Origin of the sequence: Sphingobium sp. DN12, from assembly GCF_051058005.1 — a bacterium.
Lineage (GTDB): Bacteria > Pseudomonadota > Alphaproteobacteria > Sphingomonadales > Sphingomonadaceae > Sphingobium > Sphingobium yanoikuyae.
Genome location: NZ_CP173717.1, coordinates 1967916 through 2025586, shown reverse-complemented (window position 1 = coordinate 2025586; position 57671 = coordinate 1967916). Strand labels below are relative to the sequence as shown.

Below are 57671 nucleotides of genomic sequence, written 5' to 3'. Positions count from 1 at the left end.
GCTGATGCATGGCGGCCCGGCATCGTCCAACATGGACCAGATCGGCCTGCGCTGGAATTATCACCTGCTTGCCAGCGCCGGCTATGTCGTGCTGATGACCGACTATACCGGCTCGACCGGCTATGGCGAGGCCTTCTCGCAGGCGATCAAGCTCGATCCGCTGCGTGGCCCGGCGAACGAGATCAACCAGGCGGTGGATGAGGCCGGCAAGCGCTATGGCTTCATCGACACGGCCAATGCCTGCATCGGCGGCGCCAGCTATGGCGGCCATCTCGCCAACTGGATGGAGGCGACCACCACCCGCTACAAGTGCATCGTCAGCCATGCCGGTGAAGTCGACCTGCTGACCCAGTGGGGCACCAGCGATTTCAACTATGGCCGCGAAGTGGCGAGCGGCGGTCCGCCCTGGGGCGACAGCCCGGTGTGGCGCGACCAGAGCCCGATCACCTATGGCAAGGACTGGAAGACGCCGATGCTGCTGACCGCGGGCGAGCGCGATTTCCGCGTGCCGCTGGCGAACACGCTGGAAACCTGGTCGACCTTGCAGCGGATGCAGGTGCCCAGCCGCCTGCTGATCTTCCCCGATGCCTGGCACTGGATCACCAAGCCGGAGGATAGCCGCCAATTCTACCGCGAGGTGCAGGGCTGGCTGGCCCATTATCTGAAGGGGGCGCCGGAAGTGAAGGGCGGCCCGATCGCGGCGCCCGAAGCGGCCAAGGCGCAGTAAGCCCAAAGAAAAGGGCCCGGTCGATGGACGACCGGGCCTTTTTCTATCAGTCCTTTTCGACCTGGCTGACGTCGCGCACCGCGCCGCGCGCGGCGTTGGTGGTCAGCGCCGCATAGGCGCGCAGCGCCGGCGAGACGTTGCGCTTGCGGCCGAACGGCTTCCACGCCTTCTTGCCGCGCGCGACCATCTCCTCATGGCGCTTGGCCAGTTCGGCATCGTCGACCAGCAACTGGATGCCGCGATTGGGGATGTCGATCAGGATCGGGTCGCCGGTCGCGACCAGCGCGATCAGGCCGCCTTCGGCCGCCTCGGGCGAGACATGGCCGATCGACAGGCCCGACGTGCCGCCGGAGAAGCGCCCGTCGGTGATGAGCGCGCAGGCCTTGCCCAGCCCCTTCGACTTCAGATAGCTGGTCGGATAGAGCATTTCCTGCATGCCGGGGCCGCCCTTGGGCCCTTCATAGCGGATGACGACGACGTCGTTCGCCTTCACCTCATTGCCCAGGATGCCGGCGACCGCCGCGTCCTGGCTTTCATAGACGCGGGCCGTGCCGTGGAAGGTCAGGATGCTGTCGTCGACGCCGGCGGTCTTCACGATGCAGCCTTCGGGCGCCAGATTGCCGAACAGCACGGCGAGGCCGCCATCCTTGGAGAAGGGATGCTCGGCACTGCGGATCACGCCGGTCTGGCGATCCATGTCCAGTTCCTTCCAGCGATTATTCTGGCTGAAGGCCTGGGTGGTGCGCACGCCGCCGGGCGCGGCCTTGAAGAATTCCTGCACCGCCTCGCTGTTGGTGCGGCTGATGTCCCAGCGGTTGATCGCCTCGCCCATGGTGGTGGCGTGGACGGTCGGCAGGCTGGTGTCGAGCAGGCCGGCGCGTTCGAGCTGGCCCAGGATCGCCATGATGCCGCCGGCGCGATGGACATCCTCCATATGCACGTCCTGCTTGGCCGGCGCGACCTTGCACAGGCACGGCACGCGGCGCGACAGCCGGTCGATATCGGCCATCGAGAAATCGACGCCGCCCTCATGCGCGGCGGCGAGCAGGTGCAGCACCGTGTTGGTCGAACCGCCCATGGCGATGTCCAGGCTCATCGCATTCTCGAAGGCTGCATGGCAGGCGATGTTGCGGGGCAGGGCGGATGCGTCATCCTGCTCATACCAGCGGCGCGCGAGGTCGACGATGGTATGGCCGGCCTCGCGGAACAGCTTCTCGCGATCGGCATGGGTGGCGAGGATCGAGCCATTGCCCGGCAGCGACAGGCCCAGCGCTTCGGTCAGGCAGTTCATCGAGTTGGCGGTGAACATGCCCGAGCAGCTGCCACAGGTGGGGCAGGCCGCCTTTTCGATCGCGGCGACTTCCTCGTCGGTATAATTCTCGTCGGCGGCGACGACCATCGCGTCGACCAGGTCAAGCGCCACGGTCTTGCCGCGAATGTCGGCCTTGCCGGCCTCCATCGGCCCGCCCGACACGAAGATGACGGGGATGTTGAGGCGCATCGCGGCCATCAGCATGCCCGGCGTGATCTTGTCGCAGTTGGAAATGCACAGCAGCGCGTCGGCGCAATGGGCATTGACCATATATTCGACGCTGTCGGCGATCAGATCGCGGCTGGGCAGCGAATAGAGCATGCCGTCATGGCCCATGGCGATGCCGTCATCGACCGCGATGGTGTTGAATTCCTTGGCGACGCCGCCTGCCGCCTCGATCTCGCGCGCGACCAGTTGGCCCAGATCCTTCAAATGGACATGGCCGGGAACGAACTGGGTGAATGAATTGGCAATGGCGATGATCGGCTTGCCGAAATCCTCGTCCTTCATGCCGGTGGCGCGCCAGAGGCCGCGCGCGCCCGCCATGTTACGGCCGTGGGTGCTGGTGCGTGAACGATAATGAGGCATTTTGCGCCGTTCCTGTAATCTTGTTTCCCTGCAATGGCTGCCCCCTACGCCTTTGCGCAAAGGTTGTGAAATATATTATTGAAGCGGTATAAGGTCGCAAGGAGACTTTATTGCCATGGACCTTCGCCCGCTGCGCCATTTCCTGGCTGTTGCCGACACGCTGCATTTCGGCCGGGCGGCGCAGCGCCTGGGCATGACCCAGCCGCCGCTCAGCCAGTCGATCCTGGCACTGGAGCGGGAGCTGGGCGCGCCGCTCTTCACCCGGTCGAAGCGCAATGTCGCACTGACCGCCTTTGGCCGGCAATGGCTGGAGCATGTCCGTCCGGCGGTGGAGGCGGTGAGCGCGCTGCCGGACATCGCTCGCCGCCTGCGCGACGGCAGTGCGGGGCAGATCGGCCTCAGCTTCGTCAGCACCGCCGACTATAGCCTGTTGCCGGCGCTGGTGCGCGATTATGCCGCCCGTTTCCCGGAGGTGGAGATCGCACTGACCGAGGCGACCAGCGACGTGCAGATTGCCGACCTGATCGACGGGGCGAATGATGCCGGCATATTGATCGCGCCCGATGGCGCGCTCCCCGACGCGCTCGCCTATATGCCCTTGCTGCGTGAGCCGCTGGTGGTGGCGGTGCCGGAGGGCTGGGTGGCGGACGATCAGGCGCAGGGCGATCCCTGGCTGGATCGACCGCTGATCCTGTTCCCGCGCCGGGTGGCGCCGGCCTTCCATGATCTGGTGAGCGGCTATCTGGCCGGCCGGGGGCAGCCGTTGCTGATCCGGCAGGAGGCGATCCAGATGCAGACGATCATCAGCCTGGTGTCGGCAGGCATGGGCATCGCGCTGGTGCCGGCGTCACTGCGCAACCTGGCGCGGACCGGGGTGCGCTATCTCGACCTGCAGGATGCGCCGATCCTGGAGACCGGCCTTGCCTGGCGGCGGGACGATGACGGCGCGACGCTGGCGGGGCTGCTGGGCGTCGCCCGCGCCATGGCCTGAACAGAAAGAGACCCCGCCGCACAAGGGATGCGACGGGGCCGAGGTTCAGGGAGGTGTCACTCCAAGGGGGGAAAGAAGTGACAGCCACATCTATAGGTCCGGTCCATGAACCTTATGTGAAGCAAGCAGAATTTTTCTGCAGAGGCATTTTGCGCCGATAGCCGGCACGCCGGGCTACCAGCGTTCGCCCTGGGTCGAGGCGACGACGGGGCGTTGGTAGGAGGCGTCTTCCCTGCTCCAGTGGGGCTTCAGGAAACCTTTTACATTGGCGGAATAGACCCAGCTCGCATCGGTGTCGGCGGTCATCTCGATCGTGCAGCGACGGGTGAGCAGCCGCCATTCGCCGCCGCGCCGTTCCAACTGGTCGATGTAGCGGCCAAAGGCGATCGTCGTGGTCTTGCCATCCTGCCAGAACAGGCCGCCGACCGTGTAGCTTTCGCAATAGGCGGTGTCGCCGTCGATCTCGCACAGATGGTTAGTGATATTGTGGCTGGTCGACAGGAAGAATTTGCCATGGCCCATATTGGCCCGCGCTGCATAGTCGGGCGCGCGGGTGATGATCGGGCCATGCTCGTCCACGCCATCCTCCCACCAGCAGCTGTTGATGATGTCGACATCCTGCCGGTCGCGTCCGCGGCATTCGCGCAGGATGCAATCGCGGATCGCCTGCCGGTCCTGCAGGACGCGCACGGTGGCGCGCAACGCGGCGACTTCCTGTTCCAGGTCCATCTCCAGCTCTTCCCTTTCAGTCCTGCGGCACCAGTTGCACCTGCATCATCTCGCCATTCGGCCCCATCGGGCTGTCATGTTCCTCGACCAGGCAGACGGGGTTGCTGTTGCTGGCGAAGAGTTGCAGTTCGTCCGCCTTGCGGATGTCGAGCATCGCCGGGTCGGACAGGCCCTTCATCGCCGCCTGATAATCGGCCAGGCTGTTCCACCAGATTTCCATGATGCAGTCATAGCCGGGATGAATGATCTCACCGGTCAGCGGGTTGGGCTGGGGCGTGACATAGCGGCGGACATAGCGCTGGGCATTGGGCAGGGCGGGCTTGGCGCCCATCTTCTGCGACAGGCGCGAATGCTGGTTCTCATAATAGTCCATGAACTGGTCCATGGAGAGGTCGTCGCGCTTCCTGAGGAAGACGATCTGCTTGATCATGGCTCTCCTCCCGCGCTCAATATTGCCGTTCGCCGGTGGCGTCCGACGCCTTGAAGCCGTCGATCGGTTCGATCGCCTTCATCATCACCAGCGGGATCAGGCGGTCGGTCGACTGCTGATAGCCGGCATAGGCCGGGAAGACCTGGCACATGAAGGCCCAGACCCGGTCGCGTTCCTCGCCCTGCGGCTCGCGCCAAGTCGCGCGGAAGGCCTGGGTCGCGACCTGGAAATCGACCGTCTCGCTGTCGCGGATATTGAGATACCAGGCGGGATGATGGTCGGCGCCGCCCTTGGACGCGACGATCACCACTTCGCCGCCGATATCGCCATAGATGAGGGTGGTGATGAAGGTCTTGCCGCTCTTGCGGCCGGTATAGCGGATCATGCAATGGGTGGTGAAGCCATGGCCGCCGACGGCGGTGATGTCCATGATATGGCCCTGCGCCCCGCCCGATCGCAGATACATGTCGCGATGCTCGCTGATCCAGTCCTTGCGCGTATCGCGGATGGCGGCGGAACTGTCGTCGCTCATGACGGCCTCCTCTCTGTCAACTTCGGTGTAAACCAGCGCGGCGCCGGACGGACCTGAAAAGGGCGTCGCCATGGCGATGCTTGGCCGATCGGGTCAGCGGATGATCCGGTCATATTGCGGCAGCGGCGCGACGCCATAGCTTTGCCGGTAGGAGGGGGGCTGGCGATCGCCCGCGTCGCGCAGCCCATAATGTTCGGCCAGTTCTGCGCCGATCAGCGTCTGGCCGGCATGGTCCGCCAATGCCGGATCCTGCCACAGCGCCCAGATGACATGGCCGGTGAACTCGGGCGTTTCGACCATCTTTTCCAGATAGGCATATTTGGCCGGGTCCGACGCGATCAGTTGCAGCAGGCGTCCGGTGCGCAGCGCGCCCATCCAGATCGACAGGGCGGTGACGCCGGTGCCGCGCAGGTCAACGGCCATGTCGGCCGCCATCTTGTCCTGGCTGACCTTGTGCGCGCCATAGCCGGGGCCATAGACATAATGGGAGGCGCCCGACCCCGATGTGAAGACGATCAGCCCCTGGCCGCGATCGACCATCATCGGCGCGGCATGATAGCTGGCGACATAGGAACTGCGGATGCCGACGGTGATGATGTCGGCCAGCTTCAGCGGCTTTTCCCAGAAGCGGCCGGGCAAAGTGAGTTCGTCATGGATGGCGGCGACATTATTGACCAATATGTCGATATGCCCCTGTTCGGCGCGCACCCGGTCGAACAGCGCGCGCGTCTGCTCGTCATCGCCATGGTCGACGCGCACGGCAATGCCCTGTCCACCAGCGGCCGTCACGGCGGCGGCGGTTTCGTAGATGGTGCCGGGCAGGGGGGCGTCGCCGGCCTTTTCCGAGCGCCCGGTGACATAGACGATGCAGCCATGCTGGCCGAGTGCGGTGGCAATGCCCTGGCCCGCGCCGCGACTGGCGCCGGTGACGACCGCGACCTTGGGTGTCTGGCTCATCCATTCTCTCCTTGGGGTGCCGGGCTAACCCAAGCCGTCTGTGTCTGGCCATGCAGATGCTGGAGATATCGCTTCGGCGTTAGGCCGGGCTGGGCGGATTGCCGACCAGCTCCAGTTCATGGCCGTCGGGATCGTGGATCATCAATATGGAGGGGCCCTTGCCCGAGGCGCGGATCGCACCGACCGGATAGCCCGCTGCCTGCATGCGCGATGCAACGCCCGACAGATCTGGCACGCGCAGCACGATCTTGGCGATGCCGCTGTCGGCCGGCGGCGCCTTCTGCGCCTTGTCGTGCAGCAGGATCAGGGTCAGCCGGCCGCTCTTGCCGTCGGCGCAGAGCATGACTTCGGTCACCGGCCCATGTTGCAGCGTGGTGGCGGGGACGAGGCCGAGTGCGACCTGATAGAAACGCAGCGCCTTGTCGAGATCGGCCACGGGCAGGCCGGGCGCCATCAGGGTCGCGCCGACCGGTGGTGGCGTCTGGGCACGGAGCGGGGCCGCACCGATGGGCAGCAGGGCGAGGAGAAGGGCGATGTCGCGCATGGCTCAGGCACTTTCGCTGACGGTGGCAACCGGGGCGTCGTCCGTCTTCCGGCGCTGCTTGATCTTGTCGAAATCGGCCTCGAATTTCGGACGCATGGTGCCGCACAGCCGGTCCCAGATCGTCGTGTAGCCACCGAAATTGCCGGTGAAATAGCGATGATGCTGATCGTGGAAGGTGGCGGAGATGAACCATTTGGTCGCCCAGCTGCGGTTCCACCAGCGCGGCAGCATCTCATAGCCGGAATGGACATAGAGGCCCATGATGATGTTGGTCGGCACGATCAGCGCGACGGTCGCGTCATGGACGGTGAAGACGGTCAGGAACAGCGGCACGAAGCCGCCATTGATCAGCGATTCCAGCGGGCTGACCGACAGGGTGGTGAGCAGGTTGGGGGAGGTCGACTTATGGTGCAGCTTGTGGACCCAGCTATAGACCGGTTCCTTGTGCATCCAGCGGTGCAGCCAGTAGAAATAGGTGTCGAACAGGAAGAAATAGAGCGCATATTCGAGCGCGATCGTCCACCAGGCGGCGGGCGCCGGATTGAAGCTGATCGCGCCGATCTCCACCAGCTTGGTCTTGATCGTGCCGAGCAGCAGGCCGGTGATGGCGAGGTTGATGACGGCAAAGCCGGCCTCGTTCCGGAAAATCTTCCACTTGAACCCGCGCGGCTGGATCTTGCGCGCCTTGAAATAGCCGCTGACGATGCCTGCCCCGATCCCGGTCGCGACGAACAGGCCAAGCCATAGCGAGAGAAGATGCTCGCCCTTTCCCAGATATTCCAGCACGCCGGTCCTTCCCGTTGCAGACAGACGGGCCTGCTATCACGGGATGGGCCGGGGAATTTGTCGGCGCTGACACATAGGCTGGAAATGCGGGCGGACGCTCAGCCCCGATTGGCGTTGATCCCGTCCAGCACGAAATCGGCGATCGCTGCGTCGATGCTGGCATCGTCCGCCAGGCCCGCCGGGTAGAGCCAGTCGCGAAACAGCCGGTTGGCGAGTACCGCGGCGAAGGCGGCGCGGACCATAAGGCGCGGATCGACGCGCGGCGTACCCTCGATCCGGGCCGACTGGACGGTGGCGCCCTGCTCGAAATAGGCGGCCAGGCTCTCGATCGGATTGCCGCTGTCCCCCGCCGGGCCGCCAGCCAGCATCATCGCCCGCAGCAGTGCCTCATGCTCGGTGACGAAGCGTTGCAGTTCGGCGATGTAGAGGCGTGCGGTATCCGCGCGGCTGGCATCGTCCTGCGGCACCGGATGATCCGCATTGAAGCGTTCGAGATGCTGGCTGAGCGGGCGGAACACGGCTTCCTGGAACAGTGCGGCCTTGGACGCGAAGCTGCGAAACAGTTGCGCCTCGGTCGTGTCGGCGGCGCGGGCGATCGCGGCGGTCGTCGCGCCGGCATAGCCATGGCGGCGAAATTCCTCCTGCGCCGCCTGGATCAGTCGGCTGGCGACCTCCGCCGAGGATCGGCGCGGCCGCCGGGCCGGCTTGTTGGCGTCGCCGCCGTTCATGCGCGCAGGCGCGCTTCGGACAGGTCAAGCTCACGGGTGAGCTTGCGCCCGACCTCGCTGCCGATCTTGCGGCTGCGCAGCAGGGTGAGGAGGGCGGCACGTTCCGCCGCGACGCCGACCATGCGGAAATCGCGGAACAGGGCGCCCTGCGCACGCAGGCTGTCGGCTTCGGCTGCGCCCAGGGCCTCGATCCGCTCGCGATACAGGTCCATCACGCGCGCGCCAGCCTCGGCATAGCGTTCGGCATGGCCATGGGTTTCGGCCAGTTCATGCTGATGCCGCTCGATCGCCTGGATCGCTGCCTCGGCGGTGACGATGCGGGCGGCGTCCTCTTCCGCGGCCTTGCTGGCTTCGGCCGGCATGTCGAGATTTTTGAGCAGCAGCGGCAGTGCGACGCTGGCCAGGATCAGCGACAGGATGATGACCCCCGCGGCCAGGAAGATGGCAAGATCGCGCGCGGGGAAGGGCGTGCCGTCGTTGAGCGCGAGCGGCAGGGTGAGCACACCGGCAAGGGTGATGGCGCCGCGCACCCCGGCGAAGGAGGTCGCCGCCACCAGCCGCCAGTTGGGCCGGCGCGGACCATCGACGCCGCGATACTGGTTGCGCAGGATGGTGAAGCGCAGCGACAGCCACACCCACAGGAAACGCAGCGCAGCCAGGCCGACGACGATCGCGACCGTGTAGAGTGCCAGCCAGCCGGGTTCGCTATGGCCGGTCAGCGCGACCGTGCGCTTCGCTTCGGCAAGGATGCCGGGCAATTGTTCGCCCAGCAGCACGAAGATGATGCCGTTGAGCGTGAACTGGATCGTGTCCCACACCGAATTGCGGCGCATCCGGGTTTCTGCCATCGCCTCGCGCGAGATTTCGGCGAAGGTCATCGTGACGCCCGCGGCGACGGCGGCCAGGATGCCGGAGGCATGGACATGTTCGGCCAGGATATAGGAGCCGAAGGGGATCAGTAGGCTGACCAGGATCTGCGATCCGGTTTCCTCGCCCCAGCGGCGCGTGACCCAGGCCTTGGCGCGCGACACGACCAGCGTGACGCCTACGCCGATCGCGATGCCGGCAAAGGCGAGCCAGAGGAAGTTGAGCGCGGCATCGCCGGCGGAGAAGCTGCCGGTCAGCGCCGCGGCAATGGCGAAACGCAGGCAGACCAGGCCCGAGGCGTCGTTGAGCAGCGATTCCCCTTCGAGGATGTGCATCATGCGCTTGGGAATGGGCACGCGCGCGGCGATGGCGGACACGGCGATCGGATCGGTCGGCGAGACCACGGCGGCGAGCGCGAAAGCGACGGCGAGCGGCATCGCCGGGATCATCCAGTTGATGAAGAAGCCCATGCCGATGACGGTGGTCAGCACCAGCCCCAGCGCCAGTTCGACCACGGTCGAGGCGTCCTTGAGCAGTTCATCCTTGGGAATGCGCCAGCCGTCGAGGAACAGCAGAGGCGGCAGGAACAAGAGCAGGAATATTTCGGGATCGAGCGCGACCCTGTGCGATGTCGACAGGCCGATGATCGCGCCAAGGGCGATCTGGACCAGAGGTGTCGGGATGGAAATCGGCATCATGCGCGACAGGGCGCCACTGACGACGACAGCCAGCAACAGGAATAATACGACCGAAATGACGTCCAAATCTTCGCTCCAACTTATATGCCGGGCGACCCTAGGCGGACGGATTGCCGATGGGCAAGCGCCGGGCGCGAATTTTCCTTCGATTTCAGCACCGCAACGCGGCTGTCATGCAGCGGACCTAGAGGGTTAACATTATTTGCCGTTCGGGGACGATTCGATGAATGCAAGCGTGGCGATTGGCGGGGCACGCCGGCCCGAGATGGACAAGGGGCTGGGCATGGCTGGCTCGATCGGCTTTGGCGCTGCCATCATCGCCGCGCTGATCTATGTCGTCTACAGCGTCTATAGCGATGCGACGGCGGTGGGCGTGGCACCGACCGCCTATCTGCCCTTCCTGCTGCTGTTTCTGGCGCTGCTGATCGCGCTCGGCTTCGAATTCGTGAATGGCTTCCACGACACCGCCAATGCGGTCGCGACGGTGATCTACACCAATGCGATGCCGGCCAATATCGCGGTGGTCTGGTCGGGCTTCTTCAATTTCCTGGGCGTGCTGCTGTCGACCGGCGCAGTCGCGTTCGGCATCGTGTCGCTGCTGCCGGTCGAACTGATCCTGCAGGTCGGGTCCAGCGCGGGTTTCGCCATGGTGTTCGCGCTGCTGATCGCGGCGATCCTATGGAACCTCGCCACCTGGTGGCTGGGCATCCCGTCGTCCAGCTCGCACACGCTGATCGGATCGATCATCGGCGTCGGCGTCGCCAATGCGCTGTTGCACGGCAAGAGCGGCACGTCCGGCGTCGACTGGAGCAAGGCGACCGAGATCGGCCAGGCGCTGCTCTTTTCGCCGCTGATCGGCTTTGGTCTGGCGGCGCTGCTGTTCGTGGCGATGAAAGTCCTTGTCCGCAACAAGGCGCTCTATCGCGAGCCGCAAAATGGCATGCCGCCGCCATTGTGGATCCGTGCGCTGTTGATCTTCACCTGCACCGGCGTCAGCTTCGCCCATGGCTCCAATGACGGGCAGAAGGGCATGGGTCTCATCATGCTGATCCTGATCGGCACGGTGCCGACTGCCTATGCACTCAACCGCGCGGTGCCGGCGCGCTACACCACCGAATTCCACGCCAATTCGATTGCCGCCACGGCGGCGCTAGGCCAGCGCGCGCCCGCCATGATGCAGCCGGTCGAGGCGCGCGCGCAGGTCACGCGCTATATCGCCGACAAGCGCTTTGCCGACACGACCATGCCGGCGCTGTCGGTGCTGATCGCCGATGTCGATCGGCAGGTGATGAATTATGGATCGCTGGCGCAGGTGCCGGCCGCTGCTGTCTCCAACATCCGCAACGACATGTATCTGGCGTCCGAAGCGATCAAGCGGCTGGGCAAGGAAAAGGCGGCAGGTCTTTCCGAAGCGAAAATGAAGGCGCTGACGACCTACAAGGGCTCGCTTGATGCCGGCACCCGCTTCATTCCGACCTGGGTGAAGATTGCCGTCGCCTTTGCGCTGGGCCTGGGCACCATGGTCGGCTGGCGGCGGATCGTGGTCACGGTGGGCGAGAAGATCGGCAAGACGCACCTCACCTATGCGCAGGGCGCATCGGCCGAACTGGTGGCGATGGCGACGATCTTCGGCGCGGACCATATGGGCCTGCCGGTATCGACCACCCATGTCCTGTCGTCGGGCGTGGCCGGCACGATGGCGGCCAATGGATCGGGCCTGCAGATGGCGACGGTGCGCAACCTGCTGATGGCCTGGGTGCTGACATTGCCCTGTTCGATCCTGCTCGCAGGGCTGCTATATATGGTCTTCGCGCAGATCTTCTGATCGACAGGAGCGGCATATCGGCGACCGGAACGCCCCGCTGATCCCCATCATATTACCGGTTCCGGGCATGGGGCCGGGGCTGATCTGGGGGCTGGACTTCGCGCCTGATGCGATCAGGCCGGTGGATCATTGCGATGGCGGGACGACGGGCGGCTTTCGCTGGCTGCACCTGAACCTGGCCGATCATGGCACGCGGCAATGGATCGAGGGTGCGGCGATGCTGCCCGAGGCGGTGCGCGAACTGATCCTGTCGCCCGATACGCATCAGCGGGCGCTGGTCGATGGCGACACGGTCGGCTGCGTTCTGCATGATTTCGAGCGGGATTTCGATGTGGCCGATACCGCGCGGGTGGGCGCGCTGCGCATGGCGTTGACGCCGACATTGATGCTGACCACCCGGCTGCATCCGCTGCGCTGCGCCGACATCGCGCGTCATCGGCTGGAGCGGACGAAGGGAGTGATCGGCGGTGCGCAGGCGCTGGACCTGCTGGTCGGCGCCATTGCCGAGAATATCGCCGATATCAGCCGCACCCTGTCGGCGGACATCCAGCGCGCCGAGGATGCCTTTCTGGAGGGGCATCATCCGCCCCAGCCGCGCGACCTGGTCGGTATTCGCCGCCGGCTGGCGCAACTGCATCGCTTGCTGTCGGGCGCGCGGGGCGTGTTCCAGCGGCTGGAGCGGGACGAGGAACTGCCGGACGCGCTGCTGCCCACGGTCGAGAAACTGACCCAGCGGCTGCAGGCGCTGGACGCCGACATATTGGAGGGCCAAGCGCAATTACGGCTGTTGCGCGACGAACTGGACATACAGGCGGCGCAGCGGACCAACCAGAATCTCTACATCCTGTCGATCATCACCGCGCTGATGCTGCCGGCGACCCTGGTCACCGGACTGTTCGGCATGAACACTGGGGGCATGCCCTTTGCCGGTGCGTCGCATGGCACGCTGACCGCGACGCTGGTGGCGGCCGGGGCGGCGGGGGTGAGCTATTGCCTGCTGCGCTGGATGGGGTTCATGCGGCGCTGAACCGCGATCCATCGCGCCGGCGATCTCGGGCCGGGGCCTCTCCTAAAATCAAATGATAGTGAATACTATCTATATGCTGCCCGCCAGTGGCAGAGGAGAGGCATGCCATCATGATCATCGAACCCGACATCCTGGCCTATCTGACTGATCTGGAGAGTGCGGTCGCCAATCTTGGCGACACCTGGCGCCCCGACGATCCGGCCTATCGCGCCGACGTCTATCGCCAGACGATGACCAGCCTGTCCTATGCCTATTTCGCCTATTTCCATGCCACGCCGGAGCATCCCGATTGGGCCCCCTTGTGGAACCCGGTCTATACGCTCCAGCCCAATCCGGACGATATCTACCTCCAGTCGCCGATCCGCGGGGATCTGACCTACCGCATCGCCGGCAATCGGGGCAGTTGCAAGATATTGAGCTTCACCACCCAAAGGGCCTTGTCCGGGACGGTCGATGAAATGCCCCGACCCAATGGCCATCATGAGGTGGACGACAACGATCTGGGGCTGGAGCCGGGGGAGCATTTCGAACTGATCCTGAGCGCCCGGCGCCCGGCGGGCTATGTTGGCAAATGGGCGCCGATCGATCCTCAGGCGGGCGGGCTGATGGTGCGCTATCGCAGCTATGACTGGCTGAACGAGGTCGATCCGCAACTGACGATCGAATGTCTGGATCCGGTGCCGCCCAAGCCGCGCCTGTCGCCGGAGGAGATTGTCGCGCGCATCCGGGAAATGGCAAAATTCCCCGGCCGCAAGACGCGGCTTTATTATCCGATGCAGAATGGCGTGAAGGAGCGGGTCGGCTTCAACCGGTTCGAGCCGGTGCGGATGCCCGGCGCGCTTGCCAAGCAGGTCTACTGGCCGGCCTGCTTCCAGTTCGACGCCGATGAGGCGCTGATCATCGAGGCCGACATCCCGGCCCATGCGCCCTACTGGAATATCCAGCTCAACGACCCCTATTTCAACGCGCTGGAATATGTCTATCGCCTGTCCAGCAGCAACGGCCATTATGCGAAGCTGAGCCGTGACGGCAAATATCGGGCCGTCATCGCGCTGGAAGACCCCGGCGTGCCCAACTGGCTTGATCCCGCCGGCTATCGCGAAGGCGGCATCTATGGCCGCTGGTATGATTGCGACAGCGCGCCGGTGCCGAGCATCACGCGGGTGAAGCTGAACGCGTTGCGCACCCATTTGCCGGCCGACACGCCGATCGTCACGCCGCAGCAGCGCGCCGAGGAGTTGCGGCTGCGGGTGCGGGCCTGCCAGCGTCGGCGGCGCTGGTGAAAGGGAGGGGATTGCCAATGATGTCGAATGGACATGAACCGCCGCTACGCTTCGCCGCCGCGCTCGACCAGTTGCACGATCTGGTGACGGCGGAAACCGGCCATGATGATTTTGGCCCTGACGATTATCTGCCGGGGCTTCGCGTGCTGCTCCAGTCGATGGATTATGATCCGCGCTTTACCGTGGCGGGGCGGCGCACTGCCTGGGGGCATGTGCTCGGCGTTCTGCGCGGCCGGGCAAGTGCGATCGCGGCGATGAAGGCGCATCCGGGCTTCGATGCCCGGCCGATCCTGAGCCCTGTCGTCATCACCGGCGTGCCGCGCACCGGGACCACGGCGCTGCATCGGCTGATGGCGGTCGATCCACGCTTCCAGGGGCTGCAAAGCTGGCTGCTCGATACGCCGCGTCCGCGTCCACCGGTCGAAAGCTGGCAGGAGGATGCCGATTTCCGCCGTTCGGTCGCCTTGCTGGAGCGGCGCTATGTCGATGCACCAGCCAAGCGGGCCGCGCATCATGTCGCGGCCGAGGAAGTGCATGAATGCTGCATGCTGCTGCGCCAGTCCTTTGTCTCCAACCTGTGGAGTTGCGGCTGGTCGGCGGCGAGCTATGACGCTTGGTGGTGCGCGCAAAGCGAGGCGGCCGGCTACGACCATTATCGCCGCTGTGTGCAGTTGATCGGTGCCAACGACCCGGACAAGCGCTGGCTGCTCAAAAATCCCGGCCATATCGAAAATCTTGACCTGCTCTTTGCCGTCTTTCCTGATGCAAAGGTGATCCAGACCCATCGCGATCCGGCCAAGGCCTTGCCTTCGCTCGTATCGCTGCTGATGGCGGGGCATGGGGCGATGGAGGAAGGGCGGGCGGCCGAGCGCGGCGCGCTGATGCTGGCACGCGAAACGGCCAAATGGTCCCATGCCGTGCGCAAGGCGGAAAAGGTGGCGGAACGCCATCCGGGCCAATTGCTCGATATCGTCCATGGCGATTTCCATGCGCAGCCCATGGCCGTGCTGGAGCGAATCTATGCCTTTATCGGCATGGAGATGCCCGATCCGACGCGCATGGCCATGGCACAGCGGATCGCGGACAAGCCCGAGATGCAGCATGGCGTTCATCGCTATTCGATCGCTGACTATGGCATGAGTGCGCAAGAGGTGCGGTCGGCGTTCGGCGATTATGTGGCGCGCTTCGACCTGGCGGAGGCAGGGCGATGAAGGCGGCCATCTATCCGGGCGATGGCCAGCCGATCGTCATCGCCGACCTGCCCGATCCGCGACCGGCCATGGGGGAATTGCTGATCCGCGTCCACCGCTGCGGCATCTGTGGCACCGACCTTTCGATGACGAGGGGCGGCATGTGGGATTATGGCCGCGGCGTGCAGATCGGCCATGAATATGCCGGCGAAGTGGTGGACGTTGGCGCGGGTGTCGATCGCTTTCGTGCTGGCGACCGGGTCGCGGTCATGCCCTCGATTGGCTGCGGCCAGTGCACTCCCTGCCAGGAACATGGCAATCCGGTATTGTGCGGCGCAAAGCCGGGCGGCGCGATGCGGGGCTTTGCCGAATTTGCGGTGGTGCCGGCCGGTGCGGCGGTACGCCTGCCCGAAACCCTGTCCCTGGCCGATGGCGCGCTGATCGAACCGCTGGCCGTCAGCCTGTATGGCGCGCGCTTTGCCGATATCCGCCCCGGCGACCCGGTGCTGGTGCTCGGCGGCGGCACGGTTGCGCTCTATGCCATCTACTGGGCGCGGCGATTGGGGGCGGGGCGGATCGTGGTCCTGTCGCGATCCGCCCGGCGGCGCGATCTGGCGATCGCCATGGGTGCCGATGCCTTCTTTTCTTTTGGCGACGAGGATAAGGGGCAGGTGATCGAAGCGCTGGGCGGCGCGCCCCGGATCGTGTTCGAGGCTGTCGGGGTGGACGGGATGCTGGGGCGGGCGGTGAACCATGTCGCGCCATTCGGGCGGATCGTGTCGCTGGGCTTCTGCACGGCGCCGGATGCGATCATTCCGGCGCTGGCATCCTATAAATGCGCCAGCCTGCAATTTGCCGTCGGCTACCGCATGGCGGAATTTCTCCACATCGCCGACCAGATGGACAAGGGGCATGTCGACCCGAAGGCGATCATCAGCAACGCGATCGCGCTGGATCAATTGCCGGCAATGATGGCGACGCTGCGCGGGACCAATGAAGAGACCAAGGTGCATGTCCGTTGCGGCTAAACCTGGACGGCCACCGCCTTTCGCCCGTCGCCGCCGAAGACGCGCAGATAGCGGTCGATCTCGGCCGGGTCGCCGGTCGCCTTGGCAGGATTGTCCGACAGCTTGACCGCCGGGCGGCCATTGGCGTCCACCACCTTGCACACCAGTGAGATCGGATCGAGCCCGTCGGTTTCGAACGGGGCGCAGCCGCGAAAATCATTGGTGAGATTGGTGCCCCAGCCAAAGCTCATCCGCACGCGGCCGTGGAAGTGGCGATAGGTCGCCTCGATACTGTCGACGTCCATGCCATCGGAAAAGATCAGCAGCTTGCTGCGCGGATCACGCCCCTTTTCCTGCCACCAGCGGATGATCTGCTCACCCGCCTCGATCGGCGGGGCGCTGTCGGGGCGGAAGCCGGTCCAGTCGGCCACCCAGTCCGGCGCGTCCTTCAGGAAGGCGGCGGTGCCGAACGCATCGGGCAGGGCGATACGCAGATTGCCGCCATAATGGGCCTGCCACTGTTCCAGCACGCTATAGGGTGCGCGGGCCAGTGCTGCATCGTCCGGCGCCAGTGCCGCCTGGACCATCGGCAATTCATGCGCATTGGTGCCGATCGCCTCCAGGTCGGCATCCATCGCCAGCAGCACGTTGGATGAGCCGATGAAGCGATCGCCGAGACCTTCCTTCAGCGCCTCGACGCACCAGCGCTGCCACAGGAAGCCATGGCGACGGCGCGTGCCGAAGTCGGAGATGACGAGATCGGGCAGGGCGCTCAGACGCTCGACCTTCTCCCACAATTTCGCCTTGGCACGGGCGTAAAGCACGTCGAGCGCGAAGCGGCCACGCCCCTTCATCGCCGCGCGCGATCGCAATTCGTTGATGATCGCGAGGGCCGGGATCTCCCACATCATCGTGTCGATCCAGAGTCCGTGGAAGCGCAGCTCATATTGGCCATCGACCTGGCGCAGCTCATATTCCGGCAGGCGAAAGTCGGCGAGCCAGGCAATGAAATCCGGGCTGAACATCTGGGTCCGGCCATAGAAGCTGTTGCCCGCCAGCCAGATCAATTCCTTCTTGCCGAACCGTAGGGAGCGGGCGTGGTCGAGCTGGGCGCGCAGTTCGCCTTCATCGATGATGTCGGCCAGGCGCACATGGTGGGTGCGGTTGATCAGCTTGAAGCTGGTCTGGACATCGGGATGCTGCTGCCGGATCATCTGCAGCATCAGCAGCTTGTAGAAGTCGGTGTCGAGCAGGCTGCGGACGATCGGGTCGAGCCGCCAATTATGGTTGTAGGTGCGGGTGGCGATATCGGTGAAGACCATGAAGAACCTGATGGACAGCAAAATTGACAGGGGCGTGCTGCACCGTTCCCCATGGAGATCATGATGGCAAGGCTGATGAAGGGATTATCGGCCGATGAAGTTCGGGATGCGCTTGTCTCGCGCTGCGGCCAGTCCCTCGCGATGATCGGCGGTGGTGGCCAGCAAGGGCTGGACCATGAACTCGCGGTCGAGGAACTGGTCGAAGGATAGCGTGGTCGCCTCGAACAACTGCTTGCTCATCGCCTGTGCGACTGGCGGCCCCTGCGCAATGCGGGTGGCCAGTTCGATCGCCGCGTCTCGGATTGGGCGGTCTGCTTCGATCGAGAGGATGAGGCCGAGCTGCAAGGCTTCGTCTGCGTCGAGCGTCCGGCCGCTATAGACGATTTCCTTCGCGCGCATCGGGCCGACCAGCCGGGTCAACTGCCAGATGGCGCCGGCGTCGGGCGCATAGCCGATCCGGCCGAAGAGTTGGGCAAAGCTGGCATTCGGGCTGGCGAGGATCAGATCGCAGGCGAGCGCCAGGCTCCAGCCGGCGCCGACGCAGACGCCGTCGACCGCTGCGATGACGGGCTTGGGCGTGGCGGCGATGGCGCGGATCATGCGGTGGAGCGCGCGCATCCGCTTGAGGAAAGCGGCACTGTCGGCGGCACCCATCTCGCCGGTATCGGCGCCTGAGCAGAAATGACCGCCTGCACCGGTCAGGACGACCGCGCGAACCCCGTCATCCTGGGCCAGATTGTCGAACAGCGTGGCGATCTCGCCGCGCATCGCCATGGTGAAGGCATTGCGCCGGTGGGGGCGATCGAGCGTCACGATCGCCACTGCGCCGTCATGCTCCAACCGCAGGGTCATGGCGTGGGCGTCCAGCCGAAGGTCTGACCACTTTCCCGCTGCCATTTGTCGAACCAGGGGGTGAGCTGGCGGGCGCGGAAGTCGGGGTTGGCGGCGATATGCTGGTCGATGACCAGCGGGTTGGTGCGACCGTCCTGGCTGGCGGGCCATGGCGGCAGGCCGGGGCCGTTGGGGTCGCCGCTGCGCACATAGTTCAGCATCCAGCCCGACATGGTTCTGGCGAGCGCCTGGCTTTCCGCATCGGCCGAGGGGGATTGGCCGAGCCAGAACAGGCGGTCGGCGCAATGGTCCGCGCCGGGTTTCGAACTGCGCTGGTCGGGCGGCACGAAATCGAACTGATAGGCGCGTGTCGGCAGGCCGGCGCGGGCCGCCAACTGGGTCATGCCGAGCGCCGCCGAGGTGAACAGGAAGTCGGTCTGCACCTGGCGCAGCAATTCCGCCTCGTCGGACAGGCCGTAGCTGGCGGACACGGCCGACAGGTCGATGCCGAAACGGCGCGCCATTTCCGCCCGACCAAAGCCCATCAGGCCAAAGACGCTGGCTTCGTTGCTGGTCGATCCGCTGATCAGCGGGACATGCGCGATCTGGCCCTTTGCGAACAGGGTGGAAAGCGGAGCGGGCAGCCAACTGCCATCGACGGTTGCGCCAAAGTCCGGCGCGCCGCTGTCACCGGCCAGCACCTGTGCGACGCTGAGCCTGCGCAGGGCAGCGAGCGATGGCGCGCCATCGCCGGTCACGCCCGTGCGCTGGGCAAAGGCCAGTCCCTGTTCCTGTGCCTGGGGCAGAGGGCGGTTGGCGTTGAACAGGCCGCCGGCCGAATGGGCGCTGGCCCGCGCGAACAGGCCCCTGGCCATCGGCGTCGCCATCAGCGCATTGATGCTGGAGCCGCCTGCCGAACAGCCGATGATGGTCACATTGTCGGGATCTCCGCCGAAGCGGGCGATATTCTGCCGGACCCAGTGCAGCGCCGCGACCTGGTCCATCAGCCAGAAATTGGCGGTTGCCTTGGGTGCTTCTTTTGTCAAGGCGGGATGGGCGAAGAAGCCGAGCCGCCCGATGCGGTAATTGGGGACGACAAGGACGACACCCTGCTTGACCAGCGGCGGCATACCGTTGCGGAACGGCTCCCGACCCGAGCCGACGAAATAGGCGCCGCCATGGACGACGAACAGCACCGGCAATTTGCGGGCGCCAAGGTCAGGCGAGGCGACGTTGAGTGTCAGGCAATTTTCATCCTGGGGGAAGGCGGCGTCCTCTTTGCGCTGTGGCTGGGGGCAATCGGCCGCAAAGCCGGTAGCGTCACGCTCGGTCTTCCAGGCGCGGACAGGTTGCGGTGCGCGCCAGCGATTGGCGCCGACCGGGGGCGCGGCATAGGGAATGCCGCCAAAGAAGCGGACATCGTCGCGCACCACGCCGCGGATCGGACCGGACGCGGTGGACAATCGGGGTGGTGCCAAAGAAGGGGCGGCATTTCCAAGGCTTGCCCATAAAGCGACGGCCGTAGCCGCGCAGGCGACAGGACGCTGCACCATCTCCATCATCCCCTCATCAATTTTGCTCTATGGTGCATAATAATGTTGGAGAGGATTATCGCTGTCAAGCGCGCAGGCGCGTTGACAGGGTCATGAATCTGCACCAAGGTGCAATATAAAGAGGCGCGAACAGGGGCGCACGGAGAAGGATGAGAACATGAAGGGAAGAGTGTCGACGGCCGTGGCGATCCTGCCCCTGGCAAGCGGGCTGGTCGCCTGCGGCGCGGACAGCGCAGCGCCGGGCGGTCCGACCGCCAACTGGTCCAGCTTTGGCGGCGACGACAAGGAGCAGCATTATAGCGCGCTCGACCAGATCAGCGCCGACAATGTCGGCAAGCTTGGCCTCGCCTGGTCCTATGATATTGACACCTATGACAGCTATACCCAGCCGTTGGCGATAGATGGCGTCCTCTATTTTGCGGTGGGCCTGTCGGTCGTCCATGCGCTCGACGCCAAGACCGGCAAGCTGCTTTGGCAATATGACCCCGATGTGGCGAGCCAGCCGGAAGCGAAATGGCGGATGCGCGCCGGCTGGGGCACGCGCGGCATCGCCTATAAGGACGGGCTGATCTATACCGCCACGCGCGAAGGCCGGCTGATCGCGGTCGATGCCAAGACCGGCAAGCCGCGCTGGTCGGTCCAGACGCTCGACGAGGCGGAAAACGGCTATATCACCGGCCCGCCATGGGTGGCCGGCGACAAGGTCGTGGTCGGCTTTGGCGGCGCGGATTACAGCCCGACCCGCGGCTATGTGACCGCTTATGATGCCAAGACCGGCAAGAAGGCGTGGCGCTGGTTCGTGGTGCCGGGCGATCCGGCCAAGGGCTTCGAGAACAAGGCGATGGAGGCGGCGGCCAAGACCTGGACCGGCGAATGGTGGAAGTTCGGCGGGGGCGGCACGGTGTGGCACGCCATGGCCTATGACGCCAAATATGACCGCATCTACCTTGGCACCGGCAATGGCTGGCCGTGGAACCAGAAGATCCGTTCGCCCGGTGGTGGCGACAATCTCTATCTCGCCTCGATCGTGGCGATCGACGTGAAGACCGGGGAATATGCCTGGCACTATCAGGTGAACCCGGAAAACAGCCACGATTTCAACGATGCGATGGATATCGAGCTGGCCGATATCGAGATTGGCGGCAAGATGCGGTCGGTGCTGATGCACGCGCCCAAGAATGGCTTCTTCTACGCGCTGGACCGCGAGACCGGGAAGTTCATTTCGGCCGGCGAGTTTGCCAAGCAGAATTGGGCCAAGCGGATCGACCCGGTCACCGGCCGGCCCGAGATCAATCCCGAGGCGCAATATCCGAACGGCAAGCCGTTCATGATGTACCCCTTCCCCAATGGCGCGCATGGCGTCCAGGCGATGGCGTTCAGTCCCAAGACGAACCTCAGCTACATTCCGGTGATGGAGGGCGGCCGCGTGTTCGTCGATCCGGACAATGTGAAGGACTGGACCTACAAGCCGGGGATGATGGTCAATACCGGTCTGGGCGCGCCGCCGGCCAATCTGGTGCCGCCCGCTGCGGTGAGCAAGCTGGTCGCCTTCGACGTCGCCAACAACAAGGTCGCCTGGTCGGTGCCGCAGCCCGGCGTGTTCAATGGCGGCATCATGGCCACGGGTGGCGGCCTGCTGTTCCAGGGGACCAATGACGGCAATTTCAACGCCTATTCGGCGACCGACGGTCGCAAGCTCTGGTCCTTCCCGGCGCAGAACGGGATATTGTCCGCGCCGATCAGCTATACGGTCGGCGGCAAGCAATATGTGTCGGTGATCACCGGTTTCCGCAGCAGCTTCCCCAACGTACCCAACTGGGATTATCGCCAGCAGCAGCGCCGGGTGCTGACCTTTGCGATCGGCGGCACCAAGGCGCTGCCCAAGTTCGAGCCGGTAGACGAGCCGATACAGGATGATCCGGCCTTCACCGTCGATGCCGCCAAGGCCAAGGTCGGCGCCGGCATCTACAATAGCAGCTGCGTCATCTGTCATGGCGCGGGCATGATGGCGGGCGGCGCCGCGCCCGACCTGCGCAAGTCGGCGGTGCCGCTGGACGCGGAGACGTTCAAGTCGGTGGTGCATGACGGGGCGCTGATGGCGCGCGGCATGGGCGCCTTCGAGCAATTGAGCGACGCCGATCTGGAAGGGCTGCGCCATTATATCCGCCAGCGCGCGCGGGAAACCGCGCCCAAGGCAAACTGACCTCCCATGGCATCCGTCCCCTTGTGGCGGATGCTGCTTCGCCCCGCTTCCTTTCATCGGGAGGCGGGGCTCCTTGTCTGCGCTGAGCGGGGGCTTGCACAAAGTCCAGCCGTGCGGCATCAAATTTGCACGTTCATGCAATTGCGTTATGATCGTCGGTTACGTGCCCCCGCCGGGCGCGCCTCGGGGAGGATGAGCGAATTTGACGACGGACAAGGACATGGCTGACCTCAAGGAAAATGGCGATCGGCCGCAGACCTATTCCAGTCCGGCGATCATCGAACGCCGTCGCCGGATATTGGAGGAAACGCGCAAGGTGATCGCCGAACAGGGGATCGCGGCGCTGAGCATGAACGAGATTGGCCAGCGCGCGGGCGTTGCCAAGCGGACGCTCTACAACGCTTTCCAGACCCGTGAGCGGATGATCGCCACTGCGATCCAGGAATATTTCGACGAATATGTCAGCCGCATCGTCTATTCGAGCCCGCCCGGCACGATGCAGCATAATCTGGAGCGGATGATCTCGGTCGTCCAGCGCAACCGGAAGATCCGTAATTATATCAAGGCGATCATGGCGCTCTATTTCAGTTCGGATGTCGACCGCGACATCTGGACCGCGATGCACTCGCCCGCCATCCATCATAACAAGCAGTGGATCGAGGCGCTCGACGCCACGAAGCAACTGCAGCCCTGGGTGCAGGTCGACAAGCTGGTCGACGATCTGGTGCGCTTCGAATATGCGACCATCAACGACTGGGCGCAGGGCCGCATACCCGATGACGAGGTGATCGTCCGTCTGGTCAGCAGCTATCTGTCCTGCCTGCTCGGTTCGCTGAAGGGCGCGGCGCGCAAGGAAGTCGAAGCGCTGATCAAGGATATTGCCGAGCGCGGCATGGACGCGCTGCCGATGTCGCCCAAGACCAAGACGAAAGCGACTTGAATCTGCACCATGATGCAAATTTTCTTGCATCATGGTGTGCGCCTCGTCTAGGCATGCCCCAAGCCCGACATGGGCATCAGCATGGGAGAGTGAGATGAGCGCGCCGAGCGAAGACCCCGAACTGTTGTTCGAGCTGCGCGCGGATGGCGTGGCCGTCATCACCCTCAACCGGCCGCGCGCGAAGAACACCGTCTCCTTCACCATGTGGGAGCAGTTTTCCGCTGCACTCGACCGGCTGGAAAATGCGACGCCAGCGCGGATGCTGCTGCTCTGCGGGGCGGAAGGCTATTTCAGCAATGGCGGCGACGTGAAGCTGCCGCCGGCGCGGGGCGAGGGGGCGTTGCGGCTCGCCGCTCGGCTGGAGATGGGGCAGCGGATCATCCGGCGGTTGCGCGCGCTGCCGATCCCGACCGTGGCGACGGTGGAGGGCGGCGCCTATGGCGTGTCCTGGAGCCTGGCGATGGCCTGCGACATGATCTTCGCTGCCGAGGATGCGCGGTTCGGTGCGCCATTCCTGGATTTCGGGCTGGTGCCGGATGGCGGCGGCGCATGGTTCCTGACCCGGCAACTGGGGCGGGCACGCGCGGCCGAGATCATCTTTTCGGGGCGGACATTGGAGGCGGCCGAGGCATTGAGCCTGGGGCTGGTCAGCCGGCTGGTGCCGCCGGGCGAGGCGGTCGCGCAGGCGCTGGCGCTGGGCGCGACGATCGGTGGTGGCAATGCCCATGCGGTCGAACTGACCAAGCGGCTGCTCGACCAGGCGGAAGGCGGCGACCTGTCGGCCAATCATGCGCTGGAACTGGTCTATTGCCATATTTGCCAGGCGGGGGAGGAGGTGCCCCGCGCTCGCGAGGCGTTCAAAGCACGCGCAGCGGCGAAGGCTGCCGCGAAGGCGGCAACTGGGGCGAAGGAATAAGTCATGCAGTTCGACATGCGCAGCCTGCCGATGGCGACACGCTACAAGATCGTCAATTCGACCATCACCCCGCGCCCGATCGCGTGGATCACCACCCGGTCCGAAGCGGGCGTGGTCAATGCAGCCCCCTACAGCTTCTTCAACTGCGTCGGCACGGAGCCGCCGTTGGTAGCGCTGGGCCTGCTGAAGGAGCCGGTATCGCGCGGCCTGAAGAACACGGCTGCCAACATCATCGCCACCGGCGAGTTCGTCGTGAACCTGGTGTGCGAGGATGATGCCGAGAAGATGAACCATTGCAGCGTCGATGCGCCGGCCGATGTCAGCGAGATCGACTATGCCGGGATCGAGACCGCGCCGTCGGTGGTGGTGGCACCGCCGCTGATCGCCAGCAGCCCGGTCAGCTTCGAATGCCGCAAGGTCGCGGCGATGGACATCGGCACGATGCAGACGGTGATCATTGGCGAGATCGTGATGGCGCATATCCGCGACGAGTTCATCACCGATCGTGAGCGGGTCTATTTCGACACGCCGGCGATGAAATTGATCGGCCGCACCCATGGCAGTGGCTGGTATGTGCGCAACGGCGACAGTTTCCAGATGGACCGGCCGCGTTATGATCCGGCACGGCTGATGGGCAAGGAGTGAATTTGAACCTATAGTGCAATATTACTTGCGCTCCCCGGAAAAAACGTGTCTGTTTCAAGGGAAAGGTCGGGGGCTCGATTCCGAGCGCCACCGGCCAGATCCGAACAAGAGGCGGCGCAGACCGCCAAACAGGAGTGCGTGATGCCCGGCCCTCTGGACCATCTTGTCGTTATCGAGCTGTCGACCGAAATGCCGGTCGCGATCGCGGGCATGTTGCTCGCCGACCATGGCGCCGACGTGCTGAAGGTCGAGCCGCGCGGCGGCGCCTATTTCGCCCATGAACTGACCCGCAAGAGCTGGGACCGGTCCAAGCGCAGCGTCGAATTGGACATCGCCGATGCGGACGACCGGGCGGCGCTGCGTGGACTGCTGAGCGGGGCGGACATCTTCATCCATGCGATGGAAGAAGGGGAAGCGAAGGCGCTTGGTCTGGACGGTGAGAGCCTGGCGCGCGACTATCCGGAGCTGATCGTGTCGGCGCTGACCGCCTATGGCGCGGACACGCCCTTTGCCGACCGGCCGCGCGGCGAGGGGCTGGCGGCGGCGCTGCTCGGCACGATGATCGACAAGTCCAGCCCGTTCCGCGAAGGGCCGGTCTATCTGGGGCATCCCGCGCTTCATTATGGTCAGGCGTTTCTGGGCGTGATCGGCGCGCTGACGGCGATCCGGGCGCGGCGGTCGAGCGGCAAGGGGCAGAAGGTGGAATCCTCGCTGCTCGACGCGATGCTGGCCCAGTCGCCGATGAACAACTGGTGGCAGGAAGAGGGTATTTCCTACATCAAGGCGGGGGATTCCGGCGCGGTCGACCGCTTCGGCCGGACCCGGCTGGTGACCGGGATGTTCGAATGCGGCGACGGCCTGTTCCTGCAGATCCATACCGGCGGCCAGGGCGGTTTCAAGGCGGCGATGGACCAGCTGGGCTTTGGCGACCGGGTCTCGGTGGTAAAAGGCGCGGCGGAAATGTCGGTGCCGCTGAGCGACGATGAATATCATATCGCCCGCGTCGAGATTTTCGATGCGTTCAAGGCACGCCCGCGCGCCGAATGGATCGCGCTGTTCCAGGCGGCCGATGTGGCGGCGCTGCCGGTGCTGGAACCGGCCGAAGTGCTGCTGGACGAGCAGGTGGAATTTGTCGGCCAGCGGATCGCGCTGCCGGACGCGGAGTTCGGCACTATCTATCAGGCGGCGCCGGCGGTGCGGCTGGATCGCAGCCCCTGTTCCGCGCCGCGCCCGGCGCCGGCGATCGGTGCCGACAATGGCGCGCTGGCTGATCTGATCGCGCGCAAGCGGGCCGAACTGGTGGCGGCGGGCAAGCCGCTCGACCGGCCGCTCGAAGGCATCAAGGTGGTGGACTTCTCCTCCTTCTTCGCGGTGGGCTTTGGCGGGCGGCTGCTGTCGGACCTCGGCGCCGACGTCATCAAGGTGGAGACGCCCGACGGCGACCAGATGCGGCCGCTGCCGGACTGTTTCGACGCGGCGCAGCGTGGCAAGCGCGACATCGTGCTGAACCTCAAGCAGCCCGAGGCGCTGGAGGCGGCGCTGAAGCTGGTGGGTGAGGCCGATGTCGTCACCCATAATCTGCGCCCCGGCAAGGCCGACAAGCTGGGCATCGGCTATGAGGCGCTGTCGAAGATCAATCCGCGCCTGCTCTATGTCTATCTGCCCGGCTATGGCTCCAAGGGCCCCAAGTCCCTGCTCAAGAGTTTTGCGCCTCTGGTGTCGGGCTGGACCGGCCTGCTCTACGAAGGCGGCGGCGCGGGCAATCCGCCGACCCGGTCGGTGTTCGGCAATGAGGATTATAATAACGGCTTCCTGGGCGCGGCGGGCATATTGATGGGGCTGGAGCGGCGCGCGATCAGCGGCGTCGGCGACTATATGGAGATACCCCAGCTCCATTCGAGCCTGTGGACCACGTCCGAGCATTTCCTGGATGCCGACAAGCAGGTCGTCTACGGCTTCCGCCTCGACAAGGATCAGGCGGGCTATAATGCGCTCGACCGGCTCTATCGCACCAGCGACGGCTGGATCTGCATTGCCTGTCGGCAGGACGGGCGCTTCGCGGCGCTGGCGCAGGCGGTCGGTCAGGCCGGGCTGATCGACGATCCGCGCTTTGCCTCGCCAAAGGAACGGTCGCTGCATGACGCGGCGCTGCTGGCGGCGCTAGAGCCCTGGTTTGCCGACAAGACGAGCGCGGAGGCCTTCGCCCTGCTCGATGCGGCGGGTGTACCGTGCGAGATACCAGCGGCGAAAAGCTGGGTGCGCGAGGCGCTGTGGCAGGACTGGGCGGTGACCAGCAACCGGGTGATCGAGAATTTCGATTCCATGTATGGCCATGTGCGCCAGTTCGGCAGCTTCATCCATCTGAGCGATACGCCGGGCCATGCGCGCAAGTCCGCGCCGCGCCTGGGCGAGCATACGCGGCAGATATTGGCCGAGATCGGCTATGCGCCGGACGCGATCGACGCGCTGATCGACAGCGGCAAGGCGATGCAGGCGGCGGACGTGACCGGCCGTATCCAGTCGCGCGTCTCGGCCGCCTGAACCAACAACAGATAATCGGGAAGAGGAACCCAAAGGGTGCAGTTGAACCTTCGTTACGACATGAACCGGCCGGATTTCGGCGCGCCGCATCCCGTGCTTTACCGCACTGCGATCGAGCAGGCGCAATGGGCCGACAAGCTGGGATTCACGCAGGTGTTCCTGGCCGAGCATCATGGCGCGGAGGGCGGCTATTGCCCGTCCTCCATGGTGCAGGCGGCGTCGATCCTGGGCGCGACGGACACTATCGTCGCGCATCTGTCGGCACTGGTCGTCACCATGCACGATCCGCTGCGGCTGGCCGAGGATCTGGCGGTGCTGGACAATATCGCGCCCGGCCGCGTGTGGCTGACCGCCGGCATGGGCTATCGCCCGCATGAGTTCGAGATGTTCGGCAAGGACATTACCAAGCGGCTGGCGATCATGAACGAGGCGATGGCCACGCTGAAGCAGGCCTGGACCGGCGAGCCGTTCGAGTTTCGCGAGCGCACCGTGCGGGTGACGCCGGCACCGGCGACGCCGGGCGGCCCCAAAATCTACATGGGCGGGTCGACCGACAAGTCGGCGATCCGCGCAGCCAAGGGCGGCTATCAATATTTTCCCGGCCATCCCGACCTGTTCACCCTCTACAAGGAGGAGCGGGAAAAGGCCGGCTTCCCGCCGCCGGAGGAACTGCGCAAGCCGGCGGCGAGCTTCCTCTATGTCTCCGACGATCCGGATCGCGACTGGCCGCTGGTGGCGCCGCATGTCGCCTATGCGACCAACGCCTATGCCGAATGGGCCAAGGAGCGCGGCACCGGCCAGACACGCTACCAGCCCGCCGAGACGATCGAGGGGCTGAAGGCGATGCCGAACATCAAGGTGCTGACGCCCGACGAATGTTTCGAATATCTCAAGGGGCTGGGCCGGGGCACGGCCGTCACCTTCCACGCGCTGCTGGGCGGGCTGGACCCCGAAGTGTCGTGGCGCAGCCTGCGCCTGTTCGAGAAGGAGGTGCTGCCGCGCCTGCGCGCCGAGCCGGGCCTGCTGGAAAATCCGGGAGAATGAGCATGGAAGAACGCAATCGTCGCGGCACGCTGGCCGCCATGCTGGCGCTGCCGATCGGCATGGCCGCCGCTGCCGAAGCATCGGCCGCCGCGCCAAAGGGAAAGGCGAGCGGCATGGACATGGCCCAGCGGCTGGACATCATCGAGTCCAAGCAGGCGATCACCGAACTCCTCTATGCCTATGCGCGGGCCAATGATCGGGCGGACGAGGCGCTGCTGCGATCGCTCTTCTGGCCGGAATCGACGCACAAGCATGGCAAGTTCGAGGGCAAGTCGTCCGATTTCGTCGGTTTCGCCTTCAAGATCGTGTCGACGCTCAAATATGCCTGCCACCACATCACCAATGTCTCGGTCGAGGTGAAGGGGGACAAGGCTTTTTCCGAATGCTATTATTTTGCGCAGCATCGGCGCGACCGCAAGGAAGGTGGGGGCGAGGAGGATGTCTTCTTCCAGGGCCGCTATCTCGACGATCTGGAGCGGCGGAACGGGGTGTGGAAGATCATCCGTCGCCGGGGCCTGTCCGACTATACCTCGCCGCCCGAACCGGCGCAGACGCCCTATGCCGACTGGCCGGCGGGGCAGCATAGCGAGAAATATCCAAGCGACGATTATTACAAGATGCGCCAGCAGTTTCTGGGCAGCTGATCCGTGCGGGCGCTGATGTGCGAAGTGCATGGCGCGCCTGAGCAACTGGCGTTCCGCGACGTGCCCGTGCCCCAGCCGGGGCCGGGCGAGATCAGGCTGGCGGTGCGGGCGGCGAGCGTCAATTTTCCCGACGCGCTGATGATCCAGAATCTTTACCAGACCAAGCCGCCCTTGCCCTTCATCCCCGGCGGCGAAGCGGCTGGGGTGGTCGATGCGATCGGCGAGGGCGTCGGCGGCTTTCGTATTGGTGACCGGGTGGCGGCGATCCCGTTCCAGGGCGCCTTTGCCGAGCAGGCGGTGGCGCCGGTCTTCCGCACCAGCATCATTCCCGATGCGATGGGCTTCGACGTCGCGGCCGGTTTCACCATGGTCTATGCGACGGCGCTGCACGGGCTGCACCAGCGCGGGCGGTTGCAGGCGGGCGAGACGCTGCTGGTGCTGGGCGCAGCGGGCGGCGTCGGGCTGGCGGCGGTGGAGATTGGCAAGCGCATGGGCGCGCGGGTGATCGCGGCGGCGTCCAGCGCGGAAAAGCTGGAGCTGGCGCGGGCGCATGGTGCGGACGAGACGGTCAATTATGCTGAGGTCGACATCAAGCAGGCGGTGAAGGCGCTGGCCGGGGAGCGCGGCGTCGATGTGATCTTCGATCCGGTCGGCGGCGATCTGGCCGAGCCGGCCTTCCGCACCATGGGCTGGGACGGGCGCTATCTGGTGGTCGGCTTTGCCGCCGGGACCATTCCGGCGATCCCGTTGAACCTGCCGCTGGTGAAGACGGCGTCGATCGTCGGCGTGACGTGGGGGATGCACAGTCGGCGCGAGCCGGACATCCATGCCGCCAATATGGCGCAGCTTTATGACTGGTATGAACAGGGCGGGCTGCGACCGGCGATCGGCGCGCACTTCGGCTTCGAGGATAGCCGGGCGGCGATCCGCTGGATCATGGATCGCAAGGCGCAGGGCAAGGTGGTGATTGAGATGGCCTGATCGGGTCATCACAGGGGCAGACTCAGGTCATGGCCGCGAAGTTCACACCGTTGATCATCGAAAATTTGGGCGGTTTGACGCGCAAACGCGCCGCCAAAGTCACGCCGACGCGACAGTCACGCGACATTGGGGTCACGCCCGCGCGCCGGTGAGGCGACAGCGACGCGCCACTTGAGTCACGCCTGGCGTTGAAGCAGATCGGCTGGTCCATCGCGGAGTATGGAACAGAAAAGCGCCATGTAGGAAAGCGGTGCGTCAGTCGGTCGGCCAGTTGGCGAGCGGGGCGCCGGCGATCGTAGTCCGCGCCTGGACGATCATGCCCTTGCCGCGCGAGACCACATAGAGGGTACTGCGATCGGGGCCGCCCCAGCAGAGATTGGTCGGCATCGCGATCTTTTCGCCGGCGGGATCGTGGAGGATGTCGATCTGGCGGCCCTGCGGCGTCAGCGCGACCAGCCGATTGGAAAAGGGCAGGGTGATCCAGAGATTGTCGGCCATGTCGAAGGCGATGCCGTCGCAATAGCCGAGCGCTGCCTTTTCTTGTGGAGACAAAGCAAGGATAGCCTTGACCGTCTGGTCGGGGACGACATTGCCCAATTGCGGGCCGAAATCCTGCGGGTCGGCCAGGGTGCCGTCGGCGTTGCGGCGCCAGCGGCGGATGCGCCCTTCGGCGGTCAGCGAGGCATAGACATGGCGTTCGTCCCGGTCGAGGCAGAGGCCGTTGACCCCGCGCAGGTCGCGCGCGACGATCGCGGCGCTGCCGTCCGGCCGGACCATGTAGATGAAGCCCGCCGGCGTGGTGGTGCCGATATTGGCGACCGGCCCCCAACTGCTGTGGGTGCAATAGATGCTGCCATCCCGTGCGGTGGCCGGACCGTTGGAGGCGACGAGTTGGCGCCCCTCCAGTTCCGAGACGAGCGTTTCGACCCTGCCGGTTTCGAGGGTGATGCGCTGTAGCGGGCCGGGCTGCTGCTTGAGCAGGCCCATATTGGCGACGATGACGCGGCCCTGTGCATCGACGGCGACGCCATTGGCGGCGAGCGGGGCGCCGACCTGCCGCAGCGGCTGGCCGGGCGCCAGAACGCCGATCGCGCCGCCGCTGTTGGACAGGAACAGGCGGCCGTCGGGGGCGCTGGCGACACCCTCGGCATGGTCGAGCCCGTCGATGACCAGGCTGAAATCGGCCGGGGTCAGGGGCGTCGGGGCAGTGGATGCGCGCGGCGTGCCGGCGCGGGTGCAGCCGGCGAGCGCGAGTGCCGCGCCGCCGAGCAGGGCCGTGCGCCGGTCGACCGCCCTGTCAGCGACCATCTTCAGCGCACCGGCGCAAAGCCGGCGATGCGGTGATCGCCCGCCTCGACCGGGCGGAAGCGCAGGCGCATGTCGCAGGCCGGCTCCACGCCGTCGTCATCGACCAATATGCCCGCGATCCGCACGCCCGGCGCATCGTCGGGTTCGAACAGGATGACGGTGTAGGGGACTTCAGCCTTGTGGTCGCCGGGCAGCAGGCTGCGGATCACGGTGGTGAAGCTATAGGCCTTGCCCTCGGCCGAGACCGGGCGCCATTCCAGCACGGCATCGGGCTTTCCGGGGACGACCTCTGGCGGATACCAGACCCATTCGCCGGTTTCCGCGTCGGCGGTGATGCGCAGTTCGCCGGCATCGAGGCCGTCGTAGAAGCCCTGGAACAGCGGGTCTTCCAGATGGACGGGATAGATGGGAATGCCCATGGTCAGTCCCTCGCAAGGATGGTGGTGGAATGATTATTGCCGCCCAGGCCAGCAACCGCGCAGAGGCGGGCGTCGGGCACCTGACGGTCGCCCTCCTGCCCGCGCAGCTGGCGCACCGCCTCGATCAGCAGGTTGATGCCGGGGACATAGCCGCCCGACATATGGCCGCCGCTGGTGTTGACCGGCACCCGGCCACCCGGCCTCGCATGGCCGGCAGCGTAGAAGCGCGCGCCTTCGCCACGATCGCACAGGCCCAGCATCTCGGTCTGGACGATCGCCGAAATGGAGAAGCCGTCATAGACCTGGGCGAGGTCCAGATCCTTGGGATCGACGCCGGCCATGGCATAGGCCTGCGCCGCCGAGTCCCAGCCGGGATAGTCGAAGGTGCAGGGTTTCTGCGTGAACAGCACGCCATGGGGGTAATTATTGTAGCCGATGCCGACGCCCTGCACCGATATCACCGGATGGGGCAGGTCTCGGGCGGCCTCCACCGCGCTCACCACATAGGCGCCGCCGCCGTCGGTGGTGAGGCAGCAGTCGGCGACCCGCAGCGGGGTCGAGATCATCGGCGTCTGGCGATAGGCGTCGAGGTCCATCGGATCGCGCTTCTGCGCGCCGGGGGTCAGCGCCGCCCAGGCGCGGTAGGTCATCGATACGGACGCCAGTTCCTCCTCGCTCATGCCGAATTCATGGGCGTAGCGATTGGCCATGGTGGCGAAATAGGTGGGCTGGCCGAAGAAGCCGGCGGGCATTTCCAGCCCCGCCTTCTGCGGTTCGCGCGCGTGGAAGCCATAGACGCCGCCCGGCTTGGTCGAGCGAATGGCATAGGGGACGAGGACATGGCGGGCGAGCCCGGCCTCGATCGCGAGCTGCGCCAGCCGCAGCGCGTCCCCGGTGGTGGCGGTGCCGCCCGCCGTGTCGGCGACGGCGGTGAAGCGCCGGGTGGCGGCACCGATCGCATGGGCGACCTCCTCCGACGGATGGCCGACATATTTGTTGCTGACATGGCCGTCGATATCGGCGGGGGTAAGGCCGGCGTCAGCGATCGCGGCCAGGCTGGCGCGGGTCATCATCTGCATCACCGTTTCCTCGCCCTTGCGCAGGAAAGCGGTTTCGCCAATGCCGGTGATGGCGATTTTATTGCCCTTCATCATGCGTCCTTGAACCCCTTGCCCTGTGCCACCAGTCGTTCGATCAGCGGGGAGGGGGTGAAGGCGGCGCCATGCGCAGCCTCCAAGGCCTTCAGCCGGTCGAGGACGGTGGGAAGCCCCTGGAGATCGGCCCAGAACATCGGGCCGCCGCGATATTTCGGCCAGCCATAGCCGGTGATCCAGACGATATCGATGTCGGACGCGCGCGAGGCGATGCCTTCGTCGAGGATGCGGGCGCCCTCATTCACCATGGCGAAGAGTATGCGATCCTGGATTTCCGCGTCGCTGACGTCGCGGCGGGCGATGCCCTGCTTCGCGGCGAAATCCTCGATCACCTGCATCGCGACCGGCGAGGGCGTCTGCTTGCGGTTGTCGTCATAGTCGTAGAAGCCGCCCTTGGTCTTCTGCCCGTGGCGGCCCATTTCGTTGAGGATCTCGCGGACATTGGCGGAGCTGGTCGTCTTGGGGTTCCAGCCGACATCGAGTCCGACCAGATCGCGCATCTGGAAATGGCCCATGGCAAAGCCGAAATCATACAGCACCTTGTCGACCGCCCAGGGCGTGGCCCCTTCGAGGATCAACTGGTCCGCCTGCGTATTGCGAGCGGCGAGGATGCGGTTGCCGACGAAACCATAGCCATTGCCGACCAGCACGCCGATCTTGCCGATCGTCTTGGCGAGCTTCATGGCGGTGGCGATGATTTCCGGCTTCGTGTCCCTGGTGCGGACCACCTCCAGCAGCTTCATGACATTGGCCGGCGAGAAGAAATGGAGGCCGACGACGCTGTCGGGCCGGCTGGTGGCGGCGGCGATGTCGTCAATGTCGAGATAGGAAGTGTTGGTGGCGAGGATCGCGCCCGGCTTGGCAATCTTGTCCAGTTTGCCGAAAACCTCGCGCTTGACGTCGATCTGCTCGAACACCGCTTCGATGATCAGGTCGCAATCGGCCAGATCCTCCATCGCGATCGATCCGGTGAGCAGGCCCATGCGGGTGTCGACATCCTCGGGCTTCATCTTGCCCTTCTTGGCGGTCGTCTCATAATTGCCGCGGATGATGCGCAGGCCGCGGAACAACGCGTCCTCGTTGGTTTCGACCAGGGTGACGGGAATGCCGGCATTGGCGAAGTTCATCGCGATGCCGCCGCCCATGGTGCCGGCGCCGATGACGCCCACCCTGGCGATCGGCAGGATCGGCGTATCGGCGGGCAGGCTGTCGACCTTGGCGGCCTGACGCTCGGCGAAGAAGACATGGCGCTGGGCGGCGGACTGGCTGTCGGCCTGCAGTTCGTTGAACAACTGGCGCTCGAAGGTCATGCCCTCGTCAAAGGGCAGGTCCAGGGACGCCTCGACGCAGCGGATGATCGCTTCGGGGGCGTTGAAGCCACGGAATTTGCGGGCATTGGCCTTGCGGAAATCGGCGAAGATTTCGGGCTTGCCGCGTGCCTCGTCCAGCTTCTCGGTGCGGTCGCGGACCTTGAGCAGCGGGCGCCCTTCATCCAGCACGCGCTGGGCGAAGGCGATGGCGTCGGCGCGCAACTGGCCTTCGGTCGCCAGCTCGTCGATCAGGCCCATATCCTTGGCGGCCTTGGCCGAGACCGGGCTGCCGGCGGTCATGAGGTCGAGCGCCTTTTCGACGCCGACGATGCGGGGCAGGCGCTGGGTGCCGCCGGCGCCGGGCAGCAGGCCCAGATTGACTTCGGGCAGGCCGCATTTGGCCGAGGGCACGGCGATGCGATAATGGGCGACAAGCGCGAGTTCCAGGCCCCCGCCCAGCGCCGTGCCGTGGATGGCGGCGATCACCGGCTTGGTGGCATTTTCCACCACCAGTTGCAGGTTGCGCAGCGTCGGTTCGACCGGCGGCTTGCCGAATTCGGTGATGTCCGCGCCGGCAAAGAAGGTGCGGCCTTCGCAGATCAGCACCATGGCGCCGACCGCGGAATCGCCGATGGCGGTCTCGACCGCGCTGGCGACGCCCTGGCGCACGGCGTTGGAGAGGGCGTTCACCGGCGGCGAGTTGACCGTGATGACCGCGATGGAGCCTTCCACCGCATAGGTGATGACGTCATTGACCTTCATTCAAGCCTCTGTGCGTTTGGGCGCCCGGCTGGCCGGCGGATTGCGCGGCCAGCACCTGACGGGCGCGTTGGCGGAAATAATGCTGGAGCCCGGCGATCTCGTCGTCGGTCAGTTCCTGGAAGCGCGGCATGCCCCGTTCGCGCAATATGCCGTTGTGCAGCACATCCTTCATGCTGGCGGTGTCGAGCGGGACGCCCGACTGGAGCAGGTCCGGCGCGGCGCCGCCCGACACGGCATTTGCGCCATGGCAGATGGAGCAGCGCTGGCCAAAGACGGTGGCGCCGATGGCGGCCTTGGCCGGATCGACGGCGAAGGCGGGATCGTCGATCACCGGCATGTCGACGGGATCGACTTTCGGCAGCGCGGCCTTGCCATCGAGGGCGAAGGTCAGGACGCGCCATTGCTGGGTGCGGTAATTCCATTCGCGCGGCAGGCCGATGGCGCTGGGGAAGCGGGAGCCGGCAATGACCGTCACATATTGCCGGCCGCGGGCGCGATAGCTGATCGGCTGGGCCATCACCGCGGTCTGGGCATCGAACGACCAGAGCGGCTTGCCGCTGGTGGCGGCATAGGCGACGAACTTGCCGCCGGCATTGCCCTGGAACAGCAGGTTGCCGGCGGTGGTCGCGGTGCCGCCGCCGCCGCGCAGGCCGGGCATGGGAATGCGCCAGGCCTCGCTCTGCGTCACCGGGTTCCAGGCGAGCAGGAAGCTGGTAGCGGGGCGATCGGGCGTGACGCCGGGCGGCGGCGCGCCGGTGCCGACGCTGATGCGCTGGCCATCGAGATGCTTCCAGCTCTTTAGTGGCTCGGCCGGGTCGATATAGACGCGGCCCTGGTCCATCGTCGGGATATAGACGAGGCCGCTGCCCGGATTGAAGGACATCGCCTCGATATTATGGGCACCAAAGGGCGAGGGGTAGACGATCGCCGCCTTGCCGCCGGGATAGCGGGCGGCGGGGTTTTCGATCGGCCGGCCACTCTTGACGTCGATGCCGCTGGCCCAGTTGACCGGGACGATGTTGCGGGCGGAGATAAGCTTTCCGGTGGCGCGGTCGATGACGTAGAAGAAGCCGTTCTTGGGCGCGTGCATCAGCACGTCGCGTTCCTGCCCGTCGATCTTCAGCCGGGCGAGTTCCATGTCCATCGCCGAGTTGAAGTCCCAGGTTTCGCCCGGATTGGTCTGATAGTGCCAGACATATTCGCCGGTGTCGGCGTCGAGCGCGACGATCGAGCAGAGGAAGAGATTGTCGCCGCCGCCCGGACTGCGGATCTTCTGGTTCCAGGGCGAGCCATTGCCGACGCCGATATAGATGCGGTTATATTTGGGGTCATAGGCCATGGCGTTCCAGGCGGTGCCGCCGCCGCCATATTTCCACCACTCGCCGGTCCAGGTCTTGGCGGCCATCGCCATCGCCTTGTTCTCGAAGCCGAGCTTCGGGTCGCCGGGCACGGTGTAGAAGCGCCAGAGCTGCTTGCCGGTCTTCTGGTCATAGGCGGTGACATAGCCGCGGATCGGGGCGAAATCGGCGCCGCCATGGCCGATCAAGACCTTGCCGTTGAACACCCAGGGCGCGCCGCTGATATAGCGTTCGTCATCCTTGCCGATGGTCTGGGTCGACCAGAGCCTGTGCCCGGTGCGGGCATTGATGGCGATCAGCCGGCCGTCGATCGTGCCGACATAGACGGCGCCATTGTCATAGGCGATGCCGCGACTGCCCCAGGCGCCGCGCATCTTCTTGTCGGCAACCTTCCAGCTTTGCGGATCATAGGTCCATAGTTCATGGCCGGTGGCGGCGTCGACCGCGTGGACGACGCTGTAGCCCGAGGCATAATAGAGGATACCGTCGACCGCGATCGGTGCGGTCAGGCTGGAGCCGCCGCCTTCGATATCCTGATACCAGGCGAGGCCGAGCCGGCCGACATTATGGTCGTTGATGTCCTTCAGCGGGCTGTAGTGATTTTCATCGATGCCGCCATAGCCGGGCCAGTCGGTGCCGTCGCGCCGGGCCTGGCCCGAGGGCGCACAGGCGGCGAGCAAGGCGAGAAACGGCAAAGTGAGGGACGCAAGACGCATGTAGATCAACCCCCGATCGTCCGGTCGGACGGCCAGAAACGCTGGCGCAGCGCCTTCTTGTTGACCTTGCCCATGATGGTGCGGCCGATGTCATCGACCATCTCGTAGCCGCGCGGACATTTATAGCCGGCGAGGCTGGCACGGCAGAAGGCGTTGAGTTCGTCGGCGCTCGGCGGATCGGCCGGATCGCGCGGGATCACCAGAGCGCGGGCTTCCTCCCCCATTTCCGCATTGGGGGCGGCGACCACGGCGATGTCGGCCACCTTGGGATGGCGCAGCAGCACATGTTCGGATTCCGCTGGATAGATGTTGACGCCGCCCGATACGATCATGTCGGACACGCGATCGGTGATGAAGAGATAGCCGGCATCATCGACATAGCCCATTTCGCCCAGGGTGAAGATGCCGGGTGCGATATGGGCGGCGGCGGTCTTTTCCGGGTCGCCGCGATAGACGATGCCATGGCCGCTGGTGTCGCGGAAATAGACCTGGCCAACCTCGTTGGCGCCCAGCACCGCGCCATCATCGCCATAGATGACGGTTTCGAACGGGGCCAAGGCGCGGCCGACCGATCCGGGACGCTCCAGCCATTCGGGCGAAGTGATGAAGGTGGTGGAGCCGGCCTCGGTGCCGCCATAGGCCTCCACCAGCACCGGGCCGAACCAGTCGATCATCGCCTGCTTGACGGCGCGCGGGCAGGCCGCGCCGGTATGGGCGAGGCGCTGGATGCTGGAGACGTCATATTTCGCGCGCACCTCTTCCGGCAGGGCGAGCATGCGCTGGAAATGGGTGGGAACCATGACCGATCCGGCGACCCGATATTTCTCGATCAGCGCCAGTGCCCTTTCCGCGTCGAAATGCTCGACCGTGATGAGGCTCATGCCGCCGAACACGTTGCGGGCCATGCCGAGCGGGCCGGTATGGTAGAGCGGGCCGACGGCGATGCCGGGCGAGGGGGTGATGCGGGCGCGCACCGTTTCCGCCAGCGCCTGGACGGTAGCGACGCGCGGGAAATATTGCGGTGGGGTCTCGGTCGCCTTGGGCCGGCCGGTGGTGCCCGAGGTATAATGGAGATGAGGCAACGGCGCGACATTCGGGTCCGGCTCGGCGGTCGAAGCGGCGGCAAGCCATTCTTCCCAATGGATGACGCCTTCGCGATCGGGACAGCGCCAGCCGATGACGGTGGCGACGCCGGCCTCGGCCGCGGCGGCAAGGCCCGCCTCCATCGTTTCCGGGCCGACCAGCAGCGCGACGGCGCCGCTGTCCTTGAGGATATAGGCAGCCTCCGACGGGGTGAGGTGGAAGCTGACCGGGACGCTGGAAATGCCGGCCTCCAGACAGCCGACATAGGCGATCACGGTTTCGGCGCTGTTGGGGGCGAAGACGGCGACGCGTCGTTCGTGCAGGTCGAGGCCGTTCAGGGCATTGGCGGCGCGGTTCAGCAGCTCATCCAGTTGCAGCCAGTCGAGCGAGACGCGCTCGTCGGTCAGCGCCATGTCGGCGCGACGGTCGGGCGCGACAGCCTGGAGGGTGAGAGACATGCAGCGTCCTTTCAGGCGGCCGGCGCGTGGACGGCACGCGCGGCGATGGTGGGGGCGAGGTAGCGCAGGGCCATGCGGAAGGAGAGGAGGGCGACGACCGAGCAGACGGTGACGACCACCGCCAGCGACTGGCCCAGCGCGGCTTCCGACCGGAAGACATATTGGGTGAGCGCGGCGACGATCGCCGGGCCGGCGCCCAGGCCCAATATGGTGAAGACGAACAGGAAGAAGGCCAGCATCCGCGCGCGGATCGTCGCCGGCGCGATCAGCCCCATGATCGAGGAGACATAGACCATGAAGGGCACGGTGATGAACTGCGCCACGCAGTAGCAGACCAGGAAGACATAGACGTTGGTGGCGAAGAACATATAGGCGATCACCGGCAGGAAGCCGAGGATCAGCCAGCTGTAGAAGCGCAGATGCGCATCCTTCATGCCGCGCGTGAACAGGCGATCGACGATCCAGCCGTTGATCACCAGCGACACGGCCGAAACGATGTTCATCAGGCTCAGCGCCACGCCATATTGCACCGGCTTCCAGCCGAAATGCCGTTCGATATAGGCGGGCACCCAGTTGGTCATCGAATAGCCGCACATGGCAAGGCAGGAAGTGCCGACCAGCATCAGCGCCAGCAGCCGCCAGTTCTGGCGCACGAAGGCAGCGATCGCGCCCTTTTCCGCGACCGGGCGCGCGGCCCTGGTCGCGCCGCGGCGGCCCGGTTCGGGGAAGGTGAAGACCAGCAGGGCGATCAGCAGGCCGGGCACGCCGACCATCATCATCACCAGCTGCCAGGGCTGGGCCGGGCCATGGAAGGGAATATGGATGCCGCTATGCGCGGCGGCGAAGGCGATCGCGACGCCGCCCAGTGCGAAGGCGGTGGCAGAGCCGACCTTGCCCGCCATCTGGAAGGTGGAGGTGGCACGGGTCAGCAGCCGCGGCGGGAAGGCGTCGGCGATCAGCGAATAGGCGGCGGGCAGCAGCGCCGCTTCCCCCACGCCAACGAAGATGCGGCCGACCAGCAGCGCCTCATAGCTTTGCGCGAAGCCGCAGGCGGTGGTGGCGACGGCCCAGAGCGCGACGCCGCCGAAGATGATCCAGCGGCGCGAATAGCGGTCCGCAGCCCAGCCGAGCGGCAGGCCGAAAATGGCGTAGAAGATGGCGAAGGAGGTCGAGGTGATCATGCTGACCTGCACATCGCTGAGCAGCAGATGCGCCTTGATCGGCGTGACCAGCATCGACACGATCAGCCGGTCGACCCAGGACAGGACATAGAGGCCGAACAGCACGGCCACCATCCACCAGGCGGTACCCAGATGCTGGGTGTCGCCGCCGTCCGGGGCTTTCTCCTGGCTGGTCATCAGCATGATCCTTCCCTTCGCCCTCTTGCGTCTCTCAGCGTTGCGGCAGTGCGTTGAGTTCGGCGATCTTGAGCTTGCCGAGCTGGGCCATGTGGACTTCGTCCGGCCCGTCGGCGAGGCGCAGGTAGCGCGCATTCATGAAGGCGGCGGCGGGCGGGAAGTCGCTGGCCATGCCGATGCCGCCGAACACCTGCATCGCCCGGTCGGCAACCGTCTGGGTCATGCGCGGGGCGACGATCTTGATCGCGGCGATCAGATCCTTGGCGACCTTGTTGCCGTGGCGGTCCATCGCGTCGGCGGCCTTGAGCGTCAGCAGCCGGGCCTGCTCGATCTCGCAGAAGGACAGGGCGATATCCTGGCGGATGCTGCCCTGGTCGGCAAGCTTGCGGCCGAAGGCGACGCGGCTGTCGACGCGGCGGGCCATATATTCGAGCGCGCGCTGGGCCTGGCCGATCAGGCGCATGCAATGATGGATGCGGCCCGGCCCCAGGCGGCCCTGGGCGATTTCGAACCCGCGTCCTTCGCCCAGGATCAGATTTTCCCTGGGCACGCGCACATCCTTGAAGACCATTTCGGCATGGCCGCCGGGCGAATGCACGGCGTTCATCACGTCGAGCGGGCGGACGATCTCTATCCCCGGCGTGTCGGCCGGGATCAGTATCTGCGAATGCTGCTGGTGGCGCGGCCGGTCCGCATTGGGCGTGCGGCCGAGCAGGATATAGACTTTGGTCAGCGGATCGAGCGCGCCCGAAATCCACCATTTGCGGCCGTTGATGACATAGTCGTCGCCATCGGCGACGATCGTCGTTTCGACATTGGTGGCGTCGGACGAGGCGACCCCCGGCTCGGTCATGACATAGCAGGAGCGGATATCGCCGGCGAGCAGGGGCTTCAGCCATTTTTCCTGCTGTTCGGGCGTGCCGTAGCGGGCGAGCACTTCCATATTGCCGGTATCGGGCGCGGAGCAGTTATAATATTCCGACGATCCGATCACCCGGCCCATCAGTTCGGCGAGCGGCGCATATTCGAGGTTGGTGAGGCCGGGGCTCCATGCCCCATATTCATGCGGCAGGAACAGGTTCCACAGGCCCGCTTCCTTCGCCTTCGCCTTGATCGCTTCGGTGCCCGGCCAGCGCTGCCACAGATGGGCGGGATCATGGTGGAAATGATCCCGTTCCTTCTCGATCGGATAGACATGGGCGTCCATGAAATCGGTGAGCTGCGCCCGCAGCGCCTGCACCTTGTCGGAATATTCGAAATCCATGGGATCGGTCCTTTTGGGAAATGGGGCGAAGGCGGGCAGGGGATCAGGTCAGCGTGAGGCCGCCGTCCACGATCAGCGTCTGCCCGCAGATGTAGGTGGAGAGGGGGGAGGCGAGGAACAGGGCGACGCCGGCCATCTCCTCCACCGAGCCGAAGCGGCCGAGCGGAATGCGCGACAAGGCGCGGTCGCGCCGCTCGTCATTGTCCATCGTCACCTTGGTCATCTTGGTATCGACCAGGCTGGGGGCGATGCCGTTGACGCGGATGCCCTCGCCAGCCCAGGCGATGGCGAGCGCGCGGACCAGATTGACGGCGCCGGCCTTGGACGCGGCATAGGCGGGGTTGCCGAAGGTCGCCTTGAACCCGCCGATCGAGCTGACAACGATGACGGCGCCCTTTGTGGCGGCCAGCGCATCCTTGAAGCGGTTGGAGATGTGGAGGATGGAGTCGAGATTGACCGCCATTACCTTGTTCCAGCCGTCGACCTCGAACTCCTGGCGGCGATAGAGGACGGCGCCCTGCGAATGGATGAGGACGTCCAGCGCATCGAAGGGGGCGGGCGCGGCGGCGATGGCGGCGGGATCGCTGACGTCGACCTGGGTATAGCCGATATTGTCGAGGTCCGACCCTTCCTCGCCGGCATAGTCGGCGGCGCTGGCGCGCGTGCCCCAGACATGGACGCGGGCGCCGCGCTTCAGGAAGGCCTGAGCCATGCCATTGCCGATGCCGCTCGATCCGCCGACCACCAGCACCGTCTTTCCGGTGAAGTCCAGTTCATTGCCCAAGGGGGAACATCCTTCCTGCATGTCAGCGGATCAGCGCCTGGGCGCGGTCGAAAAGGTGGATGGCGCGGCTGTGCAGCCGGTCGCCGGTGTCGCGTGGGGCCTTGCCGGCGCAGGCGCGGGCATGGGTGCCTTCGAGCAGGATGCCGAGCTTGTAGCAGGCGAGGACATGATACCAGTCGACCGCCGACAGATCGCGCGCGGAGCCGGCACCATAGCGCGCGACCAGTTCGGCGGGCGTCGGGAAACCCTCCCACGGCGTGACCGACACGGTGCTGGCGCCGCGGCCGTCGGGCCAGGTCGCGAGCACCCAGCCCAGGTCCAGCAGCGGATCGCCGATCGTTGCCAGTTCCCAGTCGATGATCGCGGCAAGATCGCCGCTGTCGGGGCGGTACATGACATTGGCGAGATGATAGTCGCCATGCATGATCCCGGGGGTGAAATCGGCCGGGCGGTGCCGTTCCAGCCAGGTGGCGATGGCATCGACCGAGGGCAGAGCCTGCGGCCCGGTCCAGTCGGCAAATTCGCTATAGCCGGCAAGCTGGGTGCGCCAGCGATCGACCTGGCGGCCGAGGAAATTGTCGGGCCGGCCGAAATCGGCGAGGCCCAGCGCCTGATGATCGAGCGCGCCCAATGCGGCGATGCCGTCGACCAGGGCCAGGCCCATGGCGTGGCGCATCGCGGGCGACCCGGCATGGGGCATGGGCAGCTGGCCGACCGGATTGAAACCATCGACCGGCTCCATCAGGTAGAAGGCGACGCCCAGCACGCTTTCGTCGCCGCAATCGGCGATCAGTGCGGGATGGGGAACATTGGTGCCGGCGATGGCGCGCAGCAGCCGGGCCTCGCGCTGCATCGTTTCATTGCTGTTGGGGCGGGGATGCGCCGGCGGGCGACGGAAGATATAATCGCGGCCGTCGCGGGTCAGGCGCAGCAGGATATTCTGCGTCCCTCCGGCAAGCGGCGTCACGTTGTCGATCGGACCGGCGCCAAGCCCCTGATCCGTCATCCACGTCGCCAGCGACTCGATGTCGACCGCTGATTCCACTTAGGCATCCCTCGCTTTTTTCGACTGTTAGCCGTCGATTAGGTCAATTGGATAATGCACTTGACGAACCAGCATTGCAATGAGAAATTGCACTCATGGTCAGACTTCAACTCGCCAAGGCCGAAGATGCCACTCGCGGATCCGCTGCCGAGCAGATCAAGCAGGTGGCGTTGCGCCTGTTCGCCGAAAAGGGCGTCGATGGCGTGACCGTGCGCGAGATTGCGGCAGCGGCGGGGCAGAAGAATCACGGCGCCGTCAGCTATTATTTCGGGTCGAAGGAGGCGCTGGTCCGGGCGCTGGTGATGGACGGGGCGATGGCGCTGGAGCGGGAGCGCAATGCGGCGCTCGACGGGCTGGAGGCGCAGGGCGGGCCGCGCACGATCCGCGAAGTGGTGGAGATATTGGTGCGGCCGGTGCTGGCGCTGCCCGATAGCCATTATGTCCAGTTCATCGTCATCTTTGCCATGACCCATCGCGACATGATGCTGGATGCGATCGATCCGGCCTGGAACAACGCCTATGGCCGGTGCCTCGATCATCTGCGGGGCATGATGGCGGACCTGCCGGTGGCGTTGCAGAACCAGCGTTTCGTGTTCATGGGGGCATATCTGAGTGCCGTGCTGTCGGCGCGGCAGCGGGCGCTGGCGGACGCGAGCCGCGCGCATCCGATGTGGGGCAGCGATGCGAGTGTCGAGCATTTCCTGCAGACGCTGGTGGCGTTGCTGGAAGCGCCGGCGGATATTCCGGCGGCAATGCTCAAGGGGCTGGGGCAACGCGGCGGCGCTATTCCGGATCGACCTGGCCCTGTCGGTTGAACCGGGGCGCAATCACAATCAGAACATAGAAGACGAAACAAGCGGAGCGGGATGATGGCAGTTACGGAAAGGATCGGCGAAGCGGAGCACGCGCGCACGGCAGAGCTGCTGGCGATGCCGCTGGCCGAACTGATGGCGCAGGCGGCGGCGCTGCGCGACGAAGGCCATGGCCGGGTGCAGAGCTGGTCGCGCAAGATCTTCATCCCGCTGACCCAGCTATGCCGCAATCTTTGTCATTATTGCACCTTCTCGCAGCCGCCCCGGCCGGGCGAGAACGCCTATATGACGCGCGAGGAAGTGCTGGCGGTGGCACGCGCCGGCAAGGCGGCGGGCTGCACCGAAGCGCTGTTCACGCTGGGCGACAAGCCGGAATTGCGCTTCGCCGCCGCGCGCGAGGAACTGGCGCGGCTGGGCCATGACAGCACCCTGTCCTATCTGGCGGAAATGGCGGCGCTGGTGCGCGACGAGACCGGGCTGCTGCCGCACATCAATGCCGGGGTGATGACCCGCGAGGAAATGGCCAGGTTGCGCCGGGTGTCGGTGTCGCAGGGGCTGATGCTGGAGTCGGTGTCCGACCGGCTGTGCCGCAAGGGCGGCGCCCATTATCGCTCGCCCGACAAGGAACCGGCGGCACGGCTGGAGACGATAAGGCTGGCGGGCGAACTGGCCATTCCCTTCACCACTGGCATCCTGATCGGCATCGGCGAGACGCGCGAGGAACGGATCGAGGCGCTGGAGGCGATCCGCGACCTGCAGGATGGCTATGGCCATATCCAGGAAGTGATCGTCCAGAATTTCCGGGCGAAGGAACGCACGGTGATGGCCGATGCGCCCGAGCCGGACATGGACGATCTGCTGTGGACGATCGCGGTGGCGCGGCTGATCCTGGGTCCGGAAATGAATATCCAGGCGCCGCCCAACCTGTCTGCGGCGGACTTCCCCCGGCTGATGGCGGCGGGGATCAACGACTGGGGCGGGGTGTCGCCGGTGACGCCCGACCATGTGAACCCGGAAGCCCCCTGGCCGGCGGTCGAGCGGCTGCGCGCCGCGACCGAGGGCGAAGGGCGAATGCTGGTAGCGCGGCTGCCGGTCTATCCTGCCTATGCGCAGGATAATGAGCGCTGGCAGGACCAGGCGATGGTCCGTCATGTGCTGGCCCATGCCGATGCGATGGGCTTTGCGCGCGAGGATGACTGGTCGCCGGGTATCGCGCTGGAGCCGCGCATCACGCGGCCGTCGGCGTTGCCGGTCGATCCCGCGATCGCGGCGATCGTCGACCGGGCGATGGCCGGGGCGCTGCTGGAAGAAGCCGAGATCGAGACGCTGTTCACCGCGCGCGAGAGTGACCTGGAGCATGTCTGCGCCAGCGCGGACGCGCTGCGGATGCGGGAAATGGGCGACATGATCAGCTATGTCGTCAACCGCAACATCAACTACACCAATATCTGCGCCTATAAATGCAGCTTCTGCGCCTTTTCCAAGGGCGACAAGGCGGAGGCGCTGCGCGGCAAGCCCTATGACCTGGACCTGGAGGAAGTGGTCCGCCGCACCCGCGAGGCGTGGGAGCGGGGCGGCACCGAAGTCTGCCTGCAGGGTGGCATCCACCCCCATTATACTGGCGACACCTATCTGAACCTGGCCCGCGCGGTGAAGACGGCGGTGCCCGAGATGCACATCCACGCCTTTTCCCCGCTGGAAGTGTGGCAGGGGGCGGCGACGCTGGGCCTGCCGGTCGAGGATTTCCTGCGCCGGCTGAAGGCGGTGGGCCTCGACACGCTGCCCGGCACGGCGGCCGAGATACTGGATGACGAGGTGCGGGCGATCATCTGCCCGGACAAGCTGGACACGGCGCAATGGCTGGAGGTGATCGAGACCGCGCATCGCGTCGGCTTCACCACCACTGCGACGATCATGTTCGGCCATGTCGACACGCCGCGTCACTGGGCAAGACACCTGATCCGTATCCGCGATCTGCAGCGGCGGACCGGCGGCTTCACCGAATTCGTGCCCTTGCCCTTCGTCCATATGGAAGCGCCGATGGGCGTGCGCGGCCAGTCGCGCCATGGCCCGACCTTCCGCGAGGTACGGCTGATGCACGCGGTCGCGCGGCTGGCGCTGCACCCGCATATCCGGTCGATCCAGACCAGCTGGGTCAAGCTGGGGCCGGAAGGGGTGAAGGCCTGCCTGGAGGGCGGCGCCAATGACCTGGGCGGCACGCTGATGAACGAGAGCATCTCGCGTGCGGCCGGCACCCAGCACGGCCAGGAAATGCCGCCCGCGGCGATGGAGGCGCTGATCCGGTCGATCGACCGCACGCCCCGGCAGCGCAGCACCGCCTATGGCGGCGTGAGCGAAGATATCCATGCACGCGGAATGACCGCGGCGGAACTGACACCCATGGTCCTGACGCCCCCGCGCAAGCGGCGGCGCGAGGCTGATACGAACCAGGAGAGGTTTGAATATGCAGAATGAGGCTTTGGCGACGATCGCCGTGCTTGGCGGGACCGGCAAGGAAGGCGGGGGCCTGGCGCTGCGCTGGGCGCACAAGGGGCACAAGGTCATCATCGGCAGCCGCACCGCCGAGCGGGCGCAGGAAGCGGCCGATGCGATGAACGCGACGCTGGGCGGGAGTTCGGTCGTCGGCGCCGCCAATCCCGATGCGGCGGCGCAGGCGGACATCATCGTGCTGGCCGTGCCTTATGCTGCGCAGCAATCGACGGTGAAGGATGTCGCCGACGCGCTGGCGGGCAAGATATTGATCGACGTGACCGTGCCACTGGTGCCGCCCAAGGTCAGCCGGGTGCAGTTGCCCGATGGCGGATCGGCGGTCGAGGCGGTGCAGAAGATGCTGGGCGAAGGCGTCCGCGTCGTGTCCGCCTTCCAGAATATCAGCGCGCATCACCTGACCAAGCTGGACGAGGAGATCGAGTGCGACGTGCTGGTCTGCGCCGACGACAGCGAGGCGGCGGACCAGGTGGTCGCACTGGCGCAGGAAATCGGCCTGCGCGCCTGGAATGCCGGACCCTTGTGCAATTCGGTTGTTGCAGAAGGACTTACGTCGGTCTTGATTGCGCTCAATCGGCGGTACAAGGTGCCCGGATCGGGTATTCGCATCACCGGAGTGTAAGCTGCATCCATGATAGTCGCACCGGCTGCCATCACATTATCGGCCCTGAACGGGGTTCCCATGGTTGCGCCGGGCGACGATCTGTCGGCTATGCTGCTGTCGGCCTGCCATGCCAATGGCCTGTCGCTGCAGGATGGCGATATCGTCGTGCTGGCGCAGAAGATCATATCCAAGGCGGAGGGACGCGCGGTGCCGCTGGCCAGCGTGTCGCCCTCGGCCGAGGCGATCGATCTGGCAGCGCAATGCCACAAGGATCCCCGGCTGGTCGAACTGATCCTGTCGGAAAGCGAGAAGCTGATGCGGGTCCGGCCGGGCGTGCTGATTGTGCGCCATCGGCTGGGCCTGGTGCTGGCCAATGCCGGGATCGACCAGTCCAACATCGCGCAGGACGGAGATGGCGTAGCGCTGCTGTTGCCGCTCGATCCCGATGGCAGCGCTGCGGCGCTGCGGCGGGCGGTGCATGATGCCTTGGGCATCGACATTGCGGTGGTCATCATCGACAGTCTGGGCCGGGCCTGGCGCAAGGGCACTTGCGGCGTGGCGATCGGCGTCGCCGGCATGAGCGGCCTGCTCGACCTGCGCGGCGAGCCGGACCTGCATGGCCGGCCGTTGCAGACCAGCGAACTGGGCCTGGCCGACGAGGTGGCGGCCGCCGCCTCGCTGATCATGGGGCAGGCCGGGGAAGGCCGGCCTATCGTCGTGGCGCGGGGGATTGCGCGGGGCCGCAATGAGGGCAGCGCGGCCGAACTGATCCGCGAACCGGCGATGGACCTGTTCCCATGAGCGTGCTTGCCCTGGCCGGGGGCGTCGGCGGCGCCAAGCTCGCCAATGGCCTGGCCGGCGTCGTGCCGCCCGGCGCGCTGACCATTGCCGTCAACACCGGTGACGATTTCGTCCATATGGGCCTGCATATCTCGCCCGACATCGACAGCGTCACCTATGCGCTCGCCGGCATGAACGATGCCGTGCGCGGCTGGGGCGTGGCCGATGAAAGCTGGGCCTTCATGGACGCGACACGGCGGCTGGGCGGCGAAAGCTGGTTCAACCTGGGCGATCGCGATCTGGCGACCCATGTGCTGCGCACCGCCTTGCTGCGCGAGGGCACGCTGTCTTCGGTCACGGCCGACATCGCCGCGCGGCTGGGCATCGGGCCGGCGATCGTGCCAATGAGCGACGATCCGGTCCGGTCGATGATCGACACCGACCAGGGCGAAATGGCCTTCCAGGATTATTTCGTGCGCCATCAATGCGGGCCGCGCTTCAAATCGATCCGGTTCGACGGGGCCGCAGCAGCGCGGCCGAGCGCCGGTCTGATGGCGGCACTGGATGATCCTGCGCTGGAGGCGATCATTCTTTGCCCATCCAATCCGATCCTGTCGATTGATCCGATCCTGGCGGTGCCGGGTGTGCGCGACAGGCTGGCGTCGCGGCGCGTGCCGTGCGTGGCGCTGTCGCCCTTCATCGCCGGTCAGGCGGTCAAGGGGCCGGCGGCCAAGATCATGACCGAACTGGGCCTGCCGACGACGCCGGCGACGATCGCCCGCCATTATGATGGGCTGATCGACGGGCTGATGGTGGACGTTGCCGATGCGCAGGGCTGGGCCGACGATGGTCTGGCGGTGCGCAGTGCCGACATCTTGATGCGCAATGTCGATCAGCAGCGGGCGCTGGCCGCTCAGATGATCGATTTTGCGGCCGCCTTGCGGCGCGCGGCCCCGTGACGCTGTCGATCCTGATCCCGGCCAAGAGCTTTGCGCAGGGCAAGAGCCGGCTGGCCGAGGTTCTGGGGCCACGGGATCGGGCGGCGCTGTGCCGGCAATTATTGGGGCATGTGCTGGCAGTGGCGCGCGATGCGATCCCGGATGCGGCCGTGCATGTCGTCAGCGCTTGCCCGGAGGTGCGCGGTTTCGCGACCGAGCGGGGCGCGACTGTCCTGGCCGAGCGGGAACCCGGCCATGTGCCGGCGCTGATGGCGGCGATGCAGGCGTTGCCGATCGATCGCCTGGTGCTGATCCTGAGCGCGGACCTGCCGATGCTGGCGGCTGCGGACCTGCGCGCGATGGTGCGGGAACCCGCCGATGTGGTGATCGCCACCGACCGAGACGGGCAGGGAACGAATGGGCTATTGCTGAAGCGGCCCGGCCTCATCCCGCTGCGCTTCGGGCCGGGCAGTTGTGCCGCCCATCTCGGGGAGGCGGAACGAGCCGGGCATCGCGTGTCGATCCTCCGGCGGCCCGGTCTCGCCGACGATGTCGACCTGCCCGAGCATCTCCAAATATTTTCCGTTGGTGCATAATTGCCTTGGTCCTGCCGAACGGGCGGGGTAAGGCAATAAAATTGCATCTAGGTATATAATTGGAGGAGTCGGATGGCGGAGGCATATATTGCGGCCGTGGCGCGTAGCGCCGGTGGCAAGCGGGGCGGCAGGTTGGCGGGAGTGCATCCCGCGGATCTGGCCGGGCGCGTGCTGGCGGGACTGGTGGGCCGCAGCGGGATCGATCCGGCCGCGATCGAGGATGTCATCATGGGTTGCGCCTGTCCCGGCGGCGAGCAGGGCGCGAACATTGCCCGCAACGCCGTGCTGGCGAGCGGCCTGCCCGAATCCGTGCCCGGCACCCATGTCGACCGCCAGTGCGGATCGTCGCAGCAGGCGCTGCATTTCGCCGCCGCGACGGTGATGGCCGGGGTGCAGGACGTGGTGATCGCCGCCGGTGTCGAGAGCATGACGCGCGTGCCGATGGGCCTGCCCTGGACGCTGGCGGCCAAGCATGGCTTTGGCACCTATCGCAGTCCGGGGATTGAGGCGCGCTATCCCGACACGCCGTTCAGCCAGTTTGGCGGGGCCGAGATGATGGCCCGCAAATATGGCTTCGACCGTGCGGCGCTCGATGCCTATGCGCTGGAAAGCCATCATCGCGCGGCGGCGGCGACGCAGGCCGGCAAGTTCGATGCGGAGATCGTGCCGCTGGAGGTCGAGACCGCCGAGGGCGAGACGCTGGTCCACAAGGTGGATGAGGGCATCCGCTTCGACGCCAGCCTGGAGAAGATTGCCAGCGTCAAGCTGTTGACCGAGGGCGGGGTGATTTCCGCCGCCAATGCCAGCCAGATCTGCGACGGCGCCGCGGCGCTGCTGATCGTCAATGAGCGGGGCCTCAAGACCCATGGCCTGACGCCGCTGGCGCGGGTGCATGAAATGACCGTGCTGGGCCATGATCCGGTCATCATGCTGGAGGCGCCGATCCCGGCGACCGAGCGCGCGCTGGCGCGGGCGGGCATGACGCTGGGCGATATCGATCTTTATGAAGTGAATGAGGCGTTCGCGCCGGTGCCACTGGCCTGGGCCAAGGCGCTGGGCGCCGATCCCTCGCGGCTCAACGTGCATGGCGGGGCGATTTCGCTGGGCCATCCGCTGGGCGGATCGGGCGCCAAGCTGATGGCGACGCTGGTCAGCGCGCTTCATGATCGTGGCGCGCGCTATGGCCTCCAGACCATGTGCGAGGCCGGCGGCATGGCCAATGTGACGATCGTGGAACGGCTCTGAAGGGGAAAGATCGGCCCTTCCCCGGTGGCGGGGAAGGGCCGATCCTTCAATTGGCTTCGTCGAGCAGGCGGCGGGCGATGACCTGGGCCTGGATTTCGCCGGCACCCTCGAAAATGTTGAGGATGCGCGCGTCGGCCAGCAGGCGGCTGACCTGATATTCGGTGGCGAAGCCGTTGCCGCCATGGATCTGCAGCGCATTGTCGGCCGCCGCCCAGGCGACCCGCGCGCCGATCAGCTTGGCCATGCCGGCTTCCAGGTCGCAGCGCTTGTCTTCGTCCTTGCGCCGGGCGGCGAAATAGGTGAGCTGGCGCGCGCCCATGATCTCCGCCGCCATCATCGCCAGCTTGTTGGCGACGCGGGGGAAGTCGAAGATCGGCCGGCCGAACTGCTTGCGGTCGAGCGCATAGGAAAGGCCGATGTCGAGCGCCGCCTGGGCGACGCCGATGGCGCGGGCGGCGGTCTGGATACGGGCGCTTTCGAAGGTCGCCATCAACTGCTTGAAGCCCTGGCCCTCGACCCCGCCGAGCAGATTGGCGGCAGGCACGCGGAAATCGTCGAAGCCGATCTCATATTCCTTCATGCCGCGATAGCCGATCACCTCGATCTCGCCGCCGCTCATGCCGGGCGTGGGGAAGGGGGCATTGACCGTGCCGCGCTGCTTGGGCGCGATCAGCATGGACAGGCCGCTATAGTTGCGGGTGTCGGGATCGGTGCGGACGAGCAGGGTCATCACGTCGGCGCGGGCCGCATGGGTGATCCATGTCTTGTTGCCGCTGACCCGATATTCGCCGTCAGCCAGCGTCGCGCGGGTGCGCAGCGCGCCGAGGTCGGAGCCGGTGTCCGGCTCGGTAAAGACGGCGGTGGGCAGGATCGCGGCATTGGCGATCTGCGGCAGCCAATGGGCCTTCTGCTCGGCGGTGCCGCCGGTCAGGATCAGTTCGGCGGCGATTTCCGACCGGGTGGCGAGGCTGCCGACGCCGATCCAACCGCGCGACAATTCTTCCGACACGACGCACATCGCGGTCTTGCCCATGCCAAGGCCGCCAAACTCTTCTGGAATCGTCATGCCGAACACGCCCATCTCGCCCAGTTCCTGGACCAAGGGCAGCGGGATGAGTTCATCCTTGAGATGCCATTCATGGGCGAAGGGCGCGACCTTCTCGTTCGACAAAGCGAAAAACTGATCGCGCACCATGTCGAACATCTCGTCGAGGCCGCAATTTTCCAGCGTCGCCCGGCCGCGCGCATCGACCAGATGGCCGGCAATCGCGCTCTTCACCGCCTGGCCGCCGCCGCTGCGGATGAGGGTACGCAGGGCCGGTGCGTCGAGCGCAGAGAGATCGTCGGTAAGGTCGGTAGGGCGGATCACCTCGCCCTGGTTCATCGGGATGCCGCCCAGCATCTGCGCGCCATATTCGGCGAAAAGCAACTGGGCGAGCAGTGCCTCGATCTCGCCAAAGCTGCCCTGGGCGTCGAGACAGGCGGCCCAGCTGGCGACTTCGCGCAGCATTTCGGTATAGGCGGCGAACCAGCCAAAGCCGTGGACGACATGCTGCTCGACATCGGCGAGGACGCGATCGACCTTGCCGCCGTCATTGCTGATCCGCGCCTTCACATGCGGCCGGGCGGCGGCGACAAAGGCGTGCGCGGCGTCGGCCGCACCCGATAGCAGTGCCGGCAGATCGGGCAGGACCAGGATATTCTTGTCCATCTCCATGGTCGCGCTCATCCTTCCCCCGCCTGCTTCTTGTTCGCCGATGCCATTGCCTTGGCATCCAGTCCGCCGACCAGATTGCCGGTCATCAGCTGATTATGGGCATGGGCGAGATGATGCATGTGGAACACGCTATCCATCACCTGCCGCTTGCCGCGCGCATCCTCGACGAAGTTGAACGCCTGCTTGGTTAGCGCCAGACCGAACCGTTCATGCTGGGCGATTTCGGTGGCGATCTTGGCCACTTCCTCGCGCAGCGTCTCGCGCGGGAAAATCTCGTTCACCATGCCGAAATTATAGGCGCGCTGGGCCGGCATGCGGCGGCCAAGCAGCAGCAGTTCGCGCGCAACGCGGGTCGGCAGTTCGAAGGCATGGGCGAAATATTCGACCCCCGGCTGGGCCATGCGCTGCACCGGATCCTGGAAGAAGGCGTCTTCCGACGCGATGATCAGGTCGCAGACCCAGGCCAGCATCAGCCCGCCGGCGATGCAGGCGCCCTGCACCATGGCGATCATCGGCTTGGGGATGTCGGCCCAGCGCCGGCACAGGCCCAGATAGCCGTCCTGTTCCAGCACATATTGGCGTTCGGCGCCGCCCTTGTTCAGATGGTCCCACCACATGCTGGTGCGCGTGCGCGGCATGTGGCTGTCCTTGTCCGGGGTGCCGATGTCATGGCCGGCAGAGAAATGCTTGCCCTCGCCACCGAGCACGATCACCTTGACCCCGTCATCCTCGACCGCGCGCTTGAAGGCGTCGTCGAGCTGGCCGAGCAGCCGGTAATTCTGGGCATTGCCATATTGGGGGCGGTTCAGCATCACCCAGGCGACGCCGTCCACCACATTGTAGGTCACGAATTCGGGCTGCGCTTCTTCGGACATCGTCCTTCTCCCTCAGCGCGGCGGCATGCGCAGGCCACCGTCGAGCCGCACATATTCGCCGTTCCAATAGTCATTCTCGATCATCGCCAGCGCCATCGCGGCAAACTCCTCGGGCTTGCCGAAACGCTTGGGGAAGGGAACGGTGGCCGACAGCGCGTCGCGCACCTTGTCGCTGGCCCGCGCCATCAGCGGCGTGTCGAAAATGCCGGGCAGGATCGCATTGACGCGGATGCCTTCGCCCATCAGGTCGCGCGCCATCGGCAGGGTCAGGCTGACGATGCCGCCCTTCGACGCCGAATAGGCCGCCTGGCCGATCTGGCCGTCGACCGCCGCCGCGCTGGAGGTATTGATGATGACGCCGCGCGCCTTGTCTTCCAGCGGGTCGAGGCTGAGCATGCCGGCGGCCGACTTGGCGCAGCAGCGGAAGGTGCCGATCAGGTTGATCTGGATGATCCGTTCGAACTGGTCGGTCGGGAAGGCCTTGATCTCGCCGGTCTCGCGGTCGCGGCTGACGGTCTTGATGACATTGCCGGTACCCGCGCAATTGACCAGGATACGTTCCTGGCCATGGGCGGCGCGCGCCTTGGCAAAGCCGGCATCGACCGAAGCCTCGTCGGTGACATCGACCTTGCAGAAGGTGCCGCCGATGTCCGCCGCGACCTTCCTCCCGGTTTCCTCGTTGAAGTCGAACAGCGCGACCTTGGCGCCCTGCGCCGCGATTGCGCGGGCCGTCGCTTCACCCAGACCCGATGCCCCGCCGGTGACGATGGCGGCTACCCCCTGATCGATCTTCATGCCTGTGTCCTCTCCTTCACGGGGCGTTGGGCGATCGCGCCGTCGCTCGTCAGCGCGTCGAGCGCGCCGTCGTCGAGGCCGAGCCATTCCCCCAATATTTCGCGGCTATGTTCGCCCACGCGCGGCGGGCAGTGACGATAATCGGCCGGCGTCGCTGACAGCTTGCCGGGATAGGCGACGGTCGGAATCTCGACCCCATCCTCTTCCCGGCGATAGCGATGGACGGTCTGGCGGGCGTCGATGAACGGATCCTCGAACACATCCTGGATGCTGTTGACCGGGCCGGCGGGGACGCCCGCGGCCACGAAGCGCGCCATCAGGTCGTCGCGGGCGAAGGGGCGCACGATCTCCTGCACCTTCGCCTCGATCGCGTCGCGGTTGATGAGGCGCTGGGCGCTGGTAGCGTAGAGCGGATCGGTGCCCAGTTCCGCATGGCCCATTTCCGTGCAGAAGGCGCGGAACTGGCGATCATTGCCGATCGCGATGATCATCATGCCGTCGGCGACCTCGAATGTCTTGTAGGGGACGACGGTGGGATGGCGATTGCCCAGGCGTCCGGGCACGATGCCGCCGACCAGCCAGTTCATCCCCTGATTGGCGAGCATCGCGATCTGGGTATCGAGCAGCGACACGTCGATCTGTTGCCCTTCGCCAGTGCGTTCGGCATGGCGCAAGGCGGCAAGGATGGAGACGGTCGCGAACATGCCCGTCGACAGGTCGGCCATGGCGACGCCGGCGCGCAGCGGGCCACCATCCTCTTCGCCGGTAATGCTCATGAAGCCGCCCATGCCCTGGGCAACGAAATCATAGCCGCCCCGGTCGGCATAGGGGCCGGTCTGGCCGAAGCCGGTGATCGAGCAATAGACGAGGCGCGGGTTGATCGCCTTCAGGCTGGCATAGTCGAGACCATATTTGCGCAGGCCCCCGACCTTGAAATTCTCGACCAATATGTCGGCTTCCGCCGCCAGCCGGCGGATCAGCTCGGCGCCCTGCGGCGTCGCCAGATTGATCGCGGCGGAGCGCTTGTTGCGGTTGCAGGAGAGATAATAGGCGCTGGTGCCGATTTCCGGCTGTCCATCGGCGCCGGTCAGGAAGGGCGGACCCCAGGCGCGGGTATCGTCGCCATGGCCGGGCAGTTCGATCTTGATGACGTCGGCACCGAAGTCGGCGAGTATCTGGGTCGACCATGGCCCCGCGAGCACGCGCGACAGGTCGAGAACCTTGATCCCTTCAAGCGCGCGGCCGCTCATCGGCTGTCCGCCTTGTCCGTCATGACCGCTGTCATCGCCATCCGCTCCTGTCCCCGTCTATCTGCTGCATCGGTTGATGATTCTGATAGCGGGTGCAGGAATGAAGGGCAAGAATTATTGCACTATAGGATACTTTTCGGCTTATTTCTTGGTGGCGCCGGCGAGATAGGCGAGCAGGTTGGCGCGATCGGCCGGGTTGGGCAGGCCGGCAAAGACCATGCGGCTGCCGGGCACGGCTGCGCTGGGCTTGGCCAGGAAGCCGTCGAGCGACTTGGCATCCCAGCGGATCTTGGCCTTCTGCATCGCCGGGGAATAGGTAAAGCCCGGCACGGTGCCCGAGGTGCGCCCGAACACGCCCGAGAGCGAAGGGCCAAGCTTCTTTACGCCCGGATCGACCGAGTGGCAGACGGCGCAGCGGGCGAAAACCGCCTTGCCCTTGGTCGCATCGCCCGCCTGGGCCAGTGCCGGGCCGGTGGCCGCGACCGCCATAGCGAACATCATCACGCGCGAAACATGCTTCATCGACATCCTGATTCCTCTTCCCTTCTTCTCTGGTTAAAATCTATACCAGTGTGCATAAATAAACCAATAGCCGTCTGAGTCTGAACGGCGGTTGAAGCGGGAAGGATGCGGAAATGGCCGATGGCGAACCCATGGCGAACCATCGGTTCGGGCCGGGCGGCATGGCGCTGGCGTTGCTGGTGAACATCATGTTCGCGCTCAACGTAATCGCGATGAAAGTGGTGGTGGATGCGACCGCGCCGCTATTGTCGGTGGCGCTGCGGATGGGGACGGTCTTCCTGATCTGTGCGCCGGCGTTGCGCCCGCTACCGGGCCGGACGGGCTGGCTGATGCTCTATGGCTTCCTGAATGGCGGGCTGTTCCTGCTGCTGCTGAACCTGGCTTTGTTCATGGCGACGAATGTCGGGGCGCTGGCGATCGCCGGGCAACTCAGCGTACCCTTCTCGCTTCTGCTGGGCGCGCTGCTGCTGGGCGAGCGGCTCAACCGGCGCAAGATCGTCGGCGTGCTGCTCGCCTTTGCCGGGGTCGTGGCGCTGGTGTTCGATCCGCATATCCTGGCGGAGGTGCCTGCCGTGCTGGTGATGGCCAGCGCGGCGATGGTGTGGGGCGGCGCGACCCTGGTGCAGCGCAAGCTGACCGGGGTGAGCGTGATGAACGGCCAGGCGTGGAACGGCCTGATGGGCGCGGCGGTGCTGGCGCCCTTTGCCCTGATGTTCGAGCGGCCGGCGATCGCGGGGCTGGCCCATGTCGGCTGGGTGCCGACCGGCTGGTTCGCCTTTTCCTGCCTGGGCGCGACGGTGCTGGGACAGGGGACGCTCGCCTGGCTGCTGCAGCGCTATCCGATCTCGACCATCATGCCGCTGATGCTGGCATCGCCGGTCATGTCGACGGTCTTTGCCTCGCTCTATTTCGGCACGCCGATCACGGTCGGCATGATTGCGGGTGGGACCGTGGCGCTGCTGGGCGTGACGATCATCGCCTTCTCGCCCGACCGCAGGCCGGTCGACTGACCATCAAAAAAATGGGCCGGCGTCGCATGCCTCGACGCCGGCCCAGGGGGCTTCCGAAAGGCGGTGGTCAGACCGCCCGTTCGAAGATGGCGGCCAGGCCCTGACCGCCGCCAATGCACATGGTTTCCAGGCCATAGCGGCCGTCGCGCCGCTGCAGTTCGCGCAGCAGATTGGCGAGGATGCGTCCGCCGGTCGCGCCGATCGGATGACCGAGCGAAATGCCCGATCCATTGACGTTGAGCTTGTCGCGATCGTCCCAGTTCCAGCCCTTGAGGCAGGCCAGAACCTGCGGCGCAAAGGCTTCGTTGAGTTCGACCAGGTCGATGTCGTTCCAGCCAAGGCCATTGCGGGCGAACAGCTTTTCGACCGCCGGCACCGGACCGATGCCCATGCGCGAGGGATCGCAGCCCGCCGCCGCCCAGCTGTGCAGCCAGGCCATGGGTTCAAGGCCCAGTTCTTCCAGCTTGTCCTCCGCGACCACCAGGCAGGCGGCGGCGGCATCATTCTGCTGGCTGGCATTGCCGGCGGTGACCACGCCGTCCTTCTCGATCGGCTTCAGCAGGGCGAGCGATTCCGGCGTGGCGTCGGCGCGAATGCCCTCGTCCATGGCGAAGATCAGCGGATCGCCCTTGCGCTGCGGCACGGCGACCGGGACCAGTTCGTCGTCGAACTTGCCGGCGGCCCAGGCCGCGGCTGCGCGCTGATGGCTCATCGCGGCATATTCGTCGCAGGCATCGCGGCTGATGTCATAATCCTTGGCGAGATTGTTCGCCGTTTCGATCATGCCGCTGATGATGCCATAGCGGGCAATCGGCTGCGACATGACGCGGCCGCGAGTCAGGCGGTCATGGAATTGGGTGGATCCGGAGCGGGCGCCCCAGCGATGGTCCATCGAATAATATTCGACATTGGACATGCTCTCGACCCCGCCGGCGACGACGATGTCGGCGGCGCCGGTCTGGATGCGCATGGCCGCGTCGATCACCGCCTGAAGCCCCGAACCGCAGCGCCGGTCGAGCTGCACGCCGGGAATGCTTTCGGGCAAACCCGCCGCCAGCGCCGACCAGCGACCGATGCAGGGTGCCTCGCCATTGCCATAGCCCTGGGAGAAGACGACATCGTCGATCCGCTCGGGATCGATCCTTGTGCGCTCCATCAA

Annotated in this window: 51 protein-coding genes (2 of these 51 cut by a window edge); 23 read left to right on the top strand and 28 right to left on the bottom strand. The window is 65.7% G+C overall.

What is annotated here, in order from left to right:
- Positions 1–727, top strand: the 3' end of a protein-coding gene (locus ACI6S0_RS09485) for a S9 family peptidase (RefSeq protein WP_434405918.1). The gene continues 1421 nt to the left of window position 1, outside the view; the window shows 727 of its 2148 coding nt (coding positions 1422–2148); its start codon lies beyond the left edge, outside the window; its stop codon occupies positions 725–727.
- A gap of 46 nt (positions 728–773) precedes the next feature.
- Here the strand turns inward: ACI6S0_RS09485 and ilvD are convergent, their stop codons facing one another.
- On the bottom strand, positions 774–2627 hold the full coding sequence (gene ilvD / locus ACI6S0_RS09480; RefSeq protein ID WP_010338969.1) for a dihydroxy-acid dehydratase: 1854 nt from the start codon (positions 2625–2627) through the stop codon (positions 774–776).
- Positions 2628–2742: 115 nt separating this feature from the next.
- Between ilvD and ACI6S0_RS09475 the strand changes: the two genes are divergently transcribed.
- A complete protein-coding gene (locus ACI6S0_RS09475; protein ID WP_434405650.1) occupies positions 2743–3618 on the top strand; it encodes a LysR family transcriptional regulator in 876 nt (291 codons plus the stop codon).
- A 174-nt stretch (positions 3619–3792) separates the two neighbouring features.
- Here ACI6S0_RS09475 and ACI6S0_RS09470 read toward each other — a convergent pair whose 3' ends face one another.
- The 8 genes from ACI6S0_RS09470 to ACI6S0_RS09435 all read right to left on the bottom strand — a co-directional run bounded on the left by ACI6S0_RS09470 (position 3793) and on the right by ACI6S0_RS09435 (position 9955).
- Positions 3793–4347 (bottom strand): nuclear transport factor 2 family protein, encoded by a 555-nt coding sequence (locus tag ACI6S0_RS09470; protein WP_434405649.1) that lies wholly within the window; start codon positions 4345–4347, stop codon positions 3793–3795.
- A gap of 16 nt (positions 4348–4363) precedes the next feature.
- Positions 4364–4777, bottom strand: a complete 414-nt coding sequence (locus ACI6S0_RS09465) for an EthD domain-containing protein (protein WP_161730922.1) — start codon at positions 4775–4777, stop codon at positions 4364–4366.
- Between the two features lie 16 nt (positions 4778–4793).
- The gene (locus tag ACI6S0_RS09460) at positions 4794–5309 is read right to left on the bottom strand and encodes a nitroreductase/quinone reductase family protein (protein ID WP_010338973.1); all 516 of its coding nucleotides are present in this window, start codon (positions 5307–5309) and stop codon (positions 4794–4796) included.
- A 93-nt stretch (positions 5310–5402) separates the two neighbouring features.
- Entirely contained in the window at positions 5403–6266 is an 864-nt protein-coding gene (locus ACI6S0_RS09455; RefSeq protein ID WP_434405648.1) for an SDR family NAD(P)-dependent oxidoreductase, read from the bottom strand.
- Positions 6267–6345: 79 nt separating this feature from the next.
- Positions 6346–6810 (bottom strand): VOC family protein, encoded by a 465-nt coding sequence (locus tag ACI6S0_RS09450; protein ID WP_434405647.1) that lies wholly within the window; start codon positions 6808–6810, stop codon positions 6346–6348.
- 3 nt (positions 6811–6813) lie between these two features.
- Positions 6814–7596, bottom strand: a complete 783-nt coding sequence (locus tag ACI6S0_RS09445) for a sterol desaturase family protein (RefSeq protein ID WP_434405646.1) — start codon at positions 7594–7596, stop codon at positions 6814–6816.
- 98 nt (positions 7597–7694) lie between these two features.
- Complete coding sequence (locus ACI6S0_RS09440; protein ID WP_434405645.1) at positions 7695–8324, bottom strand: TetR/AcrR family transcriptional regulator; 630 nt, start codon at positions 8322–8324, stop codon at positions 7695–7697.
- On the bottom strand, positions 8321–9955 hold the full coding sequence (locus tag ACI6S0_RS09435) for a Na+/H+ antiporter (protein WP_434405644.1): 1635 nt from the start codon (positions 9953–9955) through the stop codon (positions 8321–8323). Before ACI6S0_RS09435 ends, ACI6S0_RS09440 begins: the two co-directional genes overlap by 4 nt.
- A 199-nt stretch (positions 9956–10154) precedes the next feature.
- Between ACI6S0_RS09435 and ACI6S0_RS09430 the strand changes: the two genes are divergently transcribed.
- The 5 genes from ACI6S0_RS09430 to ACI6S0_RS09410 all read left to right on the top strand — a co-directional run bounded on the left by ACI6S0_RS09430 (position 10155) and on the right by ACI6S0_RS09410 (position 16242).
- On the top strand, positions 10155–11714 hold the full coding sequence (locus ACI6S0_RS09430) for an inorganic phosphate transporter (RefSeq protein WP_434405917.1): 1560 nt from the start codon (positions 10155–10157) through the stop codon (positions 11712–11714).
- Between the two features lie 67 nt (positions 11715–11781).
- The gene (locus tag ACI6S0_RS09425) at positions 11782–12741 is read left to right on the top strand and encodes a transporter (protein WP_434405643.1); all 960 of its coding nucleotides are present in this window, start codon (positions 11782–11784) and stop codon (positions 12739–12741) included.
- 110 nt (positions 12742–12851) lie between these two features.
- Positions 12852–14024 carry a hypothetical protein gene (locus ACI6S0_RS09420; RefSeq protein ID WP_434405642.1) on the top strand — a complete coding sequence of 391 codons (1173 nt, stop codon included), beginning with the start codon at positions 12852–12854 and terminating at the stop codon, positions 14022–14024.
- A gap of 17 nt (positions 14025–14041) precedes the next feature.
- Positions 14042–15235, top strand: a complete 1194-nt coding sequence (locus ACI6S0_RS09415; protein WP_434405641.1) for a sulfotransferase family protein — start codon at positions 14042–14044, stop codon at positions 15233–15235.
- A complete protein-coding gene (locus ACI6S0_RS09410) occupies positions 15232–16242 on the top strand; it encodes an alcohol dehydrogenase catalytic domain-containing protein (RefSeq protein WP_434405640.1) in 1011 nt (336 codons plus the stop codon). Before ACI6S0_RS09415 ends, ACI6S0_RS09410 begins: the two co-directional genes overlap by 4 nt.
- On the opposite strand, the gene pncB is transcribed toward ACI6S0_RS09410, so the two are convergent.
- The 3 genes from pncB to ACI6S0_RS09395 all read right to left on the bottom strand — a co-directional run bounded on the left by pncB (position 16239) and on the right by ACI6S0_RS09395 (position 19837).
- Positions 16239–17543 carry a nicotinate phosphoribosyltransferase gene (pncB, locus tag ACI6S0_RS09405; protein ID WP_434405639.1) on the bottom strand — a complete coding sequence of 435 codons (1305 nt, stop codon included), beginning with the start codon at positions 17541–17543 and terminating at the stop codon, positions 16239–16241. The two genes, ACI6S0_RS09410 and pncB, sit on opposite strands and share 4 nt — an antisense overlap.
- A gap of 84 nt (positions 17544–17627) precedes the next feature.
- Complete coding sequence (locus ACI6S0_RS09400; RefSeq protein WP_434405638.1) at positions 17628–18395, bottom strand: enoyl-CoA hydratase/isomerase family protein; 768 nt, start codon at positions 18393–18395, stop codon at positions 17628–17630.
- The gene (locus ACI6S0_RS09395) at positions 18392–19837 is read right to left on the bottom strand and encodes a carboxylesterase/lipase family protein (RefSeq protein WP_434405637.1); all 1446 of its coding nucleotides are present in this window, start codon (positions 19835–19837) and stop codon (positions 18392–18394) included. Before ACI6S0_RS09395 ends, ACI6S0_RS09400 begins: the two co-directional genes overlap by 4 nt.
- A 247-nt stretch (positions 19838–20084) precedes the next feature.
- On the opposite strand from ACI6S0_RS09395, the gene ACI6S0_RS09390 reads away from it, so the two are divergent.
- The 8 genes from ACI6S0_RS09390 to ACI6S0_RS09355 all read left to right on the top strand — a co-directional run bounded on the left by ACI6S0_RS09390 (position 20085) and on the right by ACI6S0_RS09355 (position 29841).
- Entirely contained in the window at positions 20085–22130 is a 2046-nt protein-coding gene (locus ACI6S0_RS09390; RefSeq protein ID WP_434405636.1) for a PQQ-dependent dehydrogenase, methanol/ethanol family, read from the top strand.
- A gap of 220 nt (positions 22131–22350) precedes the next feature.
- Entirely contained in the window at positions 22351–23070 is a 720-nt protein-coding gene (locus ACI6S0_RS09385) for a TetR/AcrR family transcriptional regulator (protein ID WP_279776158.1), read from the top strand.
- A 94-nt stretch (positions 23071–23164) separates the two neighbouring features.
- Complete coding sequence (locus tag ACI6S0_RS09380; protein WP_434405635.1) at positions 23165–23986, top strand: enoyl-CoA hydratase/isomerase family protein; 822 nt, start codon at positions 23165–23167, stop codon at positions 23984–23986.
- Between the two features lie 3 nt (positions 23987–23989).
- Positions 23990–24631, top strand: a complete 642-nt coding sequence (locus ACI6S0_RS09375; protein WP_434405634.1) for a flavin reductase family protein — start codon at positions 23990–23992, stop codon at positions 24629–24631.
- A 141-nt stretch (positions 24632–24772) separates the two neighbouring features.
- Positions 24773–27172, top strand: a complete 2400-nt coding sequence (locus tag ACI6S0_RS09370) for a CoA transferase (RefSeq protein ID WP_434405633.1) — start codon at positions 24773–24775, stop codon at positions 27170–27172.
- Between the two features lie 36 nt (positions 27173–27208).
- Entirely contained in the window at positions 27209–28216 is a 1008-nt protein-coding gene (locus tag ACI6S0_RS09365) for an LLM class flavin-dependent oxidoreductase (protein WP_048936626.1), read from the top strand.
- A gap of 2 nt (positions 28217–28218) precedes the next feature.
- Positions 28219–28860: a nuclear transport factor 2 family protein gene (locus ACI6S0_RS09360; protein WP_434405632.1), complete on the top strand. Its 642-nt coding sequence runs from the start codon at positions 28219–28221 to the stop codon at positions 28858–28860.
- Between the two features lie 15 nt (positions 28861–28875).
- Positions 28876–29841 (top strand): NADPH:quinone oxidoreductase family protein, encoded by a 966-nt coding sequence (locus ACI6S0_RS09355; RefSeq protein ID WP_434405631.1) that lies wholly within the window; start codon positions 28876–28878, stop codon positions 29839–29841.
- 255 nt (positions 29842–30096) lie between these two features.
- Here the strand turns inward: ACI6S0_RS09355 and ACI6S0_RS09350 are convergent, their stop codons facing one another.
- Genes ACI6S0_RS09350 through ACI6S0_RS09305 form a run of 10 tightly spaced genes read right to left on the bottom strand, consistent with a single transcriptional unit; the run spans position 30097 to position 42860 of the window.
- Positions 30097–31149: an SMP-30/gluconolactonase/LRE family protein gene (locus ACI6S0_RS09350; RefSeq protein ID WP_434405630.1), complete on the bottom strand. Its 1053-nt coding sequence runs from the start codon at positions 31147–31149 to the stop codon at positions 30097–30099.
- Between the two features lie 2 nt (positions 31150–31151).
- Entirely contained in the window at positions 31152–31568 is a 417-nt protein-coding gene (locus ACI6S0_RS09345; RefSeq protein ID WP_097382892.1) for a Zn-ribbon domain-containing OB-fold protein, read from the bottom strand.
- A gap of 2 nt (positions 31569–31570) precedes the next feature.
- Positions 31571–32722, bottom strand: coding sequence for a thiolase family protein (locus tag ACI6S0_RS09340; protein WP_434405629.1), 1152 nt, complete (start codon positions 32720–32722; stop codon positions 31571–31573).
- On the bottom strand, positions 32719–34794 hold the full coding sequence (locus ACI6S0_RS09335; protein WP_434405628.1) for a 3-hydroxyacyl-CoA dehydrogenase NAD-binding domain-containing protein: 2076 nt from the start codon (positions 34792–34794) through the stop codon (positions 32719–32721). The genes ACI6S0_RS09340 and ACI6S0_RS09335 overlap by 4 nt, the downstream gene beginning before the upstream one ends.
- Positions 34781–36868 carry a PQQ-dependent dehydrogenase, methanol/ethanol family gene (locus ACI6S0_RS09330; RefSeq protein WP_434405627.1) on the bottom strand — a complete coding sequence of 696 codons (2088 nt, stop codon included), beginning with the start codon at positions 36866–36868 and terminating at the stop codon, positions 34781–34783. The genes ACI6S0_RS09335 and ACI6S0_RS09330 overlap by 14 nt, the downstream gene beginning before the upstream one ends.
- Before the next feature lie 5 nt (positions 36869–36873).
- Complete coding sequence (locus ACI6S0_RS09325; RefSeq protein WP_434405626.1) at positions 36874–38409, bottom strand: AMP-binding protein; 1536 nt, start codon at positions 38407–38409, stop codon at positions 36874–36876.
- Between the two features lie 11 nt (positions 38410–38420).
- Positions 38421–39767, bottom strand: a complete 1347-nt coding sequence (locus ACI6S0_RS09320; protein WP_434405625.1) for an MFS transporter — start codon at positions 39765–39767, stop codon at positions 38421–38423.
- Between the two features lie 34 nt (positions 39768–39801).
- The gene (locus tag ACI6S0_RS09315) at positions 39802–41031 is read right to left on the bottom strand and encodes an acyl-CoA dehydrogenase family protein (protein WP_313392435.1); all 1230 of its coding nucleotides are present in this window, start codon (positions 41029–41031) and stop codon (positions 39802–39804) included.
- 43 nt (positions 41032–41074) lie between these two features.
- Positions 41075–41815 (bottom strand): SDR family NAD(P)-dependent oxidoreductase, encoded by a 741-nt coding sequence (locus ACI6S0_RS09310; protein WP_434405624.1) that lies wholly within the window; start codon positions 41813–41815, stop codon positions 41075–41077.
- A gap of 22 nt (positions 41816–41837) precedes the next feature.
- Complete coding sequence (locus ACI6S0_RS09305) at positions 41838–42860, bottom strand: phosphotransferase family protein (protein WP_434405623.1); 1023 nt, start codon at positions 42858–42860, stop codon at positions 41838–41840.
- A gap of 95 nt (positions 42861–42955) precedes the next feature.
- Between ACI6S0_RS09305 and ACI6S0_RS09300 the strand changes: the two genes are divergently transcribed.
- From ACI6S0_RS09300 to ACI6S0_RS09270, 7 genes are all read left to right on the top strand, one after another.
- Positions 42956–43675: a TetR/AcrR family transcriptional regulator gene (locus ACI6S0_RS09300; protein ID WP_434405622.1), complete on the top strand. Its 720-nt coding sequence runs from the start codon at positions 42956–42958 to the stop codon at positions 43673–43675.
- Between the two features lie 51 nt (positions 43676–43726).
- Complete coding sequence (gene cofH, locus ACI6S0_RS09295; RefSeq protein ID WP_434405621.1) at positions 43727–46147, top strand: 5-amino-6-(D-ribitylamino)uracil--L-tyrosine 4-hydroxyphenyl transferase CofH; 2421 nt, start codon at positions 43727–43729, stop codon at positions 46145–46147.
- Positions 46137–46802 carry an NADPH-dependent F420 reductase gene (npdG, locus tag ACI6S0_RS09290; RefSeq protein ID WP_069338666.1) on the top strand — a complete coding sequence of 222 codons (666 nt, stop codon included), beginning with the start codon at positions 46137–46139 and terminating at the stop codon, positions 46800–46802. Before cofH ends, npdG begins: the two co-directional genes overlap by 11 nt.
- A 9-nt stretch (positions 46803–46811) precedes the next feature.
- The gene (gene cofE / locus ACI6S0_RS09285; protein WP_434405620.1) at positions 46812–47585 is read left to right on the top strand and encodes a coenzyme F420-0:L-glutamate ligase; all 774 of its coding nucleotides are present in this window, start codon (positions 46812–46814) and stop codon (positions 47583–47585) included.
- Positions 47582–48523, top strand: a complete 942-nt coding sequence (gene cofD / locus ACI6S0_RS09280; protein ID WP_434405619.1) for a 2-phospho-L-lactate transferase — start codon at positions 47582–47584, stop codon at positions 48521–48523. Before cofE ends, cofD begins: the two co-directional genes overlap by 4 nt.
- Positions 48520–49098, top strand: coding sequence for a 2-phospho-L-lactate guanylyltransferase (cofC, locus tag ACI6S0_RS09275; protein WP_434405618.1), 579 nt, complete (start codon positions 48520–48522; stop codon positions 49096–49098). Before cofD ends, cofC begins: the two co-directional genes overlap by 4 nt.
- 72 nt (positions 49099–49170) lie before the next feature.
- Positions 49171–50343, top strand: a complete 1173-nt coding sequence (locus ACI6S0_RS09270) for an acetyl-CoA C-acetyltransferase (protein ID WP_434405617.1) — start codon at positions 49171–49173, stop codon at positions 50341–50343.
- A gap of 46 nt (positions 50344–50389) precedes the next feature.
- On the opposite strand, the gene ACI6S0_RS09265 is transcribed toward ACI6S0_RS09270, so the two are convergent.
- The 5 genes from ACI6S0_RS09265 to ACI6S0_RS09245 all read right to left on the bottom strand — a co-directional run bounded on the left by ACI6S0_RS09265 (position 50390) and on the right by ACI6S0_RS09245 (position 55508).
- The gene (locus tag ACI6S0_RS09265; RefSeq protein WP_434405616.1) at positions 50390–52072 is read right to left on the bottom strand and encodes an acyl-CoA dehydrogenase family protein; all 1683 of its coding nucleotides are present in this window, start codon (positions 52070–52072) and stop codon (positions 50390–50392) included.
- Complete coding sequence (locus ACI6S0_RS09260; protein WP_434405615.1) at positions 52069–52935, bottom strand: enoyl-CoA hydratase; 867 nt, start codon at positions 52933–52935, stop codon at positions 52069–52071. Before ACI6S0_RS09260 ends, ACI6S0_RS09265 begins: the two co-directional genes overlap by 4 nt.
- Before the next feature lie 12 nt (positions 52936–52947).
- Positions 52948–53730 carry an SDR family NAD(P)-dependent oxidoreductase gene (locus ACI6S0_RS09255; RefSeq protein ID WP_434405614.1) on the bottom strand — a complete coding sequence of 261 codons (783 nt, stop codon included), beginning with the start codon at positions 53728–53730 and terminating at the stop codon, positions 52948–52950.
- Entirely contained in the window at positions 53727–54980 is a 1254-nt protein-coding gene (locus ACI6S0_RS09250; protein ID WP_303759914.1) for a CaiB/BaiF CoA transferase family protein, read from the bottom strand. Before ACI6S0_RS09250 ends, ACI6S0_RS09255 begins: the two co-directional genes overlap by 4 nt.
- Positions 54981–55121: 141 nt before the next feature.
- Positions 55122–55508, bottom strand: a complete 387-nt coding sequence (locus tag ACI6S0_RS09245; protein ID WP_004212329.1) for a c-type cytochrome — start codon at positions 55506–55508, stop codon at positions 55122–55124.
- A gap of 107 nt (positions 55509–55615) precedes the next feature.
- Here ACI6S0_RS09245 and ACI6S0_RS09240 point away from each other — a divergent pair, with 107 nt between their 5' ends.
- Positions 55616–56512 (top strand): DMT family transporter, encoded by an 897-nt coding sequence (locus tag ACI6S0_RS09240; RefSeq protein WP_037507056.1) that lies wholly within the window; start codon positions 55616–55618, stop codon positions 56510–56512.
- Positions 56513–56579: 67 nt separating this feature from the next.
- Here ACI6S0_RS09240 and ACI6S0_RS09235 read toward each other — a convergent pair whose 3' ends face one another.
- A protein-coding gene (locus ACI6S0_RS09235) for an acetyl-CoA C-acetyltransferase (protein WP_434405613.1) crosses the window boundary here: on the bottom strand, positions 56580–57671 show its 3' portion. It continues 108 nt past the right edge of the window; 1092 of the gene's 1200 nt are visible here — the last part of the coding sequence; its start codon lies off the right edge, out of view; the stop codon is at positions 56580–56582.

Coding starts and splice junctions, on each gene's coding strand:
- ilvD (WP_010338969.1), bottom strand. CDS start 2,627: ATGCCTCATTATCGTTCACGCACCAGCACCCACGGCCGTAACATGGCG.
- pncB (WP_434405639.1), bottom strand. CDS start 17,543: ATGGTCTTCACCGATATCGCCACCCGCACCTACAACCATAATTGGCGG.
- cofH (WP_434405621.1), top strand. CDS start 43,727: ATGATGGCAGTTACGGAAAGGATCGGCGAAGCGGAGCACGCGCGCACG.
- ACI6S0_RS09330 (WP_434405627.1), bottom strand. CDS start 36,868: ATGCGTCTTGCGTCCCTCACTTTGCCGTTTCTCGCCTTGCTCGCCGCC.
- ACI6S0_RS09360 (WP_434405632.1), top strand. CDS start 28,219: ATGGAAGAACGCAATCGTCGCGGCACGCTGGCCGCCATGCTGGCGCTG.
- ACI6S0_RS09455 (WP_434405648.1), bottom strand. CDS start 6,266: ATGAGCCAGACACCCAAGGTCGCGGTCGTCACCGGCGCCAGTCGCGGC.
- ACI6S0_RS09415 (WP_434405641.1), top strand. CDS start 14,042: ATGATGTCGAATGGACATGAACCGCCGCTACGCTTCGCCGCCGCGCTC.
- ACI6S0_RS09260 (WP_434405615.1), bottom strand. CDS start 52,935: ATGTCCGAAGAAGCGCAGCCCGAATTCGTGACCTACAATGTGGTGGAC.
- ACI6S0_RS09430 (WP_434405917.1), top strand. CDS start 10,155: ATGGACAAGGGGCTGGGCATGGCTGGCTCGATCGGCTTTGGCGCTGCC.
- ACI6S0_RS09240 (WP_037507056.1), top strand. CDS start 55,616: ATGGCCGATGGCGAACCCATGGCGAACCATCGGTTCGGGCCGGGCGGC.
- ACI6S0_RS09370 (WP_434405633.1), top strand. CDS start 24,773: ATGCCCGGCCCTCTGGACCATCTTGTCGTTATCGAGCTGTCGACCGAA.
- ACI6S0_RS09440 (WP_434405645.1), bottom strand. CDS start 8,324: ATGAACGGCGGCGACGCCAACAAGCCGGCCCGGCGGCCGCGCCGATCC.
- ACI6S0_RS09245 (WP_004212329.1), bottom strand. CDS start 55,508: ATGTCGATGAAGCATGTTTCGCGCGTGATGATGTTCGCTATGGCGGTC.
- cofD (WP_434405619.1), top strand. CDS start 47,582: ATGAGCGTGCTTGCCCTGGCCGGGGGCGTCGGCGGCGCCAAGCTCGCC.
- ACI6S0_RS09420 (WP_434405642.1), top strand. CDS start 12,852: ATGATCATCGAACCCGACATCCTGGCCTATCTGACTGATCTGGAGAGT.
- ACI6S0_RS09335 (WP_434405628.1), bottom strand. CDS start 34,794: ATGAAGGTCAATGACGTCATCACCTATGCGGTGGAAGGCTCCATCGCG.
- ACI6S0_RS09345 (WP_097382892.1), bottom strand. CDS start 31,568: ATGGGCATTCCCATCTATCCCGTCCATCTGGAAGACCCGCTGTTCCAG.
- ACI6S0_RS09375 (WP_434405634.1), top strand. CDS start 23,990: ATGCAGTTCGACATGCGCAGCCTGCCGATGGCGACACGCTACAAGATC.
- ACI6S0_RS09325 (WP_434405626.1), bottom strand. CDS start 38,409: ATGTCTCTCACCCTCCAGGCTGTCGCGCCCGACCGTCGCGCCGACATG.
- ACI6S0_RS09265 (WP_434405616.1), bottom strand. CDS start 52,072: ATGAGCGCGACCATGGAGATGGACAAGAATATCCTGGTCCTGCCCGAT.
- ACI6S0_RS09315 (WP_313392435.1), bottom strand. CDS start 41,031: ATGGATTTCGAATATTCCGACAAGGTGCAGGCGCTGCGGGCGCAGCTC.
- ACI6S0_RS09350 (WP_434405630.1), bottom strand. CDS start 31,149: ATGGTCGCTGACAGGGCGGTCGACCGGCGCACGGCCCTGCTCGGCGGC.
- ACI6S0_RS09355 (WP_434405631.1), top strand. CDS start 28,876: ATGTGCGAAGTGCATGGCGCGCCTGAGCAACTGGCGTTCCGCGACGTG.
- ACI6S0_RS09390 (WP_434405636.1), top strand. CDS start 20,085: ATGAAGGGAAGAGTGTCGACGGCCGTGGCGATCCTGCCCCTGGCAAGC.
- ACI6S0_RS09465 (WP_161730922.1), bottom strand. CDS start 4,777: ATGATCAAGCAGATCGTCTTCCTCAGGAAGCGCGACGACCTCTCCATG.
- ACI6S0_RS09450 (WP_434405647.1), bottom strand. CDS start 6,810: ATGCGCGACATCGCCCTTCTCCTCGCCCTGCTGCCCATCGGTGCGGCC.
- ACI6S0_RS09380 (WP_434405635.1), top strand. CDS start 23,165: ATGAGCGCGCCGAGCGAAGACCCCGAACTGTTGTTCGAGCTGCGCGCG.
- ACI6S0_RS09320 (WP_434405625.1), bottom strand. CDS start 39,767: ATGACCAGCCAGGAGAAAGCCCCGGACGGCGGCGACACCCAGCATCTG.
- ACI6S0_RS09385 (WP_279776158.1), top strand. CDS start 22,351: ATGGCTGACCTCAAGGAAAATGGCGATCGGCCGCAGACCTATTCCAGT.
- ACI6S0_RS09250 (WP_303759914.1), bottom strand. CDS start 54,980: ATGAGCGGCCGCGCGCTTGAAGGGATCAAGGTTCTCGACCTGTCGCGC.
- ACI6S0_RS09270 (WP_434405617.1), top strand. CDS start 49,171: ATGGCGGAGGCATATATTGCGGCCGTGGCGCGTAGCGCCGGTGGCAAG.
- ACI6S0_RS09425 (WP_434405643.1), top strand. CDS start 11,782: ATGGGGCCGGGGCTGATCTGGGGGCTGGACTTCGCGCCTGATGCGATC.
- ACI6S0_RS09300 (WP_434405622.1), top strand. CDS start 42,956: ATGGTCAGACTTCAACTCGCCAAGGCCGAAGATGCCACTCGCGGATCC.
- ACI6S0_RS09460 (WP_010338973.1), bottom strand. CDS start 5,309: ATGAGCGACGACAGTTCCGCCGCCATCCGCGATACGCGCAAGGACTGG.
- ACI6S0_RS09410 (WP_434405640.1), top strand. CDS start 15,232: ATGAAGGCGGCCATCTATCCGGGCGATGGCCAGCCGATCGTCATCGCC.
- ACI6S0_RS09475 (WP_434405650.1), top strand. CDS start 2,743: ATGGACCTTCGCCCGCTGCGCCATTTCCTGGCTGTTGCCGACACGCTG.
- ACI6S0_RS09340 (WP_434405629.1), bottom strand. CDS start 32,722: ATGATGAAGGGCAATAAAATCGCCATCACCGGCATTGGCGAAACCGCT.
- npdG (WP_069338666.1), top strand. CDS start 46,137: ATGCAGAATGAGGCTTTGGCGACGATCGCCGTGCTTGGCGGGACCGGC.
- cofE (WP_434405620.1), top strand. CDS start 46,812: ATGATAGTCGCACCGGCTGCCATCACATTATCGGCCCTGAACGGGGTT.
- ACI6S0_RS09400 (WP_434405638.1), bottom strand. CDS start 18,395: ATGACCCTGCGGTTGGAGCATGACGGCGCAGTGGCGATCGTGACGCTC.
- ACI6S0_RS09255 (WP_434405614.1), bottom strand. CDS start 53,730: ATGAAGATCGATCAGGGGGTAGCCGCCATCGTCACCGGCGGGGCATCG.
- ACI6S0_RS09470 (WP_434405649.1), bottom strand. CDS start 4,347: ATGGACCTGGAACAGGAAGTCGCCGCGTTGCGCGCCACCGTGCGCGTC.